Origin of the sequence: Bartonella sp. AP65SXKL, assembly GCF_042195725.1 — a bacterium.
Taxonomy (GTDB): domain Bacteria; phylum Pseudomonadota; class Alphaproteobacteria; order Rhizobiales; family Rhizobiaceae; genus Bartonella.
Genome location: NZ_JBHIOW010000006.1, coordinates 1 through 57,671, shown reverse-complemented (window position 1 = coordinate 57,671; position 57,671 = coordinate 1). Strand labels below are relative to the sequence as shown.

Annotated in this window: 48 protein-coding genes (1 of these 48 running past the window's edge); 14 read left to right on the top strand and 34 right to left on the bottom strand. The window is 37.3% G+C overall.

The genetic code is table 11. The annotated features are described in order from the left end of the window. On the bottom strand, positions 1–928 hold the 5' portion of the coding sequence (locus tag ACFIMP_RS05190; RefSeq protein WP_375611828.1) for a peptidylprolyl isomerase. 26 nt of this gene lie to the left of the window's left edge; 928 of the gene's 954 nt are visible here — the first part of the coding sequence; its start codon is at positions 926–928; its stop codon lies off the left edge, out of view. 435 nt (positions 929–1,363) lie between these two features. Here ACFIMP_RS05190 and secA point away from each other — a divergent pair, with 435 nt between their 5' ends. The 4 genes from secA (at position 1,364) to prmC (ending at position 6,673) form a co-directional block, all read left to right on the top strand. Then, entirely contained in the window at positions 1,364–4,081 is a 2,718-nt protein-coding gene (gene secA / locus ACFIMP_RS05185; protein ID WP_375686100.1) for a preprotein translocase subunit SecA, read from the top strand. 10 nt (positions 4,082–4,091) lie between these two features. Then, a complete protein-coding gene (locus ACFIMP_RS05180) occupies positions 4,092–4,511 on the top strand; it encodes a Fur family transcriptional regulator (protein ID WP_375606771.1) in 420 nt (139 codons plus the stop codon). Between the two features lie 222 nt (positions 4,512–4,733). Beyond that, on the top strand, positions 4,734–5,810 hold the full coding sequence (gene prfA / locus ACFIMP_RS05175) for a peptide chain release factor 1 (protein ID WP_375613296.1): 1,077 nt from the start codon (positions 4,734–4,736) through the stop codon (positions 5,808–5,810). Then, the gene (prmC, locus tag ACFIMP_RS05170) at positions 5,807–6,673 is read left to right on the top strand and encodes a peptide chain release factor N(5)-glutamine methyltransferase (RefSeq protein WP_375613295.1); all 867 of its coding nucleotides are present in this window, start codon (positions 5,807–5,809) and stop codon (positions 6,671–6,673) included. The genes prfA and prmC overlap by 4 nt, the downstream gene beginning before the upstream one ends. On the opposite strand, the gene nrdF is transcribed toward prmC, so the two are convergent. Genes nrdF through nrdH form a run of 4 tightly spaced genes read right to left on the bottom strand, consistent with a single transcriptional unit; the run spans position 6,670 to position 10,410 of the window. After that, a complete protein-coding gene (gene nrdF, locus ACFIMP_RS05165) occupies positions 6,670–7,644 on the bottom strand; it encodes a class 1b ribonucleoside-diphosphate reductase subunit beta (RefSeq protein ID WP_375611833.1) in 975 nt (324 codons plus the stop codon). The two genes, prmC and nrdF, sit on opposite strands and share 4 nt — an antisense overlap. Before the next feature lie 11 nt (positions 7,645–7,655). Further along, positions 7,656–9,806 (bottom strand): class 1b ribonucleoside-diphosphate reductase subunit alpha, encoded by a 2,151-nt coding sequence (nrdE, locus tag ACFIMP_RS05160; RefSeq protein WP_375611834.1) that lies wholly within the window; start codon positions 9,804–9,806, stop codon positions 7,656–7,658. Continuing rightward, positions 9,788–10,186 carry a class Ib ribonucleoside-diphosphate reductase assembly flavoprotein NrdI gene (gene nrdI / locus ACFIMP_RS05155; protein ID WP_375613294.1) on the bottom strand — a complete coding sequence of 133 codons (399 nt, stop codon included), beginning with the start codon at positions 10,184–10,186 and terminating at the stop codon, positions 9,788–9,790. Before nrdI ends, nrdE begins: the two co-directional genes overlap by 19 nt. Continuing rightward, positions 10,186–10,410: a glutaredoxin-like protein NrdH gene (nrdH, locus tag ACFIMP_RS05150; protein WP_005774163.1), complete on the bottom strand. Its 225-nt coding sequence runs from the start codon at positions 10,408–10,410 to the stop codon at positions 10,186–10,188. Before nrdH ends, nrdI begins: the two co-directional genes overlap by 1 nt. 680 nt (positions 10,411–11,090) lie before the next feature. Between nrdH and ACFIMP_RS05145 the strand changes: the two genes are divergently transcribed. From ACFIMP_RS05145 to ACFIMP_RS05135, 3 genes are read left to right on the top strand one after another with little or no spacing between them, the layout of a single operon-like run. Continuing rightward, entirely contained in the window at positions 11,091–11,843 is a 753-nt protein-coding gene (locus tag ACFIMP_RS05145; RefSeq protein WP_375613293.1) for an ABC transporter ATP-binding protein, read from the top strand. 3 nt (positions 11,844–11,846) lie between these two features. Further along, a complete protein-coding gene (locus ACFIMP_RS05140) occupies positions 11,847–12,716 on the top strand; it encodes a metal ABC transporter permease (RefSeq protein WP_375613292.1) in 870 nt (289 codons plus the stop codon). Between the two features lie 10 nt (positions 12,717–12,726). Then, on the top strand, positions 12,727–13,644 hold the full coding sequence (locus ACFIMP_RS05135; RefSeq protein ID WP_375613291.1) for a metal ABC transporter solute-binding protein, Zn/Mn family: 918 nt from the start codon (positions 12,727–12,729) through the stop codon (positions 13,642–13,644). Positions 13,645–15,503: 1,859 nt separating this feature from the next. Here the strand turns inward: ACFIMP_RS05135 and ACFIMP_RS05130 are convergent. The 7 genes from ACFIMP_RS05130 to ACFIMP_RS05100 all read right to left on the bottom strand — a co-directional run bounded on the left by ACFIMP_RS05130 (position 15,504) and on the right by ACFIMP_RS05100 (position 24,560). Further along, the gene (locus ACFIMP_RS05130; protein WP_375613290.1) at positions 15,504–16,550 is read right to left on the bottom strand and encodes a sn-glycerol-3-phosphate import ATP-binding protein UgpC; all 1,047 of its coding nucleotides are present in this window, start codon (positions 16,548–16,550) and stop codon (positions 15,504–15,506) included. 2 nt (positions 16,551–16,552) lie between these two features. Further along, positions 16,553–17,404, bottom strand: a complete 852-nt coding sequence (ugpE, locus tag ACFIMP_RS05125; RefSeq protein ID WP_375633937.1) for a sn-glycerol-3-phosphate ABC transporter permease UgpE — start codon at positions 17,402–17,404, stop codon at positions 16,553–16,555. A gap of 10 nt (positions 17,405–17,414) precedes the next feature. Next, a complete protein-coding gene (ugpA, locus tag ACFIMP_RS05120; protein WP_375627662.1) occupies positions 17,415–18,299 on the bottom strand; it encodes a sn-glycerol-3-phosphate ABC transporter permease UgpA in 885 nt (294 codons plus the stop codon). A 95-nt stretch (positions 18,300–18,394) separates the two neighbouring features. Further along, positions 18,395–19,729, bottom strand: coding sequence for a sn-glycerol-3-phosphate ABC transporter substrate-binding protein UgpB (gene ugpB / locus ACFIMP_RS05115; protein ID WP_375618067.1), 1,335 nt, complete (start codon positions 19,727–19,729; stop codon positions 18,395–18,397). 963 nt (positions 19,730–20,692) lie between these two features. Beyond that, positions 20,693–21,415 carry a glycerophosphodiester phosphodiesterase gene (locus ACFIMP_RS05110; protein ID WP_375613286.1) on the bottom strand — a complete coding sequence of 241 codons (723 nt, stop codon included), beginning with the start codon at positions 21,413–21,415 and terminating at the stop codon, positions 20,693–20,695. A gap of 169 nt (positions 21,416–21,584) precedes the next feature. Beyond that, positions 21,585–23,141: a glutamine-hydrolyzing GMP synthase gene (gene guaA / locus ACFIMP_RS05105; protein WP_375611844.1), complete on the bottom strand. Its 1,557-nt coding sequence runs from the start codon at positions 23,139–23,141 to the stop codon at positions 21,585–21,587. Positions 23,142–23,273: 132 nt separating this feature from the next. Next, positions 23,274–24,560, bottom strand: coding sequence for an RsmB/NOP family class I SAM-dependent RNA methyltransferase (locus tag ACFIMP_RS05100; protein WP_375627664.1), 1,287 nt, complete (start codon positions 24,558–24,560; stop codon positions 23,274–23,276). Between the two features lie 466 nt (positions 24,561–25,026). On the opposite strand from ACFIMP_RS05100, the gene ACFIMP_RS05095 reads away from it, so the two are divergent. Beyond that, complete coding sequence (locus ACFIMP_RS05095) at positions 25,027–25,173, top strand: hypothetical protein (protein WP_273722522.1); 147 nt, start codon at positions 25,027–25,029, stop codon at positions 25,171–25,173. 178 nt (positions 25,174–25,351) lie between these two features. Here ACFIMP_RS05095 and guaB read toward each other — a convergent pair whose 3' ends face one another. The 3 genes from guaB to ACFIMP_RS05080 all read right to left on the bottom strand — a co-directional run bounded on the left by guaB (position 25,352) and on the right by ACFIMP_RS05080 (position 30,362). After that, positions 25,352–26,851 (bottom strand): IMP dehydrogenase, encoded by a 1,500-nt coding sequence (gene guaB / locus ACFIMP_RS05090; RefSeq protein WP_375613284.1) that lies wholly within the window; start codon positions 26,849–26,851, stop codon positions 25,352–25,354. A gap of 150 nt (positions 26,852–27,001) precedes the next feature. Then, the gene (locus tag ACFIMP_RS05085; RefSeq protein WP_375613283.1) at positions 27,002–28,573 is read right to left on the bottom strand and encodes a phospholipase D family protein; all 1,572 of its coding nucleotides are present in this window, start codon (positions 28,571–28,573) and stop codon (positions 27,002–27,004) included. A gap of 403 nt (positions 28,574–28,976) precedes the next feature. Further along, the gene (locus ACFIMP_RS05080) at positions 28,977–30,362 is read right to left on the bottom strand and encodes a sigma-54-dependent transcriptional regulator (RefSeq protein ID WP_375611848.1); all 1,386 of its coding nucleotides are present in this window, start codon (positions 30,360–30,362) and stop codon (positions 28,977–28,979) included. A gap of 253 nt (positions 30,363–30,615) precedes the next feature. Here ACFIMP_RS05080 and omp10 point away from each other — a divergent pair, with 253 nt between their 5' ends. Beyond that, positions 30,616–30,975 (top strand): outer membrane lipoprotein Omp10, encoded by a 360-nt coding sequence (gene omp10, locus ACFIMP_RS05075; RefSeq protein WP_375611849.1) that lies wholly within the window; start codon positions 30,616–30,618, stop codon positions 30,973–30,975. 278 nt (positions 30,976–31,253) lie between these two features. Here the strand turns inward: omp10 and ACFIMP_RS05070 are convergent, their stop codons facing one another. Beyond that, positions 31,254–32,246, bottom strand: a complete 993-nt coding sequence (locus ACFIMP_RS05070; RefSeq protein ID WP_375613282.1) for a KpsF/GutQ family sugar-phosphate isomerase — start codon at positions 32,244–32,246, stop codon at positions 31,254–31,256. Positions 32,247–32,285: 39 nt separating this feature from the next. Continuing rightward, on the bottom strand, positions 32,286–33,176 hold the full coding sequence (locus tag ACFIMP_RS05065) for a UTP--glucose-1-phosphate uridylyltransferase (RefSeq protein ID WP_375638353.1): 891 nt from the start codon (positions 33,174–33,176) through the stop codon (positions 32,286–32,288). A 265-nt stretch (positions 33,177–33,441) separates the two neighbouring features. On the opposite strand from ACFIMP_RS05065, the gene ACFIMP_RS05060 reads away from it, so the two are divergent. Both ACFIMP_RS05060 and ACFIMP_RS05055 read left to right on the top strand, forming a co-directional pair. Continuing rightward, positions 33,442–34,695, top strand: coding sequence for a lytic murein transglycosylase (locus tag ACFIMP_RS05060; RefSeq protein WP_375675752.1), 1,254 nt, complete (start codon positions 33,442–33,444; stop codon positions 34,693–34,695). Between the two features lie 14 nt (positions 34,696–34,709). After that, complete coding sequence (locus ACFIMP_RS05055; RefSeq protein WP_375686099.1) at positions 34,710–35,786, top strand: SGNH/GDSL hydrolase family protein; 1,077 nt, start codon at positions 34,710–34,712, stop codon at positions 35,784–35,786. 162 nt (positions 35,787–35,948) lie between these two features. On the opposite strand, the gene ACFIMP_RS05050 is transcribed toward ACFIMP_RS05055, so the two are convergent. Then, positions 35,949–37,973, bottom strand: coding sequence for a M3 family metallopeptidase (locus tag ACFIMP_RS05050; protein WP_375686098.1), 2,025 nt, complete (start codon positions 37,971–37,973; stop codon positions 35,949–35,951). A 549-nt stretch (positions 37,974–38,522) separates the two neighbouring features. Between ACFIMP_RS05050 and mgtE the strand changes: the two genes are divergently transcribed. The 3 genes from mgtE to ppa all read left to right on the top strand — a co-directional run bounded on the left by mgtE (position 38,523) and on the right by ppa (position 43,584). Beyond that, on the top strand, positions 38,523–39,899 hold the full coding sequence (mgtE, locus tag ACFIMP_RS05045; RefSeq protein ID WP_375606748.1) for a magnesium transporter: 1,377 nt from the start codon (positions 38,523–38,525) through the stop codon (positions 39,897–39,899). A gap of 1,259 nt (positions 39,900–41,158) precedes the next feature. Continuing rightward, positions 41,159–42,985 (top strand): translational GTPase TypA, encoded by a 1,827-nt coding sequence (typA, locus tag ACFIMP_RS05040; protein ID WP_375613277.1) that lies wholly within the window; start codon positions 41,159–41,161, stop codon positions 42,983–42,985. 68 nt (positions 42,986–43,053) lie between these two features. Next, positions 43,054–43,584, top strand: a complete 531-nt coding sequence (gene ppa / locus ACFIMP_RS05035) for an inorganic diphosphatase (RefSeq protein ID WP_375613276.1) — start codon at positions 43,054–43,056, stop codon at positions 43,582–43,584. Positions 43,585–43,635: 51 nt separating this feature from the next. Here ppa and ACFIMP_RS05030 read toward each other — a convergent pair whose 3' ends face one another. The 16 genes from ACFIMP_RS05030 to ACFIMP_RS04955 form a co-directional block, all read right to left on the bottom strand. Then, positions 43,636–43,950 carry a DUF167 domain-containing protein gene (locus ACFIMP_RS05030; RefSeq protein ID WP_375611858.1) on the bottom strand — a complete coding sequence of 105 codons (315 nt, stop codon included), beginning with the start codon at positions 43,948–43,950 and terminating at the stop codon, positions 43,636–43,638. A gap of 22 nt (positions 43,951–43,972) precedes the next feature. Then, positions 43,973–44,266: a YggT family protein gene (locus tag ACFIMP_RS05025; protein ID WP_375611859.1), complete on the bottom strand. Its 294-nt coding sequence runs from the start codon at positions 44,264–44,266 to the stop codon at positions 43,973–43,975. Positions 44,267–44,592: 326 nt separating this feature from the next. Continuing rightward, positions 44,593–45,153: an invasion associated locus B family protein gene (locus tag ACFIMP_RS05020; RefSeq protein ID WP_273790632.1), complete on the bottom strand. Its 561-nt coding sequence runs from the start codon at positions 45,151–45,153 to the stop codon at positions 44,593–44,595. 99 nt (positions 45,154–45,252) lie between these two features. Beyond that, positions 45,253–45,780 (bottom strand): RNA pyrophosphohydrolase, encoded by a 528-nt coding sequence (locus ACFIMP_RS05015; RefSeq protein WP_375611860.1) that lies wholly within the window; start codon positions 45,778–45,780, stop codon positions 45,253–45,255. Positions 45,781–45,819: 39 nt separating this feature from the next. Beyond that, positions 45,820–47,130, bottom strand: coding sequence for a S41 family peptidase (locus tag ACFIMP_RS05010; RefSeq protein ID WP_273790634.1), 1,311 nt, complete (start codon positions 47,128–47,130; stop codon positions 45,820–45,822). Next, the gene (locus tag ACFIMP_RS05005; RefSeq protein WP_375611872.1) at positions 47,120–48,364 is read right to left on the bottom strand and encodes a murein hydrolase activator EnvC family protein; all 1,245 of its coding nucleotides are present in this window, start codon (positions 48,362–48,364) and stop codon (positions 47,120–47,122) included. The genes ACFIMP_RS05010 and ACFIMP_RS05005 overlap by 11 nt, the downstream gene beginning before the upstream one ends. A gap of 133 nt (positions 48,365–48,497) precedes the next feature. Then, positions 48,498–48,980, bottom strand: a complete 483-nt coding sequence (gene rlmH, locus ACFIMP_RS05000; protein ID WP_375611861.1) for a 23S rRNA (pseudouridine(1915)-N(3))-methyltransferase RlmH — start codon at positions 48,978–48,980, stop codon at positions 48,498–48,500. Position 48,981: 1 nt separating this feature from the next. Beyond that, positions 48,982–49,368 (bottom strand): ribosome silencing factor, encoded by a 387-nt coding sequence (rsfS, locus tag ACFIMP_RS04995; protein ID WP_375610572.1) that lies wholly within the window; start codon positions 49,366–49,368, stop codon positions 48,982–48,984. A gap of 111 nt (positions 49,369–49,479) precedes the next feature. Further along, on the bottom strand, positions 49,480–50,073 hold the full coding sequence (locus ACFIMP_RS04990; protein WP_375686097.1) for a nicotinate-nucleotide adenylyltransferase: 594 nt from the start codon (positions 50,071–50,073) through the stop codon (positions 49,480–49,482). 29 nt (positions 50,074–50,102) lie between these two features. Beyond that, positions 50,103–51,359 (bottom strand): glutamate-5-semialdehyde dehydrogenase, encoded by a 1,257-nt coding sequence (locus ACFIMP_RS04985; RefSeq protein ID WP_375629989.1) that lies wholly within the window; start codon positions 51,357–51,359, stop codon positions 50,103–50,105. A 45-nt stretch (positions 51,360–51,404) separates the two neighbouring features. Then, on the bottom strand, positions 51,405–52,544 hold the full coding sequence (gene proB / locus ACFIMP_RS04980) for a glutamate 5-kinase (protein ID WP_375627675.1): 1,140 nt from the start codon (positions 52,542–52,544) through the stop codon (positions 51,405–51,407). A gap of 1 nt (position 52,545) precedes the next feature. After that, positions 52,546–53,571 (bottom strand): GTPase ObgE, encoded by a 1,026-nt coding sequence (gene obgE / locus ACFIMP_RS04975; RefSeq protein WP_273790640.1) that lies wholly within the window; start codon positions 53,569–53,571, stop codon positions 52,546–52,548. Between the two features lie 173 nt (positions 53,572–53,744). After that, positions 53,745–54,473, bottom strand: a complete 729-nt coding sequence (locus ACFIMP_RS04970) for an RlmE family RNA methyltransferase (protein WP_375613270.1) — start codon at positions 54,471–54,473, stop codon at positions 53,745–53,747. Between the two features lie 29 nt (positions 54,474–54,502). Next, entirely contained in the window at positions 54,503–55,813 is a 1,311-nt protein-coding gene (locus tag ACFIMP_RS04965; RefSeq protein WP_375677943.1) for a Ppx/GppA phosphatase family protein, read from the bottom strand. 905 nt (positions 55,814–56,718) lie between these two features. Next, positions 56,719–57,324 (bottom strand): invasion associated locus B family protein, encoded by a 606-nt coding sequence (locus tag ACFIMP_RS04960; RefSeq protein ID WP_375611868.1) that lies wholly within the window; start codon positions 57,322–57,324, stop codon positions 56,719–56,721. Further along, positions 57,321–57,671: YadA-like family protein (locus ACFIMP_RS04955; RefSeq protein WP_375686096.1), on the bottom strand; the 351-nt coding region annotated here is incomplete at its 5' end. The genes ACFIMP_RS04960 and ACFIMP_RS04955, both read right to left, overlap by 4 nt.

Sequence of the window (57,671 nt, the reverse complement as noted above, 5' to 3'; positions counted from 1 at the left end):
TCTCATCGGGAAGTAGCGTCCCATTTTGATGAAGCGATTCCATGATTTTTGTAACATTAGGATCAGGGTATTTCACATCTATCTTGCTACGCAAATCAACAATCAGTTCTTGATAGCGCTTTTTTATCAGCTGTGTCCGCAACATCTCTTTAACATCATCAAATGCAGGCGGTTGTTTTACACGACGATCTTCTAATTTAATAATATGCCAACCAAAAGGACTTTCAACGGGTTGTTTTGTGTATTCGCCAACTTTCAAACCAAATGCGGCATCTTCAAAAGGCTTGACCATTTGACCATGGCTAAAATAACCAAGATCACCCCCAACGGCAGCAGAACCATCTGTTGAACTTTTCTTTGCAATCTCTTCAAAATTTTCGCCTTTATTTAAATGCTTAATGATAGCTTCTGCTTCTTTTCTCGTTTTGACCAAAATATGACGCGCTTTAACCTCATCCTCTTTAGGTAAAGCAGCAACTTCTTGCTTATAAAGAGCTTCCAAATCAGTATCCGATATTTTATCAACAATCGCCTGTTTAAAATAAAGCTGTTGAAGAACATTGTCACGCATGACTGCCATACGTTTATCGTAAGCTTCTGTCTTATCAAGACCTTTGCTTCTTGCTGCTTTTGCGAGGGCCTGCATATCTAAATAAGCTTTTAGAACCATCATACGGCGTTGTTCATCAGGAAAACGTGCTAAATTAGGATTTATTTCAAGCGCTAAATCATCCAATTGGCCTGCTGTAATATTTTTCCCATCAATAACCGCCATAACATGAGAAGGAGAAACGGCTTTTTCAGAAGCTTTCTCTAAAGTCTTTAAATCACTCGACGATGAATTCAAACCTTCTTGAGCACTCACCCCTAAACTTGTACTTGCCAATAAAGTTGATGCTAAAAAAAGCGTGATAAAGTTAAATTTCATAAATATACTCCTTAAAAATGAAGGCAGGTTCAAGATTCCAATTTTCTTTACCATAACACTTTAATCTTTAAACATAGAGAAATAAATTAGTAATTTTATTTAAAAAAAGTATAAAATTATCCTTTTATCTCAGTTTCTCCAATCCTATCTAATGCAGATGAAAAACATGATAATAGAGAAAAATGACAGATTGTATCTTAAATTACTTTGTATTGTATCAGTTAAATAGCATACTTAAAGTTGACATAAAGCGCTTAGCCTCTTATCTCTACTTTACAATTAGAGTGAAAAATTGCACACCAGCAAGTATAATGGTACCATCTGCATTTCATGATGTCACTAATGATATCAGATAATTTGAAGAAAATGTAGAGTATGGGGAGAGCGTATGAATTACCCAACAAGAGTGACAACAATTAAAAGAAAGGGCCAGAGATGGTCAGTTTAGGTGTTTTTGCCCGTAAGTTTTTTGGTTCAGCTCATGAGCGACATCTCAAAGCACTCCGCCAAAAAGTTGCACAAATTAATGCTTTGGAAGAACAATTCGTAAAATTAAGTGATGAGCAGCTTTGCCAAAAAACAGATGCCTTTCGTAAACGTCTTAGTGAAGGTGAGAGTGTTGATTTGCTCTTACCAGAAGCTTTCGCGACTGTTCGTGAAGCCGCAAAACGTGTTTATGACATGCGTCCTTTTGACGTGCAACTTATTGGTGGAATGGTCCTTCACGACTGCGGCATAGCTGAAATGCGTACTGGTGAAGGTAAAACATTAATGGCAACTCTACCAATTTATCTCAATGCATTGGAAGGTAAAGGCGTTCATGTTGTGACAGTAAACGATTATCTCGCCAGTCGTGATGCTGAAACAATGGGGAAAATTTTTAGTTTTCTAGGGCTTACAACAGGCGTGATTCTTCATGATCTTGATAGTGATGCCCGCCGAGAGGCCTATGCATGCGACATCACCTATGCCACAAATAATGAACTAGGTTTTGATTATTTGCGTGATAATATGGCCTTCGATCATAGTCAAATGGTCCAACGTGGACATCATTACGCAATTGTTGATGAAGTTGATTCGATTCTTATTGATGAAGCCCGTACCCCCCTTATTATTTCTGGTCCTCTAGAAGATCGTACTGACTTCTATAACCTTATTGATACATTTATTCCTGCCTTAACTCCAGAAGACTATGAAATAGACGAAAAACAAAAAACAACGACCTTTACCGAAGTTGGTACTGAAAAAATTGAAAAAATGCTCGAACAAGCTGGGCATCTTAAAGGTGAGAGTCTTTATGACATAGAAAATGTCGCTATCGTTCATCATGTCAATAATGCTCTAAAAGCTCATAAACTGTTTGCTCGCGATAAAGATTATATTGTTCGCAATGATGAAATCGTTATTATTGACGAATTTACAGGGCGAATGATGCCTGGGCGGCGTTATTCTGAAGGACTTCATCAAGCGTTAGAAGCTAAAGAGCATGTTGCTATTCAACCAGAAAACCAGACACTTGCTTCCATCACTTTCCAAAATTACTTCCGTATGTATAGAAAATTATCTGGCATGACTGGAACTGCAACAACAGAAGCCGAAGAATTCAGAAATATTTATGGTCTTGACGTTGTCGAAGTCCCTACAAATTTGCCAATACAACGTATTGATGAAGATGATGAGATTTATCGAACAGCAGAAGAGAAATATCGGGCAATTGTGCGTGATATCCATCAAGCTCATGAAAAAGAACAGCCTATTCTTGTTGGAACAACCTCTATTGAAAAGTCAGAACAATTGGCAGAGCGTTTGCGAAAAGAAGGCATTACCGATTTTAGAGTCTTAAATGCTCGCTATCACGAACAAGAAGCATATATCATTGCGCAAGCAGGAGTTCCTAGAGCTCTCACCATTGCAACCAACATGGCAGGACGCGGTACGGATATACAGCTTGGTGGTAATGTTGAAATGCGCATCCGACAAGAGTTACAGGATATCCCGGAAGGTCCAGAGCGGACAGCTAAAATTGAAGAAATAAAAAAAGATGTTCAGAAGCTTAAAGAAAAAGCTTTAGCGGCTGGAGGGCTTTACGTTATCGCTACTGAACGTCATGAAAGCCGTCGTATTGATAACCAGCTTCGTGGACGTTCTGGTCGCCAAGGCGATCCTGGTCGCTCGAAATTCTTTCTCTCTCTTCAAGATGATCTTATGCGTATCTTTGGCTCTAACCGTATGGATGGTATGCTGCAAAAACTTGGATTGAAAGAAAATGAAGCTATTATCCATCCATGGATTAATAAAGCCCTTGAAAAAGCACAAAAAAAGGTCGAAGCACGAAACTTTGAAATTCGTAAAAATCTGCTAAAATATGATGATGTCATGAATGATCAACGCAAGGTTATTTTTGAACAGCGTATGGAGGTCATGAATGCAGATGATTTATCAGAAATGATCCTTGAAATGCGTAATGAAGTCGTAGAGGATCTCGTAGAGGCTTATATTCCATCAGGGACATATTCTGAAAAATGGGATGCAAAAACTCTCGAAGAAGAGCTTCAACAACTCTTTAATCTTGAGCTTCCAGTGGAAGAATGGGCAAACGAAGATGGAATTGCCGAGGAGCAAATTCTAGAGCGTGTATCAAATGCTGTTACAAAACTTGAAAATGAGCGTACTGAACGATATTCTCCAGAAGTTATGGCTTATTTTCACAAAGCAGTATTGCTCGAAACTATTGACACGTTATGGCGTGAACATCTGGTGAGTTTAGACCATTTGCGTTCTGTTGTTGGTTTTCGTGGTTATGCGCAGCGGGATCCGCTCAATGAATATAAGACAGAATCATTTGAACTCTTTCAAAGTATGTTGAAAAATTTGCGCCGAATTGTCACTTCTAAGCTTATGCGCTTTGAAATCATTCAACACCCCACAGAACCGGCCATGCCTGAGCAAACTGATGCTGCTTCTTCTGTCTTTAATGATCAAAGTCAAGAAAATGCTCCCACCTTATGGGCACGATCACAAGAAAATAGATTTGTTAATCCACAAGATCGTGACCCTAACGATATAACCACATGGGGAAAAGTTGGACGTAATGAGCGTTGTCCTTGCGGTTCAGAGAAAAAATACAAACACTGTCATGGAGCCTTTGTTTGAAAAGTAAACTATGCAAATGAATAAAAAGCGAAATTATGAGCAAGAATTGCGCACAGCTGGTTTAAGAGTAACACGTCAACGACGTGTTATTCTTGATATTTTGACTGATACAAATGATCATCCTAATGCATTTGAAATTTTTCAGCGTGCAAACAAAATAGATTCGAATATTTCACTCTCAACTGTTTATCGAACCATGAAAATATTAGAAGGAAATGGAACAATTCATCGCCATAGCTTTAGTGGTGGTCCATCTCGTTTTGAGCAAGCAGATGGGCAACATCATGATCATCTCATTGATATAGAAACAGGACAAGTTATCGAGTTTCATTCTGATGTTATTGAAAAGCTGCAAGAGGAAATTGCAAAATCCCTTGGCTATGATATTATTCATCACCGCCTTGAACTTTACGGAAAAAAAAACTCTTAAAAAAGTAATCATATATCATTAGATAAAATACCTCAGGCAAATCAAATTTTATAAAAATTTACCTTTAAAATATAATAGTTTTCATTGGCAAAAAAAAAGAATTGCTTTATTACCCCTCTTTGTATGATGCTATACGGTAATTCATTGCCAATATTATAACAAACAATCATTGCAACAAAATATTATAAAAATTGTATTATGAAAAATTAGGCCAATATTATCATGGTTTCCTTGCCACAAGATCGTATGAGACAGCTTGAAAAGCGCTTTGAAATAATTGAAAGCCAAATGACGACGAATCCAAATGCTGAAACATATGTCAAATTAGCTTCTGAATATGCAGAACTACAACCCGTTATTACCTCTATACGCGCATTAAATGCTCTTTACGAAGAGATTACAGAATTAGAAACGATTATCAACGATAAACAAACAGATATAGAGATGCGTAATCTTGCCCAGGAAGAGCTACCATCGTTATATAAAAAAGTAGAGCAATTTGAAAAAGAACTCCAGATTCTGCTTTTGCCTAAAGATGTTGCTGATGAAAAAAACGCTATTGTTGAAATTCGAGCAGGAACGGGTGGCTCAGAAGCAGCACTTTTTTCCGGTGATCTTTTCCGCATGTATGAACGTTATGCCCATGCTCACAATTGGAAAGTAGAAGTTATTTCACTTAGTGAGGGGGAAGTTGGCGGATATAAAGAGATTATTGCTACCATTTCAGGAAAAGGTGTCTTTTCTAAATTGAAATATGAATCAGGGGTTCATCGTGTGCAACGTATCCCAGAAACAGAGACAGGTGGGCGTATCCATACATCTGCTGCTACCGTTGCTGTGCTTCCAGAAGCTGAAGATATTGATATTGATATTCGTCCTGAAGATATTCGTATCGACACAATGCGTGCATCTGGAGCAGGAGGACAGCATGTTAATACAACGGATTCAGCTGTTCGTATCACGCATATTCCAACAGGAATTATGGTCGTACAAGCAGAAAAATCACAACATCAAAACCGAGCACGAGCCCTTCAAATTTTACGGGCACGCTTATTCGATATCGAACGACAAAAAGCGGAAAGTGAACGTTCAGCTTCTCGTAAAAGCCAAGTTGGTTCTGGTGATCGCTCAGAACGTATTCGTACCTATAATTTTCCACAAGGACGTGTCACGGATCACCGTATTAATCTAACCTTGTATAAGCTTGATCGCATTCTAGAGGGAGATCTTGATGAGCTTATTCATGCACTCATCTCAGATCACCAAACAGCACTCCTGATGGAAATGGACAATAATTGAACAAATATTCTTTCAAAAATGTCATCCAACAAACTCAAGAAAAATTGCGCATGAAAGGAATTTCTGAAGCCAATCTCGATGCGAAAATACTCATTGAATGGATAACAGGAATAAATGCTGCTGAAAGAGTTTCTAAACCAGATATGCATCTATCTTCTGAGCATATTATACAAATAGAACAGGCTTTACAACGGCGTATTGCAGGCGAACCCGTTTACCGTATTATAGGAGCACGAGAATTTTATGGTATATCTTTTACATTATCTCAAGAGACGTTAGAACCACGCCCTGATACAGAAACGCTGATAGATCTTGTTCTCCCTTTTCTCCAAAAACAGATCGAAAATTCGAGAAGAACAACATTCCTTGATATGGGAACAGGAAGTGGCGCCATTGCCATTGCCATTCTTAAACAAATTCCCCAATCCTATGCAGTCGCTGTCGATATTTCTGAAGATGCCCTTAAAACAGCGACAAAAAATGCAAAAAATGCTGAAGTAGCACACCGCTTCACACCCCTTCTTAGCGACTGGTTTGATTCTGTCACAGATCGCTTTGATTTTATTGTTTCCAATCCACCTTATATCCCCGCAAAAGATATCAAAAAACTTGCAAAAGAAGTGCGCTTACATGATCCATTGCGCGCTCTTGTCGGTGGAAAAGATGGTCTTGATTTTTATCGAAAGCTCGCCCATGAAGCAGCCAACTACTTAAAAGAAAACGGCACTATCGCTGTTGAAATTGGTTACTCTCAAGAAAAAGAAGTTTGCAATTTGTTTGAAACAAATGGCTTCCAATGTTTAGAAATGCGCAAAGACCTCAGTGGAATACCCCGCGCACTTCTATTTGCATGCAAACATTAAAATTCCCAATCATCATCCGTGGTAGCAACCGCCTTGCCAATGACATAAGAAGAACCTGCCCCTGAAAAAAAGTCATGATTTTCGTCAGAGTTTGGTGATAAAGCTGCCAAAATAGCGGGATTAACACGACAAACCTCAGGGGGGAAAAGAGCTTCAAAACCTAAATTCATTAAAGCCTTGTTAGCGTTATAATGAAGAAAAATTTTAACATCTTCTGTCAATCCAAGCGCATCATAAAGATCTTCAGTATATTTGCACTCGATGTTATAAAGATCAAAGAGCAGGTTAAAAGCAAAATTTTTAATTTCTTGTCTTTTGGCTTCATCAAGCTTTGCAAAGCCCAATTGGAATTTATAACCTATATAATAACCATGGACCGCTTCATCACGAATGATCAGTCGAATGAGATCTGCTGTATTGGTTAACTTAGCGCGACTGGCCCAATACATGGGCAAATAAAAACCAGAATAAAATAAAAAGCTTTCCAGCAAAGTCGAAGCAATTTTTTTCTTAAGTGGATCATTTGCTTCATAACGCTCAAGTACTAATCTAGCCTTTTTCTGCAAATGAATATTTTCTTCTGACCATCTAAACGCATCATCAACTTCTACCGTCGAACAAAGGGTTGAAAAAATAGAGGAATAAGAACGTGCATGAACCGCTTCCATGAAGGCAATATTCGTCAAAACTGCCTCCTCATGCTCTGTTATCGCATCAGCCAGAAGCGAAATGGCTCCTACAGTGTTTTGAATTGTATCAAGAAGCGTTAGTCCTGTAAAAACACGAATCGTTAGCTTGCGTTCTTCATCCGTTAAGCTTGACCATGAGGGAATGTCATTGGAAAGTGGAACCTTCTCAGGTAACCAAAAATTCCCAGTTAAGCGGTTCCATACTTCAAGATCTTTCTCATCATGTAATCTATTCCAATTAACAGCGCACACAACAGGATTTTTGGTTGTAATCTTTGTCATATGATGATCTCCTATAAACTGCACGAAACACAGCCATCAACTTCTGTTCCACTTAATGCTACTTGCCGTAATCGTACATAGTAAATACTCTTGATACCCTTTTTCCAAGCATAAATTTGTGCGCGGTTAATATCACGTGTGGTCGCTGTATCAGGAAAAAATAATGTTAATGAAAGACCTTGATCAACATGCTGTGTTGCCGCAGCATAGGTATCTATAATTTTTTCAGGGCCAATCTCATAAGCATCTTGGTAAAAATTCAAATTCGTATTATCCATATAAGGAGCAGGATAATAAACGCGCCCAATTTTTCCCTCTTTGCGAATTTCGATTTTTGAAGCAATTGGATGAATGGAGGAAGTGGCATGATTAATATAGGAAATAGATCCCGTGGGAGGAACTGCCTGTAGATTGCGATTATAAAGCCCGTACTCAATAACTAATTTTTTGAGTTCCTGCCAATCCTTTTGATCTGGAATAACAATATTATTCCGTGCAAAAAGCTCTTGCACAAGCGCAAATTGCGGTTTCCATTCTTTTTCAATATATTTCTCGAAAAAACGTCCATCTGCATAAGCTGATTTTTCAAACCCTGCAAACATTTCTTGACGTTCGTGCGCAATTAAATTGGAAGCACGTATGGCGTGATATGTCACAATATAAAAATAGATATTGGTAAAATCAATCGCTTCTGGAGACCCATAATAGATCTGCTCACGCGCTAGAAACCCATGCAAATTCATTTGTCCCAAACCAATCGCATGACTTTCAGCATTGCCTTTCGCAATGGAAGGCACACAATCAATATTGCTCATATCCGAAACAGCAGTCAGAGCGCGAACAGCAGATTCCACGGTCTGTCCAAAATCAGGACTTTCCATTGCTTTGGCAATATTCATGGATCCAAGATTACAGGATATATCACTTCCAATCGTGCGATAAGTTAAATCTGTCTCCAGTTCACTCGCCTCACTCACCTGCAAAATTTCTGAACATAAATTGCTCATACTTATGCGCCCAGCTATCGGATTCGATCGATTAGCAGTATCCTCAAATAAAATATAGGGATAACCCGACTCAAATTGAATTTCCGCTAATGTCTGGAAAAAAACGCGTGCACTTATTTTCTTTTTACGAATCTTTGCATTATCAACAAAAGAACGATAATGCTCCGTTAAAGAAATATCGCTAAAGGGCTTACCTGTCACACGCTCGATGTCATACGATGAGAAGAGATACATATCCTCATTATTCCGTGCAAGCTCAAAAGTAATATCAGGAATAACGACACCAAGCGAAAGCGTTTTAATTCTAACTTTTTCATCAGCATTTTCACGCTTTGTATCCAAAAACTTCATAATATCTAAATGATGAGCATGCAAATAAACAGCTCCAGCCCCCTGTCGTGCCCCAAGCTGATTGGCGTAAGAAAAAGAATCTTCCAAGAGTTTCATCACCGGTAAAACACCTGAGGACTGATTTTCTATTTGCTTAATTGGCGCCCCTGCTTCCCGCAAATTCGTTAAACAAAGCGCCACACCTCCACCACGTTTTGAAAGCTGCAAAGCCGAATTAACCGAACGACCTATCGATTCCATATTATCTTCAACACGTAGCAAAAAACACGAAACCAATTCACCTCGTTGTTTTTTCCCAGCATTTAAAAATGTTGGTGTTGCCGGTTGAAAACGTCCTGTAATAATTTCATCCACAAAACTTTCAGCAAGAGCTTTATTCCCTTGTGCCAAATATAAAGCTACAAGACAAACGCGATCTTCATAACGTTCAAGATAACGTTTCCCATCAAAAGTCTTCAGTGTATAGCTGGTATAATACTTAAATGCGCCTAAAAAGGTAGGAAAACGAAATTTAAATGCATAAGCACGTTTAAAAAGCTTTTTAATAAAAGAAAAATCATAAAGCTCAAATAAAGCTTTTTCATAATAACCTTCCTCTATTAAGTAATCTATTTTTTCCTTCAGGTTATGAAAAAAAACTGTATTTTGATTAACATGCTGAAGAAAATATTGCCGCGCAGCAAGCCGATCCATATCAAATTGAATATGACCATTTTCATCATAAAGATTAAGCATTGCATTCAACGCATGATAATCAGTAATCTGATCCGATTTCTGCGATTGTCCTATACCAATTGTTTCCAAAATCTTTCCAATCCCTTTTTTACATAAATAACGTCTTCATCAGTTCCACGCAGCTCAAAACGATAAAGGCAAGGTACACAACATTTTTCAGCAATAATTTTACTTGCTAGATTATAATAGCGACCAAAATTACGATTCCCACCGCCAATAACACCACAAATTAATTTTCGGTTCTCAGCTTCATTAAGAAACTGGACAACGGCTTTCGGCACGGCCCCTCTTCCTTCACCATCTGCATATGTAGGAACAACCAATACATAAGGTTCACCAACCAATGCAGAAGGCTTTCTTTTATCAATTTTGAAGAGTCTTTGCCCAAGCTGCGAGACAAAATGTTCTGTATTACCCGTTGCACTCGAATAATAAACAATAAGCCCCATTAAGCACAAAGACCACTAATCATATCTGGTCTAAAACCAGACCAATGATTTTCACCACAAACAACGACAGGAACCTGACGATACCCCAGAGATTGAACAAAACTGTATGCTTGTTCATCACAGGAAATATCAACAACACGATAATGAATGCCTTTTGCATCAAAAGCGCGGCGTGTAGCATCACATTGGACACAAGATGGTTTGCTATAAATAGTGATCGACATTTTCTTCAACTTTCACAATTCCAAACAATCAACCCTGAAAGGTCAATCTAATAATTTTATAGGTACTCAAGAATAACAAAAAATAGAAATTGTACGCAAAACATGTGGTTATTTTCAAATAATACACAGCTTCCTGAACATAACAGAATTCCTCATCAAATAACTTCAAAAACTATGATGAGAATAAGCGATTATTCTACAACTTAAATGGCAAAGCCCCCTAGTTATAAAACAATCTTTTGCTTGCATTACAATTCCCTCCTGCTGTCTAAAAAACTAATGTTCTAAACTACCGTTTTTCAAGAGCTCTGTTTGCTCTTTTACGGCAAAAATCAATTACAAAAACGAAAGGAAATCCTTCCAAAAGAGACCCTTCAGTAAAAATACTGCTATACCTTTGGCCAATAAACTCTTTACAATAATGGAAATAACTTAGATACCAAACGAAACACACTAACACCCTCTCTTGTGCTTATTTAGAATCACCAATCATTTTGATACTATATATAGTATATACTCTCTCTCTTTCGTCAAGGTGAATTCAATTATTATTTTTAATTTTCCACGATCTTCCCACTAAAATTTTCAGTACTCAAAACTATGTAATAATATAACATTTTGTTGACAAACGTTATATTATTACATAGTTTCCAAAATAATAAGCAACGATGGTAAAAAATATGGATCTGCACTTCAATAAAACAACATTAGGCTATAGGAATAGAATAGCAATAAAGAACTTTTCAGCAAAGTTAAAAGCTGGTTCATTGGTTGCAATAACAGGTGATAATGGCGCTGGAAAATCGACACTGCTAAAAGCCATCGCCGGATTGATTAAACCTCTTAAAGGAAAAATTACAAAACCAAAAAAAAGCCGCATTGCTTATCTTGCTCAGCAATGTAATATAGATCAAACATTTCCAATTGATGTGAAAACGCTTGTAAAAACAGGACTGTGGTCTTTTTGTGGATTATGGAAGAATCAGCGCCCTTATGATTCTAAGATTCAAAATGCTCTTAAAATGGTTGGGCTTACAGAACTCGCACCCCGTTCGCTTGAAACATTATCAGGCGGGCAATTACAACGCGCTCTTTTTGCACGTATCATTGTACAAGATGCCAATATTATTTTACTTGATGAACCTTTCAATGGTGTAGATCATAATACCCAAAAAGACCTTCTTGCTCTGATCACATACTGGCAACAGCAAGGACGCACAATTCTCACCGCACTCCATAACCCTCTCATCGTGCAAGAATTTTTCCCCCAAATGATTCAAATTGATCAACAAAACGCCTTTTATGGAGAAACAACACAGTTTTTAAACAACACCCTTCATCACGTTATGCCACCTCTCACATCCAATTCTTTCCCTATTAGCGCACAAAAACAAAATCTTCTCATCAATGATCCTCTCTTTCTTAGGTTATAAGACGTGTATGCATTTTTTCTTGCCCCCTTTGTTGATTTCCAATTTATGCAAAACGCCCTTATCGGTTCTATTTTTCTGTCTATTAGCGCTTGTCCTGTTGGTGTGTTTTTGATGCTCCGTGGAATGAGCTTGACAGGAGATGCTATCTCTCATGCCATTCTTCCTGGTGTTGCAATTGCTTTTCTGATTTGTGGTTTTTCCCTCATATCTATGACACTTGGTGGTATCTTCGCTGGTCTTATTGTTGCTTTAGCAACCATTTTGATTTCACGAAACAGCTTTCAGAAAGAAGATGCATCCATGACCGTCTTTTATCTTATTGCACTCGCGGCAGGTGTTATTATTATCTCACTGAAAGACTCAACAATTGAGCTGCTTCATCTCTTATTCGGATCGGTTCTTGCACTTGATGCACAAGCCCTTTGGTTAATCACTACTATAATGCTGATTACACTCTGCAGCCTTTGTATTTTTTGGCGTGCACTCGTTTTAGAAAGCTTTGACCCCCTCTTTTTTAAATCACTCTCTCCATTGAGTAAATATATTCATATTTCATTGCTTGGACTTGTGGTGCTGAATCTGGTTGGAGGCTTTCAATCACTAGGAACATTACTTTCCGTTGGTATTATGATGATTCCAGCCATTACAGCCCGTTTTTGGTTTTCACGGCTAGGCCCTATTTGCGCGCTTTCCACTCTTTTTGGAATCATTTCTAGCGTATGTGGTCTCCTGCTTTCTTTTCATCTTTCACTTCCCTCCGGCCCTGCTATCATCATTGCCGCAGGATTTATTTATCTTGTTTCCTGTTTGATAAGTCCACGTGGCTTTATTGTAACATGGTTTCCCCACCTCTTTTATACCTCCTCACTTTAAGGAAAAAAATGTGCCTAAGTTTGCTCAAAAATTTGTTCTTCTTGGAGCTTTATTGCTTGCCCTTTCTCCATTTTCTGCTTCTGCACACAATAAAATCAAAGTTGTTGCGAGCTTTTCTATTCTTGCAGATCTCGTAAAAAATGTAGGAGACAACCATATCTCTATGACCACTTTTGTAGGTCCCAATGCGAATACTCACACTTATGAACCTACCCCCCATGATGCTCAGGCTCTTAGAAATGCTCAAATTATTTTCATCAACGGGCTTCATTTAGAAGGATTTATTGATCGCCTCATTACAGCAAGTGGTACAAAAGCACTTCTTGTCGAAGTTAGCGCTAACATTCCCTCCCTCAAAATGAAAAATCAAGAACATAATGCCCATCACCACCACAGCGTTATTGATCCACACGCTTGGCAAACAATTCCCAATGTCAAAATCTATGTGAAGAATATCGCTGCTGCTTTTTGTAAAATCGATCCACAATCCTGTACCAGCTACAAAAAAAATGCCGAAACCTACATCCAAAAACTTAAAATAGCACAAGATACCCTGAAAACAAAAATTGCTACCATTCCTAAAGATAAACGTATCATTATCACATCTCATGATGCCTTTGGCTATTTTGCCAAGGAATATGGTTTTACTATCCTTGCCCCTCAAAGTGCTTCAACAGAAACTGAAGCAACCGCAGCCGATGTTGCTAAACTTATAAAACAAATTAAAGCGAATAAAGCAACTGCCCTATTCGTTGAAAATATCTCTAATCCCCGTCTCATAAAACAGATTGCAAAAGAAACAGGCTTAACAATTGGTGGAACACTTTATTCTGATGCATTGTCAAACAAAAATGGCCCTGCAGCAACTTATCTCGATATGATGGAACATAATGTGAATACCATCATTGATGCTATCACAAAACATTAAGATCTTCTATAAAAGAGATAAAAAAGAGTTCATAAAATCGTAAGTCTATGATTATGTTACTAATGATGCCCCAACAGCTATAATTGATAACATTGATATGAAATAAAGTTACTTTTACAGAGAAATTTATACTCTATAGATTCTAAGATAGATAAAGTAAGTGGATTTATTGCCTCATGGTGCCCAAACTGTCAGCAGTAGCATTCTATTTTTCAATGCTTCTTTTACAATAACTCTCGACACTTGAAACGATTCATAAGAAGAATTTGGTGTCTCTTTCTTAAAGTATTTTTATCTATCCAACTTCATTTATAACATGCAAGTAGAATTAGTGTATGAATAAAAACCACTTGAAGAAAAAATACCTCTTATGAAGAGTCTCAACACAATAATTGTTGCAATGTTGGAGACTGAAAGAGAGTATGATAATGGCCCCAGCTTGCATTTTTATAAGCATAAAGATGGCGATACACAATGGATTTTATGTTATACTACTTATAAACGACTGCGTGAAAAAATAGTTGGAACAACCTTGCAAGATATTTTTTAAAAAAAGTGCGTAAATTGGCAACCCAATAGCCTTCTGTTTAGGTATTCTGTTTTGTATGAGAGATGCAATTCTATTACGTAAAAAAATGTGTTCGGCAATACTTAATCGCCATTATGTAAGAGACACTGGCTCAGATGTTTTTGAAAATTGCAATACTAAATTAAAAGATGATGCTAAAGACAGAATCTATTTTTTATTTGATGCTTTCATATTCTCCCTAAATTAAGCTGTCTCCTCATTTTAGAAATTACACAAGCAGATAAGCTTATTCTACTTTGGCATACAAAACTGAATACAGCACTGAACCGTCTTCATATTTGTCTCAAACATACTGCTGTATAAAGTTTAGGTTGATTTATAAGCAACAAAAAGCACGCGCTTTATAAGAAAGTAATATCATAAAACCATTAATAAACTGGCAATATATTGAAAAAATATACCAGATTTTATACAATGCTTTGTAAAACAATAACATAACTGTCTTTGTCTCTGCTGATTCTTATAGGTATTCGCATCGATCCTTTATGTTATATTCATAAAGATCTGTTTGAGGATGATCTATAGGCAATTTTTAACTCAAGAATATAGAAAAGATCGATGAGATGTTACAGATGTGTTTCATCTGCTTTTATCGCTAAAAGTAATGAAAATTCTAAAACAAGCACGCCTTCTATCTCTCAGTGATTTTTTGCAACTTATCAGATACCCTTGTTGAGAATTGCATAGTGATTTACATGAGAAAAAATAAACTTGCAGCATGCGCGCATAGGTTTCTCTCTAATTTATGTGATTGGTAAAAAAAACAAATGCTTCTTATAGGAGCTCTGAAACTATTTTAGATCATATGGCCAGCGGTAAAATAGAATGCGCCTATTCTCGTAGAGATTATTTAGAACAGCATCGTATTTTGTGCATCAAATAGACTTCTTATGTTAGGGATCAAAGCTCAGATATGGGGCGCATCCTCCCTTATCTGTGACTCATTTTTTCTCTCTATTTCTCTCTTTTACTTTTATAATACACATAAATTATTACATCAAGAAACATATGATAATATGTTGTTTTTTTATAATGAAAATGATGTTTGAAAATTATATTCTTCTTACAGACCGTGAAAATGCAAAATTTCTTCATATAAATGTTTTGACATTCTCAGCGCCACGGGACAATAGATCATTACCAAAACTGTTAAAATTTTGTTTTTAATCCCATCGGTTACAACCTGAGTTTGTAAATGTAATTGAGCAAGTCAAAACACACCATTATCATGACGCAGCATAAAAGAGAGTCGTATCACATCAATTAATGCTTACTTATTATTTGTGCGCTTTCCTGTGTTTTTATTAAAAGTATGAAAATTCTGATGAGCAACAGTGAAACTTAGTTTTTGACCATAGTCGTGTGTCAAGCGTTCTTTTATTTCAATCGTAAAGATGATACCATTCCAACGCGTTAAAACATGGCAACCTGTTCCAATAAGCTTGATAAGCTCAATTTTTGTGTGAAAGACAGGCCCTTTATCTGGATGTTCGCCCAATAAGATTATTTCAGGTCTGAATGCTAAAAGATCAGTTTCTTCACCATAAGAAAATGAATGCCCTAAATGTTGTTCTAAGACATAGCGATCAAGAAAATTCATAGGAGGAGAACCAATAAAATCAGCAACAAATGTTGTTGCTGGAGTATCGTAAATTTCCATTGGTGTTCCAATTTGCTCGATAGCTCCTTTATTCAAAACGACTATTCTATCAGCTAATGTCATAGCTTCTAGTTGATCATGGGTAACATAGAGGCTCGTTGTTCCTAATGAACGCTGTAGTGTTTTTATTTCAATACACATTTGCGCCCGTAATTTTGCATCAAGATTTGAAAGAGGTTCATCAAAGAGAAAAACACGGGGTTGACGTACAATCACACGCCCCATTGCAACACGCTGACGTTGTCCTCCTGATAATTGTCGTGGTTTACGATCAAGAAATGGTTCTATCTCCAAAAGCTTTGCAGCATGTGCGATACGTTTTTTAATTTCTTCTTTAGGAGTTTTACGATTTTTAAGACCATATTCTAAATTTCCACGAACTGTCATATGGGGATAAAGGGCATAATTTTGAAAAACCATAGCGATATCACGATCAGCTGGTTCACGATCATTGATACATTCGTTATCAATGCATAATTCACCTGAGGTAACTTGTTCAAGTCCTGCTATAATACGTAATAAGGTCGATTTTCCGCACCCTGAAGGACCGACAAGAACAAGAAGTTCTTTATCGGCAACAGTTAAGTTTAAATCATCAATGACCAGAATGCCGTTGTCATACTGTTTTTTTATATTTGATAACTGGATTATGGCCACAATTACTTCTCCGTTTCAATAAGGCCTTTGATAAAAAGCCGCTGCATGAAGATAACAACAAGAACAGGGGGAACCATGGCAACAACCGATACTGCCATGAGTATATTCCATTGAGGATCATGTTGAAGTGATTCGACAATAAGCTGTTTTAAAATAATAAGGATCGTTTGATGATTTTGATCCGTTGTGATGATAAGAGGCCAGAGATATTGTATCCATCCATAAATGAACATAATGATAAATAAAGCAGCAATATTGCTTTTACTAAGAGGAAGAAGAATATCCTTAAAAAATTTAACTGGACCTGCACCATCAACACGTGCCGCCTCTAAGAGTTCATCTGGAACAGTCAAAAAAAACTGGCGAAATAAAAATGTAGCGGTCGCAGATGCAATAAGTGGAATAATCATTCCACTATAGGTGTTGACCATCCCCAATTTTGCAACAATCTCATAGGTTGGAAGAATACGAACTTCGACAGGGAGCATCAATGTAACAAAAATAAGAACAAAAGCAGTTTTTCGGAAGGGAAAGCGCATGTAAATAATTGCATAAGCAGACAAAAGTGAAATAATAATTTTTCCAACGCTAATCCCAAGAGCCATAATGAATGAATTCATTAAGAGTGGCCAGAGGTTGGGCAAACCCAGCTGTGCAAGGCCATCACCAAAGATTGTTTTATAATTTTCCAGAGCATATTTCCCAGGCAAAAGAGGAAGTGTTCCTGAGTTAAATGCTGCTGAACTATGAGTTGATGCAATGATAGCAACATAAACTGGAAAGCAAATAATGATAATACCAACAATGAGAGTAATATGGGTTAGAAATTTCAAAACAGGGCGATTTTCAACCATAATTTGTTTCCTAATATTGTACACGGCGCTCAATCCAGCGAAACTGGATAAACGTTAAGACAATAACCATCAACATCAATATTGTTGATTGTGCTGCTGATGCACCGATTATTTGATTTCTAAAGCCATCGTCATATACTTTATAGACGAGGATGCTCGTTGCACGCGCAGGACCTCCAGAAGTTGTATTATCAATAATACCAAAAGTATCAAACATAACATAATTGACATTGACAATAAGAAGGAAAAACGTCGTTGGTGAAATTTGCGGGAAAACCACTGTCCAAAATCGTTTAAAGGGACCAGCACCATCAATGGCGGCTGCTTCTATTTGAGAACGCGGAACAGACTGAAGACCTGTAAGAAAAAAGAGAAAATTGTAAGAAATTTGTTTCCAACTAGCCGCAATGACAATAAGAATCATTGCTTGAGTGCCATTAATACGATAATTCCATAGCACCCCTATTTTCTCGAGAAAAAAAGGGATAATTCCGATGGTGGGATGAAAGATAAACAGCCACAATATGCCTGCCAATACTGGAGCAACAGCATAGGGCCAGAGCAAAAGCATTGTATAAGCCTTTTTTGCACGGATGACACGATCAACACAGACAGCTAAGAGAAGTGATATTGTCATTGAAGCGACAGTAACTGAGATGGAAAATACTGCGGTTGTAAAAAGCGATTGCCGATAAGTAGGATCAGAAAGAACGGTTAGATAATTCTCAAAACCAATAAAGGTTGTTGTAAAGCCAAAAGGGTCTTCACGCTCAAAAGATGATTTTATTGCTTGAGCAGCAGGCCAAAAGAAAAACAAAAAAGTCACAAGAAGCTGAGGAAAAAGCAGTCCGTAAGAAAGTAGACTATTTTTAAAATATGCATGTTTTTCTTGCATTCATAGGGCTCTTTAAATGTAGAGACTTTAAAAAAGTAAACAAAAAGGACTCAACCGTTTTTGTTGAGTCTTTAATGTTTAACAATAAAACGAAATTAATGATTAGATCTTTCAAATTCACGCAAGAGTTTATTTCCACGTTCAACGGTCTCATCTAAACCATCTTTCGGCGTTTTTGAACCACTAAGAACAGCTTCCAACTCTTGATCAAGAATGGCACGAATTTGTGGTAAATTACCAAATCTTATCCCTTTTGAGTTAACTGTTGGTGGATTAAGATTAATCTGTTTGATAGCTATATCCGCACCTGGCGTTTTTTCATAGAAATGTTGTTTTTTGCTCAATTCATAAGTCGCTTTTGTGGTTGGGAGATAACCTGTTTCCTGATGCCATTTTGCTTGATTTTCTGTTTTTGAAAGAAATTTAAGAAAAGCGGCTGCCCCTGCATATTCCTTTGGAGTATGGCCCTTAAACGCCCAAATAGAAGCTCCCCCAATAACTGAATTTTGTGGTGCTCCTTCTGTATCCTTATAGTACGGTAGCATACCAACCCCCACATTAAACTGAGCTTCAGAAACAATTCCAGCATGTGATCCTGAAGATTGCATAAAAATCGCACAATTTTGTGCCATAAACATTGGTGTTGAATCTAATGCACCTGCTGGACCACCATAACGGAAAATACCTTGATCAGACCACTTTTTCAGGTCAGTCCACATACGCACTTGTAAAGGTCCATTAAATGTAAGTTCTGAATCAAGTCCTTTAAAGCCATTTTCCTTCGTTCCAAAAGGAACATTATGCAACGCTGAAAAATTTTCTATACCAATCCATTGAGCGGCATAAGCCATTGTAAAACCACAAGTTGCCGCTTTAGTCTCAAGAATTTTCTTGGAAAAGTTTTCTATATCTTGCCACGTTCTAGGAGGCTGTTCTGGATCAAGCCCTGCTTTTTTAAAGATATCTTTGTTATAATAAAGGATGGGTGTTGAAATATTAAATGGCATAGAGACGATACGTCCCTGTTCATCGGAGTAATAACCACTAATAGCAGGGAAATAATCTGTAGGATCAAATTCTTGTTTTGTATCAGCCATAAGTTGATAAAATGGGTAGATTGCACCTTTTGCAGCCATCATAGTTCCAGTACCAACGTCATAAATTTGAGCAAGTACTGGCTGTTTCTTTCCACGAAATGCTGCAATGAGTGAAATCAATCCCTCTTCATATTCACCGCGAAATGAAGAAACAACTTTATACTCAGATTGACTTGCATTAAAATCGTTAATGAGACTTTCAGTTTGCTTTCCTAATTCACCACTCATAGAATGCCAAAAGCTGATTTTTGTCTGTGCAAAACTTTCTGTCATCCCCGCTGTGGACATTATGATAGCAACCGTGGCCGCTATGGAAAGATAAAAACGACTCATGCTTCACCCTTTCTGAAGTGATGGAATACAAACTACCCCTAAATTTATAGTATTACACATGAACATGCTATGACAGTTTTATTTCAGAAACATATTCTCTCATTTAAACAGGATCCACCTAAAGGTCAAATGAATTTGTTTAAACTTATTTATTTTCTTTTATAAGCTTTCTTATGTATTCACGAAATACGCGTTTGTAACTATCTGAAAAAAGTGAGATGGCTTAAATAAGCAAAGTCACTTGGTAAAAAGATATGGATCGTAAATATCATTCAATGACTATTTTAATATCTGGATTTACTTCTTTAAAAAGAATTGTTTCTTCTTTTATTATTTGTCTTATAACTTTCGGCTTATAACTTTAACACGATGTTGCTACTGAATTTAAAGAAGAGACAAATAGAATTTTTTAAAATTAAGAAAATCATTTTGAAGCGCTTAATAGTCTCTTTCCCTGTAACAAGATCACACCCCTCACGCAAAACAAAATGACACTGTATAACCAATTTCCATGCTGTTAAAAAATCTTTCAATACATCTACATTTCATGATAGCACCTATAAAATAAGCCCTAAAGCCTCTCCATTAAAGTATATAAGACTTTTTGTATGCCATCATTTTTACACTTCATAAAAGTGCAAAACGACATCATCATGTGCGATCCTAATGCTTCAACAAATCTTGCATTTAAAATACGTTAAATGAATATTTTTATTCTTTTCTCAATCATTTTTTATCCACACACCAACCCTGCTTGTAATGTGCAAACGAATGATTTTGATTGATTCATTGTAAAAATATTTGAAATAAGAGAATCTTACGTATTAAGGTCTCTTACTCACATGAATAAAATATTAATTATGATTATAAATCAATGTATTATTGTCATGTATTAGATAATTTTTCTTCTTTCATTACGCTAACTTTATGAAGATATATAGTTCCTTTTGTGTTGATGTATTTTTACCTTTGTGCACACAATTGCAATGCGAGATCAGGTTGATCTGTCGTAATATAATGTACAGGCATATCAAGCCAATATGATAACCGAGCTTTTCCATTAATTGTCCATACCCCTACAGTAAAACCAGCCTCAAGAGCTGCTTCAATAAAGTTCTGTGAAACAATAGAGCCATCTACACTTAGATCAGAATAACCTAATTGCTTCCATTCAGAAAAATGACGGTACATATCACCTTCAAAATTATCAACACATGGACCAGATGGTATTCCTGCTTCAATAAAAGGACGAAGGATAAAAGGATCAAAACTAATAGCAGAAACCCGTTCTGATAAATTTCGGCTTTTTATTAGCGCAAGCGCTTTTTGGGATAATATTGTTTCGCGCTCCACTTCACCGCATGTCTTGATTTCAAGATGCAATGCAACATTCGTTGGTGCTAAAAGATCAAGCACTTCTTCTAATAAGGGAGGTGCTTCTTGGCTTCCTTTTACGCAGAGTTGTTTGCGTGTTTCATTATCAATGTCGTGAATATACCCCTTTTTTCCAACCAATTGGTCTAGACGGAAGTCGTGAAAGACAACCACTTCACCGCTTTTTAGCAAATGAACGTCGCATTCAACTTCATCAACACCTAACGCTATAGCATTATTAAATGCCGAAAGGGTATTTTCAGGATAAAGATGAGCTCCTCCACGGTGTGCAACAATTTTTTTCTCAGACATGCAAAATCCCACACTTCTCAATTTTAAACGATATTGACGTACAGATTGCCAGATAAAAGCTTATATCATATGAAAATACACAATCATTTTTAAATGATTTTTTCTACACTTTTCGAATATCAAACCCTCAGTCATATTTTATTCTTAAAAGACTTATCCTTCATTTTAATTATTCCCATTCAATAGTACTAGGAGGCTTTGAGGTTACATCATATACAACACGATTAATCCCTCTAACTTCGTTAATAATACGTGCTGCTGTCTTACTTAAAAACGCCATATCATAAGGATAAAAATCAGCAGTCATTCCATCTACAGATGTGACGGCGCGAAGAGCACAAACAAATTCATAAGTGCGACCATCCCCCATAACACCAACAGTTTGAACTGGAAGAAGAACAGCAAAAGCTTGCCAAATTTCATCATAAAGACCGGCCTTACGGATTTCCTCAAGATAAATAGCATCTGCTTCGCGTAAAATTTCTAATTTTTCACGTGTTACAGCACCTGGACACCGAATTGCAAGGCCGGGACCTGGAAAAGGATGGCGACCAATAAACTGCTCCGGTAGCCCTAACTCTCGTCCTAGCGAGCGAACCTCATCCTTAAAGAGCTCACGTAACGGTTCTACAAGTTTCATCTTCATCTGTTCTGGTAGCCCACCCACATTATGATGGCTTTTAATGGTTACCGTTTCACCAATAGCAGACACACTCTCAATAACATCTGGATAAAGTGTTCCTTGTGCTAAAAACTCTGCACCTCCTATTTTTTTCGTTTCTTCTTCAAAAACTTCAATAAAAAGGCGACCAATTGTTTTGCGTTTTTTTTCTGGATCTGTCTCACCTTTTAAAGCATTAAGAAACACATCAGCAGCATTAACGTGAATAAGCTCTATATTATAATGATCACGAAAGAGCGTGAGAACTTCTTCAGCTTCATTCTTGCGCATCAGCCCATGGTCTACCAAAATACATGTCAGTTGATCTCCTATAGCTTCATGAAGGAGTACCGCTACAACAGATGAATCCACTCCCCCTGAAAGACCACAAATCACACGACTTTTCCCAACTTTTTGTCGTATCGTAGCAATTGCCTGCTCACGATAAGAAGCCATTGACCAATTGCCTTTAATAGCAGAGATCTTATGAACAAAATTTTGCAAAAGTTTTGTACCATCCGGTGTATGGATAACTTCAGGATGAAACTGTACCGCATAAAAATGTCTTTTTTCATCCGCAATAGCCGCATAGGGAGCTCCTTTTGAGGTTCCTATGACACGAAAACCTTCTGGTAAAGCTGCCACACGGTCACCATGGCTCATCCATACTTGATAACGAGAACCTTTTTCCCACACTCCATCAAAAAGGGCACTCTCTTCTTGAACTTCCAAAAAAGCACGCCCAAATTCACGCTCATGTCCAGCTTCAACCTTTCCTCCAAGCTGAACACACATGACTTGTTCACCATAGCAAATACCCAAAATCGGAACACCCGCCTCAAAAATTTCCATTGGAGCACGCGGAGAGCCCTCATCAATAACGGAATAAGGACTCCCTGATAAAATAATAGCTTTAGGATTTATGCGGCGCACAGCTTCTAAAGCCAATTGAAAAGGAGCAATTTCACAATATACCCCCATTGCTCGTACCCGTCGTGCAATAAGTTGTGTAACTTGTGAACCAAAGTCAATAATAAGAACAGTGTCTGGATGTGATATGCTCATAGAAAACCAATCAACAATTGTAAAAGAAAACTCATGAGAGTTATGATTTAATCTTTCTCTTTTCACAAGCCTATTTTCTTACGAAAAAGATTATTCTCGTAAAGTTTATGATAAAAAGTGCAAAAATATGGATCAATGTTTTTTTTGCAACACAGATAAAAAGAACCCATCTGTTTGTGTTGTGGCTGGCGACAAAGTAAGTCCATAATTTGAAAAAACTGGTTGCACAGGAGAAAAACTAAAATGTTTCTGCCAAAGCGCTGGCATATCTATTGGAGAAAAATGAGAATGTTGTTGAAGGAAATGGGAAATTTGTTCCTCATTTTCATCTGTAAAAAGAGAACAGGTAATATAGATTAAGCGCCCATTTGGCTTAAGATAAGCTATCGCTTCATTCAAAATATCCCTCTGTTCTGTTTGGCGTTGTTTCACTTGTTCTAATGTTAAACGCCATTTCGCATCTGGACGACGACGCCATGTTCCTGTCCCACTACATGGTGCATCTAGTAGAACTCTATCCATCTGGCCTATTAATGGCTTCAATTCTTCTTTTTGTGCTCGTGTTTGTACATTACGAACACCAGCGCGTCGAAGACGATCAAAAATAGGAGCTAAGCGCGCTTTATCGGAATCATAAGCATAAATTTGCCCACGATTGTTCATATCGGAAGCTAAAGCTAATGTTTTGCCACCAGCACCTGCACAATAATCTAATACCTGCATGCTCTCTTGCGCTTCCACAAGGTGAGCAACAATTTGAGATCCTAAATCCTGTATTTCAAAGTGTCCTTTTTGAAAAGCTGGTTCCACTTGAACATTGGGATGACGATTAAACTTTTCAATCGGTGCAATTCTTAAAGCTTGCCCAAACCATGGAAAAGATTTAAGTTTGGTTTTTGCTAATTCTTTCAGCACCTTTTCTGGTGTTGCCTTTAGGTTATTTACCCGTAGGTCTAAAGAAGGACGCGTTGCTAACGCAGCCGCTTCAGTGATCCAATTATCACCAAATAAAGGACGCAGATGCGCTTGACACCATTGCGGAATATCACCACGAATATAGTCTGGAGCATCCACTAATTGCTGACCTTGCCACGATTTACGCTGTTTAGCCCCTAATAACTGCGGTGCAAACCGATCTTCTGTCAACTCACCGTCAATTTGCTCCAGCGTCATTTTTCCAGAATCTAATAAGGCACCAAAAACGATATCTCGGATATCATCACTCTCCATACGCCATTGTAAAGAATAACGTCGTCTTAAAACATCATAAACGATTGTACCAATAGCTGCACGATCACCTGCTCCAGCAAAGCGATGAGAAAGACCCCAATCCTTTAAAGCTTCTCCTACTGGGCGATGCTTCATTTCTATCTCTGTGAGAACATCTATTGCTGCTTGCAAACGCCCACCTAATCGCATTCATTTCTCCCATTAAAATAACAAAATTTTAAATCATCTAAAAAATAATATTATCGCCTTCTTGCCAATGAAACCTTCTCAACGCCATAAAAAATTTACATTCAATCTTAAAACGATCTGATCATACTTTTTTATAAGATCCAATTTAGAGTATCTAAATTTTTCCTTTCATCTTCTGCCCATTCGTTTTTTATCCTTCTACCTCTTATACTAAAAGATACGTAGCCATCCATAAAAAACTTATTTCCGCCATGCATTACGAAAAAAACAAACTCTTTAATTTATTGGCGTAAAATAAAGTTTACGAGGATTGTCTGAACAATAGAAAAAATCTTCTCATAAAATTAAACAAGCTCATCTTACGTTCAACAAAAAATTAACTTTTTAGAAAATGCTTGGAACCACTATTTGGCATGACCGTTTTTACTCTAATGGCAACTGCCAGACAATTTTAAAGGAGAAAATAATGACTTATAATAATGGAAAAACAACTTCGTCTAAAAGCCGTCATAATACAATGCCCTCAAACAACGGAAAGAAATCCGTTCAAAGTGATCAGACAAACACTCGCCAACGTGCGTCAAAGACTGGACGGAAGACAACAAAAAGTTAATTCTAATTTTATATAACTTATTTCATATAGTCTTAACAGAAAGAATTAGAGTTTTAACCTCTAATTCTTTCCTTTTTGGGATTATTACACCAAATTACAAACAGAAAAAGCGCAGTCTCTCTTTCTTGTTCTCGGCAAATTTTATATTTATGCAATATGATATTAGGCTCTTGTATCTTTAAACTGGCCCACGATAATTTGGACTCTCTCGTGTGATAGAAACATCATGCGTATGACTTTCATGGAGTCCCGCATTCGTAATACGTACAAACGTTGCTTTTTCACGAAACTCTACGAGATCTTTTGCTCCAACATACCCCATCGAAGCACGAAGTCCACCAGCAAGCTGATGTAGAACTGATGCTATAGGACCTTTATAAGCCACCTGCCCCTCCACACCCTCAGGAACCAACTTAAGTTCATCACGAACATCATCTTGAAAATAGCGATCTGCCGATCCTCGTGCCATAGCACCAACAGATCCCATGCCGCGATAAGCTTTAAAGGATCGTCCTTGATAAAGATAAACTTCGCCAGGACTTTCTTCTGTACCCGCTAAAAGAGAGCCAATCATAGCAGCACAAGCCCCACCTGCTAAGGCTTTAGCAAAATCACCCGAAGCTTTTATCCCCCCATCAGCAATAACGGGAATGCCCGCTTTTTCAGCAACTTCTGCAGCATTCATAATGGCTGCAAGCTGAGGAACACCAACACCTGCAACAATTCGCGTTGTGCAAATAGAACCAGGACCAATCCCAACTTTTATAGCATCCGCACCACTGTCAATCAAAGCCTGTGTTGCTTGAGCAGTCGCCACATTACCAGCAATAATAGCTGGAGAAAACGTCATTTTTTTAATACGCTCAACAGTGTCTAATACACGCTGAGAATGTCCATGTGCAGTATCAATTACTAGAATATCAACGCCTGCATCAATTAATCGTTCAGCCCGCTCAAACCCATCGTTCCCTACACTACTTGCAGCTGCAACACGCAAGCGACCTTGTGAATCTTTGGCAGCGTTTGGATTTAATTTTGCTTTTTCAATATCCTTAACTGTTATCAGTCCGACACAACGATTCTGTTCATCCACAACTAATAATTTTTCAATACGATGATGATGTAAAAGATACTTCGCTTCATTGAGTTGAACATTTTCACGCACTGTGATTAAATTTTCATGCGTCATTAATTCATAAATTTTTTGTTTAGGATCCGATGCAAAACGCACATCCCTATTTGTCAAAATGCCAACAAGCCGTCCAGCAGTTTCACCTTTAGCACCATTTTCAACAACCGGAATACCGGAAATACCATGAGAGCGCATCAAAGATTTTGCTTCTTCAAGTGTTGCATCTGGTCCAATGGTGACTGGATTAACAACCATACCAGATTCAAACTTTTTTACTTGGCGAACTTCTTCTGCCTGCTCTGCAGGAGACATATTACGATGAATAACCCCAAGACCACCAGCTTGAGCCATAGCAATTGCCAAACGCGATTCTGTTACCGTATCCATTGCCGCAGAAAGCAATGGCAAATTGAGCTTAATATCCGCTGCAATGCGCGTACTGAGATCCACTTGACTAGGCATAACAAGAGAATGACCGGGTTGTAAAAGTACATCATCAAAAGTCAGTGCCAATGCACCTGTCCCCGTTTCAACAATCTTTGCCATATCAAAATTCCTTTTATAATAAAACACCGCAAGAAGCTTTAAAATACAACTGCGGTTCTCATACATGGTAGATTGGCAAAAAATTATGCCATGCTACAAACAAAATGAAAAGAAAAATAAATATTTTTTTTAAGTGTGGTTTATAAAAATTTACAATTGTGATTCAATAGGTAACCAACTTATTATTTTTGCAAATGCGCGACGCCAAAAATTGCTTTCTGGCTCATAGTCAATGCTATATTTTTTTTCATTTTCAATAAAATCCCAATAAATACGATTATTATCACCAAGACGCAGATGATAGCTCATTTCCCCTGTGGTTTCTTCAGAAAACAACAAATCTAATCTTGCTGTAATGGGAGCACATTCAAAAAGAATGCCCATTTCTGTATTTAATGATGCTGATCTTGGATCAAAATTTAAAGATCCAATAAAAGCTGTTTTACGATCAATTAAAAAAGCTTTGGCATGTAGACTTGCCTTACTCGATCGAAACAATCGTAACCCATGAGTATTGCCTTCCGCTTTTAATTCATAAAGATTAACACCACTTTTCAACAATGCCTTACGATAAGGTACATAACCACCATGCACTAATGCTACATCAGTAGCTGCTAAAGAATTTGTCAGAATTTTGACATCAACACCTTTTGAAACCAAATTACTAAAATTCTGCGTGCCAACCTTACCAGGAACAAAATAAGGTGACGTAATCTGAACCGTTTTTTGGGCATTTCCAATAACCTTTGAAAGTGCCTTCATAAGCCAATTACTTGCTTTTTTACGCAATGCTTTTTCTGGAGGGTCAGAAAGAACAACAACTTTGTCTGCTAAAAATAACCGCTTTCCTGTTTGGATAAAACAATTAAAGTTAATGTGCTCTTTGACATAATCTAAATAAACTTTTGCAACTTTGGAATCACGAAACTTTCGTAATTTATCTTTCCAATAGCTAAGATCACTTGCGCTTTTAGGAACAACCAAAGTATGAATTGGCAAAACAACAGCACTATTCCAAAAATCATCAAAGATACTTTCTACCTTTTTAACAGAAGGACCGATTAACATCAAATCTAAATCTCGAAAATGGGATTCTTTACCAGCATCAAAATAAGAATCTGCAAGATTACGTCCTCCTACAAAAGCGACCCTGCCATCAACAATAAAAGCTTTATTATGCATTCTACGTGTTACAGTAATTGCCCGTAATATAATTTCTAAACCACGGCGTAAACCACCTTTACGCGATCGCCCTGGATTAAACATTCTCACCTCAATGTGAGGATGTTTATCTAGCGCAATATAAGCTGGATCACGTGCCTGAGCATTAATATCATCCAAAAGAAGCCGTACCCGAACCCCTCGATCAGCTGCCTCAACTATTTCACTTAATAATAGGCGCCCCGTTAAATCATCATCCCAAATATAATACATCAGATCAAGGCTACGCCCAGCCTCTGCAGCTCCTATTGCCCGAACACAAAACGCATCCAAATTGCTGATAATGAGGGAAAGGGCATCTTTATCAATCCCCAATCCATTTTCTTTCTCAGCTAATTGACTGACGATACGATCAAGCTTAGTTTCATCTTTCTGAAGAGGTAACGCATAAGAACATTTTCCCCTAGCATTTTTCACAAAACGCCCATAGGTGTAGATTGCCAACATAGATGCAATAAAAAAAAAGAGGACAAAACCAATAACAATCTGTAAAAGAGTCAAAGAGGGCAAACTTTCTATTTTAAACTATCACATCATCAGTAATGCAAACGATAACACTAATCACTTTATCTTAATCGTATAGCAGATAAAATGCCACTTCTTGCTTAAGAGAGTATAAATTTAATATTGATGATACAAAAATTTTAGCGGTAGTATTTAAAAGTTTTTAAAAATGCTTCTCTGTTTTAATAAATGTAAACTTAACTAAAATTGTATAAATTGAAACAAACGATTAAAATAGTCACATAAAATTTATATTTGATTTAAATCAACAAAATTATCCACTATAGATAAATTTTACAATAAATGATTGTTTTCTTCAGCTTTCCCCCACGGACTTTATCAAAATTCACTCTATTTTTTGAAACGCATGCTTGTCATGAAGAGAAATTTGTTATGAATTTTATTTTCGTTCTTGATTTCTTATTGCTCTCAATTCTTCCATTTTTCTATAAAGTGTAGAGCGACCAATATGAAGGCGACGCGCAATCTCACTCATATGTCCTTTATAATGTTTAATCGCTTTCTCTATAATATCATGCTCCATTTCTGCAAAAGTACGTACATGCCCATCAGTATTCAAAAATTTTATCGATTCTTGCTCATTATCTTCTTGCATATTACCCTCAATGATATTGGGAACATTCATTAATGAATTTCCCATTAATTGCGGAAAGTCTCGAACAGTTAATAACGGTCCTTCACTGAGTAAAATCGCACGAAATAAAAAGGTTTCAAGCTCATTTCTATTGCCAGGCCAATCATACTGCATAAGCAAGGAAAGAGCAGAGCCTGCTAAACCATGGACATGTGATCGCCCTGTTTCTGTGATAATGCGATCAATCAAACGTTGTGTGATCTCTGGAAAATCATCCCTTAATTCTCGTAAAGCAGGAACGCTAATAGACAAGTGAGAAAATTGTTCAAACAAACTATGCAAAAAAAAGTTCTCATTAACCAAGTCCTTTAAACGCGATGTTGAAATAGCGATGATCCGAAAAGGAAAAAAATCTCCTTTTGTATCCCTTTCCCTTTCTTTAAGGTAATGAGCAAACCGTTTTTGCTGTATGGGCTCAAGTCGATCAATATCACAAAGGCAAAGTGTCCCTTTTTCAAGAGAAGAAACCAATGGTAGGAATTCTTTAAACCACTGCTGATTTTCTTCTTCTGGATCAACGATGGCTGAACATTGAAAGCGAACAAAAACACCCTCCGAAAATAATCCCTCATGATGAATAATCCGAGCTAATGTCTCACGTCCTGTTCCAGCTTCTCCCTCTATCAAAAGATTCTGTAAAGAAGTTGCTGCTTGTCTCGATTGTTCTAATACTATCTGCATAGCTCTACTTTTTACGCAAAGATCAGAAAACCGTAAATGATTCTCTTTTTTTCGCCGAATATCTCGAACCTCATGCTCCAAGGCAGAAATAAGAGCAAGGATATCCAAAGTAACTCTTACACGTAATAATGTTACTGGATGGATCCAATAATCAATAGCTCCAGCTGTTAAAGCTTTCTGGAGTAAATGCTGATTCTCTTGTTGTGCTATAACGACAATAGGAACAGAAACACCAGCAACTCTAATCATTTTAATCAAATCGCTCACACTCAAATCACTCATAACGACATCAAGGAGTGCAAGCACAATGTTTTTACGCCTGTGTAAAAGATCAATCGTACGGAGACCATTTTCTGCTTCAATGACACGATAACCAAAACCTCGCAGCATAGAAGAAAGTTCTATACGTCTTCCATAATCTTCACTCGCAACAAGAATGGGACCAACCATAATGTCAATAATCTCCTTTGAGACTACTTAGCAGCTTAATATAAAAATTGTTGTAAACCATAAGAAATATTTTACCTCTTGTGTTTCACTTACGAAATTCATCAAGCTGTCAATTAAATACAACATTAAGGCATTTTTTTCCATTTTTTTGCTTTTTCATTGATTTTTATCAAATTTTTCATATTGACTCATGGGGTAATTTAATAATGTTATAGAAACTAGAGAGCAAAATAATCTAAATAGAGTGCAATAAATGAAACATACCTATCATATTTTATGTCTTACAATTACCGCCTTGCTGTTAAGTGCCTGTAACTTTTCGCGATATTATAACTCAAATATGCCAACTGGAATTGATGGAAAATGGGTTGATGAGAATGGTATTATTTCTTCTTTCCACAATGGTGTTTTTGAAACGCATGCAGCAGATACAGAAGAAAAACTATCAGAAGGAGCATATAATTATCTCAATGCCCAAAATATAGAAATTGAAATACGCTCTATTCTCCGTGGAACAATTTCTAGAGTCAATTGTACAATGTCATATGACGCCACACAACTTCTCTGCACCTCACATACAGGAGCACAGTTTTTCCTTAAGCGGAAATCTTAAACAAAGTACAAGGGAAACCTCTCTTAAGAACAGAGGGAGCACACACATTAAGCAGGAGGCGATATCCTTTCTCCTCCTGATAGAAAATCCTCTCTAAAATACGCAAAGAGGCTGGTATAATCTTTACCCTGAAAATTTTCTAAACATTATGAAATGCGTAAAATAATCATTTTCTTCCACAAAATATCAGTAAAGCCACCTCACAATAAAATTGTAACTTTGTATCATTCAATCTATTTCAACCTAAAATAACATTTTATTTGATAGGGAACTTTAATCTAAGCAGCGCCAATGCGCAAAAGATCATGAAAATGAACAATTCCTATCGGTTTTTTATCTTCAACCACAAAAAATGCACCAATCTGATGATCATTAATAAAAGCTGTTGCTGCACCAACAAGTGTATTTGGCTTTACAACTTTAGGAGCTTTGGTCATCACCTCGTCAACATTAAATTTTGATAAATTAAAATGAATGTTACGTGCAAGATCGCCATCAGTTACAATTCCGATTAGTTCACCTTCTTGATTCACAACACCAACACAACCAAAATGTTTTTCCACCAAAACATTCATCGCTTCAGTCATAGCTGTTCCCTGCATAACCAAAGGAATATTATCACCCTCATGCATAATATCACACACGTATTTAAGGCTTGCACCAAGAGAACCACCAGGATGATATATTTTGAAATCCGTTGCGGTAAAACCACGCATTTCTAAAAGAGAAACCGCTAATGCATCTCCCATTGCCAATTGCATAATTGTTGAAGTTGTAGGGGCTAAACCATGGGGGCAAGCCTCTTCTATCTTTGGTAATAATAGTACAATATCAGCTTGTCGTCCTAACACAGAGTGCTTACTTGATGTCATCGCAATAAGGGGGATACGAAAACGCGCCGCATAACTTATAATACCACTTAACTCTTGAGTTTCACCAGACCATGATAAAGCAAGAATAACGTCATCAGAGCCAATCATACCAAGATCACCATGATTGGCTTCTGCAGCGTGAACAAAAAAGGCAGGTGTTCCAGTTGAGGCTAAGGTTGCTGCAATTTTTGTCCCTATATGACCACTTTTTCCAAGACCAGTAATAACCACATGTCCACGAGCATTTCTAATAGTTTGAACAGCCGCTTCAAAAGAAGAAGAAAGACTTTCCAGAAGAGCTTTTTCAAGAGCTTCAAGCCCCTGCTTTTCACTAGCAAGTGTTTTAAGCGCTGATGCTACTGCACCTTGCAAAGCCATATGAGGAGACGATATTGTCATAATCAAATTCGACCAATAAAATTAAGTGAGAGATCTATATCACTTTTCGACATTAATGGTTTCTAGTAAATTTTTCAATGAAGCAGAAACGTGGCTGTGCATATCAGCGCGTGCCAAAGAAAATGCAACGTTGGCTTCAATAAAACCAGCTTTAGAACCGCAATCAAAAGTGCGCCCTTTTACTTGCAAACCCCAAAAATCTTGCTCATTTGAAAGCCGTATCATAGCATCTGTTAATTGAATTTCATTTCCTGTTCCCCGTTCTTGAGTGGAAAGAATATTAAAAATTTCTGGCTGCAAAATATAACGTCCATTGATGTACAAATTTGATGGTGCCGTACCTTGTGCTGGTTTCTCTACCATTTTTGTGATTTCAAAACCATTTGCAATCTGTTTGCCTTTCCCAACAATACCATATTTATGTGTTTCTCTAGGATCGCATTCCTGAACTGCTATAATATTTCCCCCACCCACCTTTTCATAAAGGCTCATCATTTCAGAAAGACAGCCCTTTTTCGCTTGTATCAACATATCCGGTAATAACAAAGCAAAAGGTTCCCCTGCAACTAATTCACGTGCACACCAAAGAGCATGCCCTAATCCCAAAGGTTGCTGTTGCCGAGTGAAAGAAGTTGACCCTGGTAATGGCTGTAAACGGTATAAGTGTGCAAGATCTTCTTTCTTTCCACATTCAGCAAGTATCGTGTATAATTCAACTTGCGCATCAAAATAATCCTCAATGACTGCTTTGTTACGTCCAGTCACAAAAATAAAATGCTCAATACCAGCTTCCCTCGCCTCATCCACAACATATTGAATAACAGGTTTATCAACAACTGTTAGCATTTCTTTAGGAATCGTTTTTGTCGCAGGAAGGAAACGCGTCCCAAGACCTGCTACTGGGAATACTGCTTTCCGGATTTTACGCACACTCACCCTCCTCAATGAATTCATATAACTTTTTTGTTTTATTTATCATATGTTTTTACGAAATGGTAAAAAAGATATCTTATTGTTTTGATTATCATTATAATGAGCAATAAAAATGTAAAAAGAGTCTGAGAATTTATTGAAAGGATTAAAACGTATTATTTATTCCAGTTTTTTCCTCTTCTTGATCATATTATCGATTAAACTAAATACAAAATAAAGTTATTGCACATCTAATGAATTGAATATTAATGGGGATTTCAAAATGCAAAAAACAGAATTGAAGACTCTCTTTTTAGAGAAGTCAATAGCTTGGAGAACTCTTTTCACTGTCTCTGCCGTTATTTTTTCTGCTTTTTTAATGTTTTTTGCACCCCTTTCATATGCTGATAGCGGATTTAAACTCTGGATTAAAGAATTTAAAAAAATAGCTATTGCTCACAATATTACCCCTTCTACGTTTCATATGGCGTTTAAAGGTGTTAATGCCATTGATCCAGAAGTTCTAAAAAGCGCCGCATACCAACCGGAATTTGTTGCTCCTTCATGGAACTATTTCGATAATCGTGTCCATGATATTGCAATTGAGGAAGGACGGCGCCAAACTCAAAAATGGAACAAATGGCTTCTTCAAATTGAAAAACGTTTTGGTGTTGATCGCAATATTCTGCTTGCTATTTGGTCAATGGAAAGCAACTATGGGAAGGTTTTAGCTAATAAAAGTGTAATGCGTGATACCATTCGCTCTCTTGCAACTTTAGCCTATGCTGATAAAAAACGTGCAAAATATGCATATACACAGCTGATTGCTGCTATGAAAATTCTACAAAGTGGCGAAATTAAACGCTCTCAACTCACTGGATCTTGGGCCGGTGCATTGGGGCATACACAATTTATTCCAAGCAGTTATCTCGCCTATGCAGTTGATATGGACCAAGATGGACGGCGTGATATCTGGAACTCTGTTCCAGATGCTCTGGCTACTGCTGCTAACCTTCTCCACAAAAATGGCTGGCAACCTAATCTTATTTGGGGAGTAGAGGTAAAAGTGCCGCAGGGGAAAAACCTTCCTGAAGGCTGGTATTCCTTTGAACAATGGAAAAAATTAGGTGTAAAACACGCAAATGGGCACCCTCTTCCTACATCAGCTGAACAAGCAATATTAAAATATCCAGATGGAGCAAAAGGACCTATATTTTTAGTCACAAAAAATTTCCTTGTTCTGAAACATTATAATAATGCAGATCGTTATGCGTTTGCTGTTGGCCTTCTTGCTGATCGCATTGCTGGACATCCTGGATTGGTAAATGATTGGCAAAGACCTTTTCAATCTATTACTTTCCAAGAATGTAAAGAACTGCAATCGCGCTTAAAGACACTGGGCTATTATAAAGGGAATGTTGATGGAAAAATCGGAACAGCTTCTCGCAAAGCAATTAAAGCTTTTCAACTCCGTCACGGACTAAAAGCAAATGGATATCCATCATCTCAAGTGCTTTTTCTCCTTCGCAAACAATAATGGAGAATAAGGTTTTGTCTCTTTCTCGCCTGATATACTTGACATTATTGCTGTTTTCACTTTCTATTGTGGGGATCTTACAGCCATCCCCAAGTAAAGCAACGAACTTCTTCAAATGGTTGTCACAACAAAACAAACAGACACAGCAGCCACCGCAAATTATAGAACAAAAAATAGACAAGCCGCAAAAAAAGATCGTAACACAAAAAAACATACAAAAGCTAAAAAATGAGAATGCAAAGCGCATTCTTGTCATAGGGGATTTTGCAGCTTCTGCTGTTGCTGATGCACTTAAGAAATTTTTTATAAATAATAGCGATATCGTTATCATGAACAACACGATGCCAGCTTCCGGCTTAGTTCGAACGGATTATTATTCTTGGCAAAGCAATATTTCTAAACTCATTGATCAAAATAGCCCCGATGTTATTATCATGATGATCGGTGCAAATGATAATCAACCCATCACAGACTCTCATAACATGATTAACACAGATCAGTCAGAATGGATGCGCATCTACAAACAAAGAATTATCGAAATTGCTGAAAGTCTTCACGCCTCTGGAAAATCATGGATATGGATAGGTCAACCTTCTTTTGGAAATGATCTTTTGACACAAAAAATGAGAATTTTTAATGCGCTCTATAAACAAGAAACAGAAACAGCAGGAGGGTATTTTCTCGATATCTGGAGCGGCTTTAGTGATGAGACAGGAAATTTTTCTTTTTCAGGCTATGATATTAATGGAAAAATAACCAAATTACGCACCAATAATGGCATGCATTTCACCCCTGAAGGAAAGAAAAAACTTGCCTCTTATTTAGAAAAAACATTGAAAAATATTTCAAATTTTTATGCCTTTTCTCATGAAAATTCTTACTCAACCGATCAAGTTATTCAAAAACTTATACAAGAATCAGAGAATCAAGAGCGGAGTAAAATTATGCGTCAGCCTCCAATGAGCCTCGATGATATGGCACAAAAAAACACTCACCTTTTAGGCAAAAGAAAGTCAAGTTTTATAAAAAAATCATGGTTTCCACCAAATGGGCATCAAAAAGATCGAGCTGATAATTTTTCTTTTCCATAATGTCTATTTAAAATACAAAATCTATTTTCCTCTATAAACAAAAAGCGAATAAGATAAAAAACTCTGTTTACAGAGCTATAATGAAGAGAAAATTTGCATAAATCGCAACTGTACCTTTCGAATAATATGAAAACGGCATGGTGTTAACCATACCGTTGTATCTTATAGTCCACGTTTGTTAATCATTGCCTCTGGTAAAGGCATTCGTCCCCGAAAAGCTTTATAAAGCTCCTCTGGATCACGACTTCCTCCAGCGGAGTAAATAAAACGTTTCAACTTATCAGCAAGCTCTGAATTAAAAACATCTCCCGTTTCTTCAAAAGCTTGAAAAGCATCAGCATCAAGGACTTCCGACCACATATAAGAATAGTAACCAGATGCATAACCATCCCCCGCAAACACGTGCATAAAATGTGGGGGACGATGACGCATAATAATTGTATCAGGCATTTGCAGCTTTTCTAATTCTTGGCGTTCAAACACTGTTGGATCAGTGACTGTTTCGCCTTGATGAAAAGCCATATCCACTAAAGCTGATGAGATAAATTCAACGGCAGAAAATCCTGCATTAAATGTCTGTGCTACTAAGACTTTATCTATCAACTCTTGTGGCATAGGATGGCCTGTTTTTGTATGTATAGCATAAGATTTTAATATCTCTGGTACTGTTAACCAATGTTCGTAAAGTTGAGAAGGTAGCTCAACAAAATCACGTGAAACAGATGTTCCCGACACAGATGGCCATGTGACATCAGAAAGCAAACCATGCAATGCATGTCCAAATTCGTGGAAAAGCGTACGTGCATCATCAAGTGATAAAAGAGCAACTTCCCCTTTAGGTGGTTTAGCAAAATTACAAACATTGTAGATAATAGGCTTTTGTCTGCCATCCAATTTATGTTGTGATTGCAAACTACTCATCCACGCACCGGAGCGTTTTGAAGAACGTGCAAAATAATCACCAATAAAATGCCCAAGTAGACTTCCATCAGACTTTTTTACTTCCCACAAACGTGCATCAGGATGCCAAAGTGTAACAGCGTTTTTTTCTTCAAATGTAATGCTAAAGAGTTTTTCGGCTACCCCAAAAGCCGCTTTAATCATAAGATCAAGCTGAAAATAATATTTAATCTCAGCGCTATCGAAAGAAAGTTTTTCAGTGCGAAGCTTTTCAGCATAATAACGCCAATCCCAAGCAGCTAAAGATTCATTGCTGCCCTGATTGTTGGCAAAATTTTGTAAGTCAATTTGCTCAGTAGAAGCTTTCGCTCTTGCGCGCTTCCATACAGGCATAAGCAAATCCATAACGGAATCAACACTTTTAGCCATAGTATTATCGAGCTTCAAATCTGCGAAAGATTTATATCCCAATAATTTAGCCTGCTCATCTCGAAGCGCAACAATCTCTACAATAATTGTTTTATTATCATTCTTGTTATTATTTTCACCACGTTTAGCCCAAGCTTGGAATGCAACCTCACGCAAATCACGACGATCAGAGAATTTTAAAAAAGGTTCAACAATCGAACGTGCTAGTGTTAATGCATACGCTTCTTCATTGCCTCTTTCACACGCAATTTCCTTCATTGAAGCAATGAGATCTTGCGGTAAACCAGATAAGTCTGTTTGTTTTAAAAACAGAATCCATTCAGCTTCATCATTTAAGACATTTTGTCCAAAAGTAGCATTTAAAAAAGCAAGTCTTTCATTAATTTCCAAAAGCCGTTTCTTAGCTTTTTCATCGAGTTTTGCCCCATGACAAACAAACTTTTTCCACCATAATTCAAGAACACGTGTTGTTTCACTCTCAAATGTGCCCAGCTGCGACTGTTTATAAAGTACATCTATTTTCGCAAATATCCGCGCATCCATCATCATTTTTGAAGAATAACGAGAAAGTTTTACAACGAACTCTTGCTCTAGCTGTTGAATTAATACATTCGTATGAGCACTGGTGCGTAAGAAAAATATTGAACAGACACGATCAAGCGCTTTGCCGCAAAGCTCAAAAGGCTGCAAAAAATTCTCAAGCGTTGGTGGTTCTTGCACCATCGCAATTGCCTCTAGTTCTTCTTCTGCTTCTTGAAGTGCCTGTTCAAAAGCGGGTTTAAAATCTTCGTCACTTATAGAAGAAAAATCAGGAAGACCTAAAAATCCCTTCCAGTCCAGCACTGCTGCTTTTGTCATAATACTTTATGTCTCCATTATAAATTTAAACTGTAACAATTATCTTTACGACACAAATTGATAACATACTAAAACTATTTCGTGAGTTTCAAAACTACCTTTCAAAACCCTATTGAATAAAAAACCTGAAAATCGTAAAGTTCTTTCATTCAAACCATATTATATTGAAGCAATAAAGATTATTCGCTCGCACATCACAATAGGATTGCATATTAACAAAAACACTTGGAGAAAAGCATAATCTCCACTCTTTATAAAATATTGCTTTAGATTCTTTTGAAAATCGCAAACTACATTAAAGAAATGATGGTAAAATCAGAACTGATTTTTACATTTACGTTTTTATATTATCCTCAAATTAAGCTGTATTCTCGTTTTAGTGATTCAGAAACTTGTTTATAACTTATAATTTACCCTTGACTTTACTTCAAATATTAACAATTGGGAATATAGCTGGGGAGTTTTTTTTAAATCTTCCATAAACTTTTGTTTTTATCTCATCTATTATCTAGATTTACAACTCTCCAACTCTTCAGGAGGTACTTTATCATGACTGAAATCAAAACGGCCTTCGACTTCAAAAATTTTTCTCCTGAAGCTCTCGCTGAAAAGTTAAAGAACCAGCATTTTGCAGACTCTATTGATATCATCAATGACCTCGATATCATGGAACGTGTAACTATTCTTAGTCTTCTGCCTCTTGATTATGTTATCGAACTTTTTGATAAACCAGAGCTTGAGCAACCTGCTGCCATCCTAGAACTTCTCCCTATAAATCGTGCTGTTGAAATTCTTGATGGCATGTCTGCCGATGCTGCTGCAGACGTCTTTCAAGAAATGGATAAGGAAACCCGCACACGACTTTATGCCTTGCTTAACCCCTTAACGCGCGCTGAACTTAAAAAACTCACCAGTTATCCTGATCATACAGCAGGAGCACTGATGACAACAGAGTTTATAGCCGTTCCTTCAAACTGGACCATACAAAAAACTTTGGATCACATTCGTGAGGTCGAGCGAACACGTGAAACAGTTTATACCAGCTATGTAATTGACCCCAAAACAGGTACTCTTCTCAAAGCTGTTTCCCTGCGTAACCTTATTCTTGCCTCACCTGATGAACAAATTCTTAATGTCCCTACCCATGACTCGCCCATTACAATATCACCTTTCACACATCATGAAGATATCGCACGCCTTTTCCAGCGCCATGATCTTCTCTCTGTGCCTGTAGTTGATGAAAGTAACCATGTCATTGGCATTGTAACCGTTGATGACGTGCTTGATACTATGGTCGATGAAATGAATGAAGATGCCTATAAATTTGGGGGTATGGAAGCACTTAATAAGCCCTATATGCAAATTAAGTTTCCTGAAATGATGAAAAAACGCGGAGGCTGGCTCGCTTTACTCTTTATCGGTGAAATGCTGACAGCAAGCGCTATGCAACATTTCGAAACAGAACTCGAAAAAGCGATTATTCTTACACTGTTCATACCTCTCATTATGAGCTCAGGAGGAAATTCCGGCTCACAGGCTACATCCCTTATTATCCGTGCATTGGCTTTACGTGAACTCACGTTGAAAGACTGGTGGAAAGTGATCATTCGTGAAATTCCAACAGGACTATCCCTTGGTCTCTTATTAGGAATTATTGGTGTTACGCGCATTGCTCTTTGGCAAAAACTAGGTATCTACGACTATGGCCAACATTGGATTGCTATTTCGACAACAGTGGGTACAGCTTTAGTTGGAATCGTTACCTTTGGTTCTCTTTCTGGATCTATGTTGCCTTTTATTCTTAAAGGTTTAAAATTTGATCCAGCAAGTGCTTCTGCTCCTTTTGTGGCAACTTTAGTAGATGTCATGGGCATTATAATCTATTTTTCTGTAGCTTCTCTCATTTTGTCAGGAACTCTTCTTTAAACATGTAAAGTAAAAACTCTTACTTATGGAAAAATCTTGTCATGTAACCTAAGATTCTTTCCATAAGAGAATAAGCTTTATTATTTATTTTCTAGCGCACCGCTCTATAGATAATTTATTATTTTTTTGAATAACAGCTCCGAATAACGTAATTTTACCTCATCATAAAGCTTCTCATATTAAATCGATTAAAGTCATCTTCTTGCCAGTCACAAACGAGATCGGTGTATAGCTAAAAACTATTCAAAAAAAATTAAATACTTCTTATATCCTCTCTCTCGTATCAAAAACTGTTGCAATATTGACAGCTGAGAAAGAATAATAATGATATGCTCAATAGGCTTTATATTTCTTCACAACGGTGTTGATAGTATACTATTCGCGTATATTATATCATTTATGAGCCCTATCATGAAATGGATGTAGTGTACGTTCAAAAATCTCTCTTAAGTACATGAATATGCAACAACAAGTCTAGTCTGTTTAAAGCGTTCTGTTTGGCATGAAAAGCATACTCCTATTAGAGAATGCGATTAACAAAAGTGTGAGGCAATGCACTATCTCCATGGTTTAAAAGATATTACTTTAGATGCTTTTGAAATTATAAATTGGATTAACAGCAAAGATGGGAATTTTCTTTGGATGCCTTCATATTCTTTCTAAATAAGACTGTATTCCGGGTTCATAAATAAATCAAACAGATATAACTCTTGCCCTAATCTGGCATACAAAAGCTAGAACTTCTTATAAAATTCTTAATCGTCTCAATATTTACCTCAAATACACGATTGCATTAAATCTGTATTTTGATTGACAAGTTATAGAATAAGAAAAAGCTTTATTTAGAATAAGAATGTTGTACAGTTGTCAATAAATTGGCTATGGATTGAGAGATATTCCGGATTTTTATTAATCTCTTTGCAAAACAACAACAATAATATGGCTAGCTTTATACTTACTCTTACAAGAGCTCAATATAAATTCCTTGTGTCATATTGATAAAAATCAAGTTGACGGTGATTTTTTGGATAATTCTTAGCTCGAGAATAGAACATACGTACTATAAAAACTTTTACGAAGCTTCAGAAATTGAAGCTCAATAGAGCCTTAAAGACTTGGATAAATAGTTTTGCCATAAAAATATTGCCTCCATCTTCCAAAATTATAAAAAAACATGTAAAAGGTTTTCTAATAGTCAGGCAAAGAATGTAAAGACTTTACCTCAAATGAAATTTCATTAAACGAAAAGAAGAAAATTTATGCAATTGCGTAACATTGCCATCATTGCCCACGTTGACCATGGGAAAACAACGCTTGTAGACGGGCTTCTCAAGCAATCAGGAAACTTCCGTGATAATCAGCGTACAAGCGAACGTATGATGGATTCAAACGATATTGAGAAAGAACGCGGAATTACAATCCTAGCGAAAGTGACATCTGTTGTTTGGAAAGATACTCGAATTAATATTGTTGATACACCAGGACACGCCGACTTTGGTGGAGAAGTTGAACGCATCCTCAATATGGTTGATGGAGCCATTGTACTTGTTGATGCTGCTGAAGGACCGATGCCACAAACAAAATTTGTCGTTGGCAAAGCATTGAAAGTAGGATTGCGCCCTATTGTTGCTATTAATAAAATTGACCGACCGGATGCACGCGTTGATGAAGTCATTAATGAGGTTTTTGACCTTTTCGCTGCTCTTGACGCAACCGATGAACAGCTTGATTTTCCTATTCTTTATGGATCTGGACGCGATGGATGGATGGCGGAAGCCCCTGAAGGACCAAAAGATCAGGGATTAGGTCCTTTATTTGATCTTGTGACGCAGCATGTCCCTTCTCCTAGTGTAGCAGAAGGACCGTTTCGCATGATTGGAACTATTCTTGAAGCGGATCCGTTTTTGGGACGAATTATTACAGGACGGATTCATTCTGGCTCTTTGAAACCCAATCAAAATGTCAAGGTTCTTGGACAAGATGGAAAACTTTTAGAAACTGGGCGTATTTCAAAAATTTTAGCGTTTCGTGGCTTAGAACGGCAACCTATTGAAGAAGGAAGTGCTGGTGATATTGTTGCGATTGCAGGTCTGCAAAAAGGTACCGTAGCTGATACTTTCTGTGATCCTACTGTCAATGAACCCCTTACTGCCCAACCAATTGATCCTCCTACTGTTACTATGAGTTTTCTCGTCAACGATAGTCCCCTTGCTGGAACTGAAGGCGATAAAGTAACAAGCCGTGTCATTCGTGACCGATTGTTAAAAGAAGCAGAAGGCAATGTCGCTCTTAAAATTGAAGAATCAGCCGATAAAGATTCTTTCTACGTTTCAGGACGAGGAGAATTACAACTTGCAGTTCTCATTGAAAATATGCGCCGTGAAGGATTTGAACTTAGTGTTTCACGCCCACGTGTTGTTATGCAAAAAGATGAAAATGGAATAACTCTTGAGCCAATCGAAGAAGTTGTTATCGATGTTGATGAAGAATATTCCGGTATTGTTGTACAAAAAATGTCTGAACGTAAAGGCGAAATGGTGGAGTTACGTCCTTCTGGAGGTAATCGTGTCCGCCTTGTCTTTTATGCCCCAACCCGAGGACTCATTGGTTATCAATCTGAACTTTTAACGGACACACGTGGTACAGCAATTATGAATCGCCTTTTCCATGCTTATGAACCTTATAAAGGAGACATTGCTGGTCGTGTTAATGGTGTTATGATTTCAAATGACAACGGTGAATCTGTCGCTTATGCTCTTTTTAATCTTGAAGATCGTGGACCTATGATCATCGATGCGGGTGTGAAAGTCTATCAAGGTATGATTATTGGCATCCACTCACGAGATAATGACTTAGAAGTTAATGTGTTAAAAGGAAAAAAACTCACCAATATGCGCGCTTCTGGAAAAGATGAGGCCGTAAAGTTAACGCCTCCCATTAAAATGACGTTAGAACGCGCCTTATCGTGGATACAAGATGATGAGCTTGTAGAGGTAACCCCTAAAAATATTCGTCTCCGCAAGCTCTATCTTGATCCTAATGAACGTAAACGTTTTGAAAAAACACGTGCATCAATTTCAAATTAATTTCATAATCTCTTTGGTAAAATATTTAATTGTATTGAGCCTCACTATATTCCAGAAAGGATGTCTCTATGAATATTAAGGAAATACCCGTAGGCAAAAATCCACCAGAAGATATTAACGTTATTGTGGAAGTCTCCCTTGGTGGGCAGCCAATAAAATATGAGATGGATAAAAAGTCGGGTGCATTATTTGTTGACCGTTTTCTTCATACATCAATGGTTTATCCTGGAAATTACGGTTTTGTCCCTCATACGCTTTCAGATGATGGTGATCCTATTGATGTCCTTATCTGTAATACCCGTCCACTTATGCCTGGTTGTGTTATCAATGTTCGCCCCATCGGAGCTCTAATGATGGAAGATGATGGTGGTAAAGATGAAAAAATTATTGCCATTCCCACTACAAAATTAACAAAACGCTATATCAATATTCATGACTATACAGACCTGCCCGAGATTACACTCAAACAAATTGAACATTTCTTCAAGCATTACAAAGATCTGGAACCTGGAAAATGGGCTAAAATTGAAGGATGGCGTGATAAAAACTTTGCTCATGAATTAATTAAGCAAGCTGTTGAGCGCAATAACAAAATATAACGATTTAATAAAATAAAGCCTATAAAGAATAGGCTTTATTATTTATTTTTTCTACGAGATGTAATCTCTAAAGGATTGCCATATCTGCTTTAGCTCTTCTAAATGTGTTGAAAAGTAAAGTTGTTTGTAGCGAGATATTGCACCGTTTTTCAGAGAAATAGAAGAAGATGGGATTCTCCACTGCTTCGCAAGAAATTTAATGAGAGCTTTATTCGCTTTTCCATCTTCAGGAACAGCACGAAGGCGTATAACCAGATATTGTTTTTCACCATCCCTACATTCAACCCCTATTATTTTGTCAACAGATGATTTTGGAATGAGATATACAAACAAAATCAAGTTATTTTTATCAACTTGATAAAACATGTATTCGCCTCAAGTAATATTTCTATACATACATGTTTGCGTAAACGCGCCACATAAAAGTACGAATAAAATAAATAATAATGAACACTACAATAGGTGAAATATCAATCGTTCCAAAATTTGGTAAAATTTGCCGGATACGGCTTAGAACGGGATTTGTAAGACGATATAGAAAGCTTCCTATCAAAACAACAAAGCGATTGCGCGAATTTATGATATTAAAGACATAAAGCCAAGAAAAAATGACACTCGCGATTAAAATATCAATATAAATCTCAAAAATCAAATCAATCGTTCGAAGCAATGCATAAATCATGCGTCATCCCTTTCAATCAAGGAAACAGAAGAGCGTATAGAAAACCTTCATTAAAGCAGGTCTGTGTATCAAAAAATGGTTTTATATTTCAATACTCTTTTTTCTTGAATAAAAACCAGACATCTAAATTCTTCATCTCTCTATTTAATGACGATGCAGTTAGAAAACAAATATCAAAATTAAAAATAGCACATAAAATAGAAGAAACGGCAAAAAATCTGAATATCCCTTATAGGATTAATCTTAAATCTCATCGTTTTAATTATTAATTATAAAAAACAAACAAACTAAAAACGGCCTTTTAAAGGCCGCTTTTAGTTTTAAAATTATTTCTGCAAAGCAGTCAAACGATTAAGAGCACTGCTAAAACCATCTAGCTGAACAAATAAATCATTCAAAGCTGGTTCACCTGCAGCAGCAATTGTCATCGCCAACTTTAACTGTTTTCCAGAACGTAAAGCTGCTACGTGATTTTTGTCAAAAACGACAGGAACCACACAACCTGCTGGTACACAAGTCCGGATACCGGTTTCGATAACAGCTTTTCCCTCATCAACTTGTAAACGAACAGGTTTAGAAACCAAAATGCCAAAAGGAACTGTTAAATTACCAGATACAACACCCTCAGCATCGAGAGTAAGGCCCATAGCCACAACAACACGCCCCTGCTCATTTACTTCTTGACGGTGCATAAAACAAATTCTTTTCCCTTCTTGTATACCACAGTTAATAGTCCACAAACCGTAGGTTTCAGTCAAAGAAGAAGCTCCATTTGGCAATGTCGCTGCCGCATCTTTTGATGCAGGAGGCTTTGAACTTGTTGCAAATGCAACAGATGAAATACTCAAGAGAGTAAAAACTATAAGTAAATTAAATAACTTTTTCATTTTATATTCCTGTTCTTTACATAAAAGATAAACATGTTTATTATTTATTATAATATAAAGCATCTTAATAAAAAAAGCTTTCTCATAATCATATAGCTTTTATAATGGTCTAAGGCTACCTCGAAATTCGCTGACAACTTTCGTATAAACGTGCTTTTTAAAAGAAACAGCAATCAACGGAAGGGTTTCTAGATCAATCCATTTCCATTGATCGAATTCCGCTTTATTGCCATCTGGTGGCGGATTAATCGCAATTTCAGAAAGCTTTCCTGTAAACTGGAAAGCAAACCATTTTTGTATTTGCCCACGATATTTATTTGTTAATGTGCACCCAATAAGTTCTTGTGGAAAATCATAATGGAACCAATTTTGTGCTTCTTTAATCAACTTTACAGATCGAATACCCGTTTCTTCATAAAGTTCACGATATGCCGCATCTAATGGTTTTTCATCTTCATCAATCCCTCCTTGAGGAAGCTGCCAACGATGAGATATGTCAATATCTGCATCTGCATGAATGGGCATCATTAAACGACGCCCAACCCACACTTTCCCCTCATGATTAAAGACAACAATCCCAACACATTTGCGATATGGAAGAATCTTCAAATTAATATCTGCATCCATTTAATATTCCTCAAAATCGCAAGCTATAGATATCAATTCTCACTTTAACACATCCTTATTGGGATCTGGTGGAAATGCTGCATTTGCCATTTCACCTCGTAACAGTTTATAAGCCTCATTCAATTGAATATCATCTTTAGGGTCTTTGGGAACAAAAGCAGCTGAACCAGATCCTTTATTACTCTCTCGTTTTCCTTTGATATGTCCTTTTAATGCAGACTCACCAACTTTTACATCATAACCTTTATATTTTTCAGGGAGTGGTTGCTCTACAATAATATCAGGTGTGATCCCTGTTCCTTGAATAGAAGTGCCTGATGGCGTGTAATAAAGTGCTGTTGTTAAGCGTAAAGCCCCATTTTCACCCAAAGGAATAATTGTTTGAACAGATCCTTTACCAAAAGACTGCGTCCCTAAAATTGTTGCACGACGATGATCTTGCAGTGCACCCGCAACAATTTCAGAAGCACTTGCTGAACCACCATTAATAAGAACAATGAGCGGTTTTCCATTAATGACATCACCTGGCTTCGCATCAAATCTTGTCACATCACTCTTTTTGCGCCCACGAGTCGACACAATTTCACCTTTATTGAGAAAAGCACTCGAAACATTAACAGCTTGATCTAACAGCCCACCGGGATTAAGCCGCAAATCAAGGACGTAACCTTTTAGCTTATCTTCAGGAATTTTAGATTGGATATCTTTAATTGCCGCTAGAAGATTATTTAATGTCTGTTCAGAAAACTGGATAACTCTTAAATATCCAATATCACCTTCAACCCGATATTTCACCGCTTTTACTTTGATAATATCACGAACAATCTTCACTTCAAATGGCTTATCAACGCCAGAACGAATAATTGTTAAGGTAATTGGTGTTCCAGGAGCACCTCGCATCTTATTAACAGCTTCATTCAATGTTTGACCATTCGTTTGTACATCATCAATTTTTGAAATAAGGTCTCCTGCTAGAATACCTGCTTTTGAAGCGGGAGTATCATCCATTGGTGAAACAACTTTAATTAAGTTTTTTTCCATAGTGACCTCAATACCAAGACCTCCGAACTCTCCTTTCGTAGAATCCCGCATATCCTTGGCTTCTTCAGCATTCAAATAAGATGAATGAGGGTCCAGTGATGTGAGCATGCCATTGATAGCATTTTCAATAAGCTTTTTATCATCTGGAACTGTAACGTATTGCATACGCACACGCTCAAAAACATCGCCAAATATAGCTAGCTTTTTATATGCATTATCTTCATTATTCGCAGCAACAGACTGCACCATAATCATTGAACAGGCGCCGAGCAATACCCCAGCGACCAAAAGAATAACTTTACGAATCATTTTGGCTCCTTCTTATTTTTTCAGTCTGCCACCAAGGAGTTGGATTTACAGGTTTTCCCTGCTTTCTAAACTCAATGTAAAGCATTGGAGAAGTTTTTCCTATATCCAATGCAACACTGTTTGAAATAAATTGCATTTCCATTATACCCAGAGGCTCACCTGAAAGAACAAACTGCCCCTGTTTTACATTAATTCTCGACATTCCAGTAAGAATGATATGATAACCATTTCCAACATTGAGAATGATTAAATGTCCGTAAGAACGAAATGGCCCAGCAAAAGCAACAAAAGCATCCACAGGTGATATAACAACAGCTCCTGACTCTGTTTCTATCGTTTCACCAAAGCGCGTAATCTGCGAACTTTTGTTAGAGTGATGTATTCTTTTTCCTGAAACAGGAAAAAGTAAAGAACCTTTTCGGCTTTCAAAATTGGACTGTTCTAACAATTGCAAACTTTTCCGTACCTGTACTGATGCATCAGAGCTAAGTTTTGACTGACGGTCGAGCTCTAAAATCAATTCTTCTAAAGACTGCGCTTTTTTAGCAAGAGCAATATTTTTTTGTTGCTGTTCTGTAAGTTCTTTTTCTGATTTTTTTTGTAGTTTGTTTTTTTGGTCTAATAAAAGCTCTAGACGTTTTCGCTGCTCTGCTTGATTTTGCAGCTTTGTCTTTAATGCCTTATATTCCGTAGTAATGGAATTACTCAAATTGGTCAACTCCTTGAGTTTTTCTGTTAAATCTCGTGTTTTCTCTTGCATCTGAGGAATAACGGTACCTAATAAAACAGAACTACGTATAGAAGCCAACGCGTCCTCTGGCTGTATCATAAGAGCAGGAGGCGGATTCAATCCCATACGCTCCAAAATTGCAAGAACTTCCGCAAATTCAGCACGACGATTTTTTAAACGTTGATAGACTTGTACCCGCTTTTCTATCATTTTTTTAAGCTTTTCTTCCCTTTTAGCAATATCATCTGCTACTATACGTTCTTCTTTAGCCGCCTTTATGAGTGCATCACTCAAAACACGTTGATCTTTTTTTAAATGCTCAACTTGATGCATAAGAAAAGCAACACGCTCACGCGAAAGTGAAATATTTTGGCGAATTTCTCCTAATTCTTTATGGACTTCCGTACTCCTCATTGTATCTTCCGCATGCGATACAGAAAAGCAAAAAAATATACTCAAGAGCAGAATGACAAATATGACGCACTCCTCATATAAATATAGCATCTTTCTATGAAGAAGCTTTTTCATTTGCAAAAACCATGACACCTCATCGTATACATTAGAGATGCTTTAAATGGTGTCAGCTAAAACAATATTAATAAACATATAAATAAGTGCTAAAAATTGAACAAAAATATTAAAAACGATGATACGGATGATTATTTTCAATTGTTACAGCGCGGTAAAGTTGTTCTGTAAGAAGAATACGTGCAATTTGATGTGGCCACGTCATCAAACCAAAAGATAAAAGAAAATCAGCACGCTTCCTTATTTGTTCATTATGCCCATCAGGTCCTCCCAAAGCAATGACGACATCTCGAATGCCCTCATCACGATAACGCCTCAATTTTTCAGAAAAAGAAATTGACGAAATCGATTCTCCACGCTCATCTAACACAATTAATCGACATTTTTCAGGTAAAAATTCAATAAGTTTTCTCCCCTCTTCCTCCATACGTTGATAAACTGTTTGAGCACGACTTTCTGGTATCTCTTGTAACTTTTTTAAATGAAAGCCTACATCTCCAGAAATTTTAGAAAAACGATCCAAATAATGCTGAACTAATTTTTGCTCCGCCCCACTTTTCATACGACCAACCGCAAAAATAGAAATTTGCATTTTAATGATCTCCGAAGAGAAGCAAAGCCGTATCGTTTAAATCCGGCGTCATCCATATTTTTTCTAAATTATAAAAAAGACGAATTTCTGGACGAAAAAGATGAATGATAATATCACCTGTATCAATCAATACCCAGTCACCTCCAGCAAGCCCTTCTACACGCGCAAGCCCCTGCCCACTATCTTTCCAAGTATGTAATAAATGATCAGCAACAGACGATACATGACGCTGCGAATTTGCTGAAGCTATGACCATATAATCAGCCAAAGATGACTTCCCTCGAATATCAATAGCAACAATATCTTCTGCTTTTGTATCTTCTAAACTCTTGAGAATAACTTCAAGACTCTCACTAACAGAAAAAACTTTTTTTTCTTTTGAAGGCATAATATCGTAAGAGTGTTTGTGTGCAATGTTTTTCAGATCAATATCCTTTCTTATCGTTGTGGAATCTAAAAAAGAGACTTCTCTAAAGAGAAACAGAATCTTATGAAATGTTCAAGAAAAATCATTCTTCTTCAAACGAAGGTTTGTTGAAGATTGAAAAGATAAAGGTCCATGCAAATAAGTCCAAACTGGTGGCTTGATAAAAGGTAATCGCTTACTTTCTCTCTCATCCAAACGAAAACGGCGATAAATATGTGCCATAGGAGAGGAAAGTGCTGACCGATTGCCTAAAGGACGATCAATAATCGCAATAGGAAGCATAGAGACGATATCATGCCATCGATACCAATGATGTATCGTCGCAAAACTATCTGCCCCCATAATCCATACAAAATTTACGCCACTGTAATGAGTAAGAATATGAAAAATCGTATCTACCGATACTTTGCTCCCTATAGCTTTTTCAAAACCTGTCAAGCGAATTTTTGGATGGTCAATAAGTTTAAAACTTAATCGCATTCTCTCCTCTAAAGAGAGCAAATGTGTACAATCCTTTAAAGGATTTCCTGGAGTGATCATCCACCATAACTGATCAAGATGCAAACGCCGAATGGCAATTTTTGCAACAAGAAGATGCCCCGCATGCGGTGGATTAAAGGAACCACCAAAAAGACCCACAACATTAGATCTTTCAACATGTGGCATACAATTTTTCCATGGAAAAAATGGTGTTCTCAAGCTCTAACCTGACCATTTCCTTTAACGTGATATTGAAATGATGTTAGCTGTTCAACACCTATGGGACCACGTGCATGCATTTTTCCTGTTGCGATACCAATTTCCATTCCAAAACCAAATTCACCTCCATCAGCAAATTGTGTAGATGCATTGTGTAATAAAATAGCTGAATCTAAATGATTAAAAAAATTCTTCACCACTTCTAAATCCTCAGCAATAATCGATTCCGTATGTCCTGATGAATAACGCTTGATATGAGAAATGGCTCCCTCAACACCCTCAACCGTTTTAACAGAAAGAATAGCATCAAGATATTCATGCGACCAATCTTCTTCAGAAGCTAATTTGACATCTGGCATAAGAAAAACAATATCTTCTGTGGCACGAATTTCACACCCCTTTTCCTGTAAAGCAGTTAAAACAGGAAGAAATTTTTTTAATGCTTGGCCGTCAATGAGAACTGTCTCAACAGCACCGCATATCCCTGTTCGCCGCAGCTTTGCATTTAAAACAATATTGCGTGCCATATCTAAATCTGCCGATTTATCAATATAAATATGACAAAGTCCCTCCAAATGAGCAAAAATTGGAACACGTGCATCAGACTGAACGCGGGCAACAAGGCTCTTTCCACCACGTGGTACGATCACATCAATCGCTCCATCCAATCCTTTGAGCATTTCCCCAACGGCAGCACGATCTGTCGTTCCAACCATTTGGATGGCATCTTTAGGTAAACCAGAGCGCTCTAAACCTTGTACCAAAGCTAAATGAAGAGCATGAGAAGAATGAAAGCTATCCGAACCACCGCGCAAAATCGCAGCATTGCCAGCTTTTAAGCACAAAGCACTCGCATCAACTGTAACATTTGGACGACTTTCATAAATAATGCCAATCACACCAAGAGGTGTTCGTACACGACTTATATGAAGCCCATTTGGACGCGTCCATTCATCCATCACTTGCCCAACAGGATCAGATAAACGAGCAACTTGGCGAACACTGTCTATCATTGCACGTAAACGCAAATCATCTAATTTTAGCCGATCAATCATTGCAGCTTTCAAATTATTCTGAGCAGCATTCTCTAAATCTTGACAATTCGCCCGTAAAATTTCATCTGACTGAGCCTCTAAACTTAAAGCGATCATTTCTAATGCATTGTTCTTTTGCTCAGAAGAAGCAACAGCCAATGCTGCAGCGGCATAGCGTGCTTTTTGTCCCATATCTTTCATTTTTTCTTCTAAAGTCATCGTAACATCCACTCTGCCAAAACAATAAAAACAAAAGTAACTTTTTTAAACAGAATTGATCAAGAAACGTACAATCATATCATTACGATGCACCATAGCAGAGCGCGCCTCATACCCAAGAATAGCTTCGATTTCTTCACTTTTATGTCCTATAATGCGTACAGCCTCATCTTTGTCATAGCTTACAAGTCCACGCGCAATCTCAACTCCATCTGTACCAACAATTGCAACCGTATCCCCACGCTGGAAATTTCCCTCAACGGCAATAACCCCTGCAGCTAATAATGATTTTCCTGATTCAAGAGCCCTAATGGCTCCTTGATCAATCGTCAAAACACCAGATGGATCTAAATGACCAGAAATCCATGTTTTCCAAGCATTGACAGATTTCTTACTTGCCGCAAAAAAACTCTTGCGTTCACCTTTGTCAATTGCAGCAAGAGGATTCATACGCTTGCCTGAGGTGATAATCATCGCCGTTCCAGCAGCATTAGCTATTTTTCCGGCTTCAAGCTTAGTCTTCATTCCTCCCCGTGAAAACTCTGAAGCAGCAACATCTGCCATTTTTTCGATATCATGCGTAATGGATGCAACAAAAGGTATAAATTCAGCCGTAGGATCACTATGGGGAGACTTTGTATAAAGACCATCAATATCGGATAAAAGTATTAAAAGATCTGCCCTCACCATTGTTGCCACACGTGCAGCTAAACGATCATTATCACCATAACGAATTTCAGTTGTTGCAACAGTATCATTCTCATTAATAACAGGCACAGCTCCCAAATATAAAAGCGTCTCAATCGTTGCACGTGCATTGAGATAACGCCTTCGCTCCTCCGTATCAAATAAAGTGAGCAAAATTTGGCCTGTTTTGAGCCCATGTTGAGCAAGCGCATCACCATAGGTTTTTGCTAACTCAATTTGCCCCAAAGCAGCACATGCCTGGCTTTCTTCCAATTTCAAAGCCCCCTTAGGAAGCTGTAGCAATGTCCTTCCTAAAGCAATAGCACCTGAAGACACCAATAATATCTCTACGCCTCCTTTGTGTAATTCAACAACATCATTGATCAAGCTTTTAAGCCATTCAACCCGTAAACCTGCCTGAGGATCAACCAAAAGGGCAGATCCAATCTTGACCACAATACGTTTATAGTGTGTAAGTTTTTGCGATCCAACAGCCATCTCAATCAACCTTGCTATCCCCACTGATCTCCTCTTTGCGTGACATTTCAATAATATGTGCACCAGCACGCAGCACATTTTCTAAACCTTCGCGGCTAACCGCAGAAAACATCATAACTGGTTGATCCGCTGCTCTTTGCAAAGCTTCCCGTTTAGCTTCACGCTCTTCAATTGTCAGAGTATCTATCTGGCTTAAAGCAACAATTTCAGTTTTATCACTTAGATTATTTCCATATGCCTCAAGTTCATGACGCACAATTTGATATGCTTTTGCTACATCTTCTTCTTGAGAAGAAATTAGATGAAGCAGTACGCGACAACGTTCCACATGTCCTAAAAAACGATCTCCAATTCCCACACCTTCATGCGCTCCTTCAATTAATCCTGGAATATCAGCCAAAACAAATTCACGACCATCAATACGTACAACACCAAGATGAGGATGTAGAGTGGTAAAAGGATAATCTGCAACTTTTGGTTTTGCAGCCGTTACAGAAGCTAAAAAAGTTGATTTTCCAGCATTTGGTAAACCAACAAGCCCCGCATCAGCAATTAACTTCAAACGAAGCCATATTGCACGCTCTTCTCCAGCCAAACCTGGATTTGCACGACGCGGTGCCCGATTTGTCGATGTTGTAAAGTGAAGATTGCCAAAACCGCCATTCCCTCCTTTTGCAAGGCGATAGCGCTGTCCCACTTCCGTTAAATCACATATTAACGTTGTATTATCTTCTTCAAAAATTTGCGTCCCAACCGGAACTTTAAGGATGACATCATTACCCTTTTCACCCGTCATATTACGCCCCTTGCCATGCCCCCCTGTTTTTGCTTTAAAATGCTGTTGGTAGCGATAATCAATCAGCGTGTTAAGCCCATCAACAACAAGAGCCCAAACATCACCACCCCGTCCTCCATTCCCCCCATCAGGTCCCCCAAATTCTATGAATTTTTCACGACGAAATGATACTGCTCCAGAACCTCCATTACCAGAACGAATATAAACTTTAGCTTGATCAAGAAATTTCATTGGAAGTACTCACTGAGGAATCAATCTCTTTACCTCTATAGGCAATACATTAGTTTTACCAGTTTTTCATCATTGATAACAGAAAAACTGTCACTATCGCCGATAACTCTTTGAGAAAAAAATCATCACATCTAAATAGGTTAAGTAAAGTTAAATCTTCTTAAAAGAAGGCGCTATTCTTGAATGTTTGTTTTTCCCTTAAATTCAAGTGCTAGAAGATAAAGCTCTACTGATTCTGATCGGCTTGCGGGTGGTTTAACATGATAGACTTTTTTAAAATGCTGTTTTAGTATCGTAAGAAGAGTGTTTTCTGCTCCTCCTTGAAAAGCCTTTGCTAAAAAATGTCCCCCAGGCTTAAGAACCGAAAGAGCAAAATCAGCCGCAACTTCACATAAATAAATCGTTCTTAAATGATCCGTCTGACGATGACCTGTTGTTGGCGCTGCCATATCAGAAAGAACCACATCCGGTTTTGTCCCTAAAGTTTCAATTAATTTCTGCGGTGCATCTGTATGCAAAAAATCCATTTCCAACATGGCAACTCTAGGTAATGGATCAACATGTAAATAATCAATACCAACAACGCTAGGATCCTCATCACTTGACCCTACTATACGCTCAGCCACCTGACACCAGCCCCCAGGTGCTGCTCCTAGATCAATAACCTTTTGACCTTTTTTCAAAAACCTATAGCGCTCATTAATTTCAATGAGTTTATAAGCCGCACGTGAACGATACCCATCTACTTTTGATTGATGGACATAAGGATCATTCAGATGCCTCTCTAACCATCGTCGTGATGAAGCTTTAATGGTTCCTGCTTTCTTTTTTACGCGCTGATATAATTCATGTGACCCTGAACCTCCATAGCCACCTCTCGGTGTTTTTGTTGTTTTTTTCATCGTTATTCATTGTCTCCATATTTAATTCTCTAACGCTTGAAATCTCTGCTCTTTCTACGACGACACCATACCCCATCGCGTAACATTAGCTCTATCAAAATTCCTTCCCTTAATCCACGATCAGCAACTCTTAAACGCTGACTTGGCCAAACTTCCCGAATAACATCTAAAATTGCACAACCAGCTAAAACTAAATCTGCTCTCTCGCGCCCAATAAAAGGACTTATGACACGTTTTTCTATATCCCATGATAATAGACGTTGTGTCATAAGTGTAATGTCTGCATCCTTCATCCAAATGCCATCCACTTTTTTCCTATCATAACGCTCTAAATTAAGATACATTCCTGCTAAAGTCGTAACTGTACCGGAGGTTCCCAAAAGATGAAACTTCGAACCTTGTGCTAACTCTCCTAATTTATGACGATCTGAAAAATTATTTAATAACCCTCGCACATAGCTTTTCATTTTTTCAAAATCGTCTAAGCTAATATCATTCCCTCCAAAACGTTCAGCAAGCGTAACAACACCAACAGGAAGAGAAGTCCAAGCGATAATTTGTCGAGCTAAACGAAAAGAACGCTTTTGAGAAACATCCAGTAGCACAATTTCTGATGATCCTCCTCCAATATCAAAAAGCACAATTGCGTCAGTATTTGGTTCAACAAGTGTACTACACCCTGTAACAGCAAAACGCGCTTCTGTTTGCCGATCAACAATTTCCAATTCAAGACCTGTCTCCTCCAAAACACGCTGAATAAAATGTCTACCATTTTCTGCAGAACGACAAGCTTCCGTTGCAATCAAGCGATAACGCTTAATATGCCTTTGTTTTAGCTTTAAATGACAAATCTTTAATGCTTCAATCGCACGATCCATAGCTTGTGTATTAAGAAAACCGTTATTTATTAAACCTTCTCCCAATCGTACAATACGAGAAAAAGCATCAACAACACGAAAATATCCAGGTTTACTGGGAGATGCGATAAGAAGACGACAATTATTTGTTCCGAGATCAAGTGCTGCATAAAGAGGTGGAGATTTTACTGAATGGAACCGTCGAAGAAAAGGTGCTTTGAGTTTTTTTGTTTTTTGAGCACCTATCATTATCTGATTATGAAACTCAAAAGCTGCCTCAGATTGAACAAAAACCTGTTTTTGTTCATAATGTTTTTTTCTCTGTTGTCTCTTTATATCAACAAGGACAGAGTATGCCTCTGTTCGTGACAATGCAGAAAGATTATTTGTATTACTACCGCACTGATCATACAACTGATCTGCTTTGGTATCGTATATTTCTCCTTGCTTTAACTCTTTTGAACCATAATTTAACGGGGTCATGTCCCTTATCCCTTGAGCGTCCCCCAATAAATAAACGCGAAAACTCTTCTGCTCATTCCTAAATAAAGCAATAATGCAGCATCAAATGATATATACAAGAAATCATTCTTTCTTTTTCTATCATTAAAATTTTCTACACTAACATCATTCAGATTTTTGTATAATCTTTCGGTTGTTTCCGTGAAATCATGCATCTCTTTATGAACTTAAAACTATAAATTAATCGTTTACGTTCACATCAATTTTTATAAATTATGCTCTTTTCTTTATACCATTTACACGGAGCATACCTCTATTGTAACAAACCTACACTATCATACTATTTGCTGACTTTTAAGGTTACAACAACCTATACATTAGTACGGTTTATAAGAAAAAAAATTTTTTTTCGTTATCCACACACAAACCTCGTTGTTATATGCAATGAAATGGCTTTGATTATGCTGGAATAAAAGTTCCGTAGTACTACAAAATGCAATTACAATAGCTGTTATTTCGTGAATACCAATAAAAACTATCGTTCAAAAAAAACTCTAGAATTATAAATTTATCTGAAAAATATTAATGCTTAATCAGACCGCTTTAAAAATCCATTTTAAGCTTAAAAAAAGAATTTAGTCTACTCATTATTGTAAGGAATAAATCGAGTATTTCTAATCTTTTTTACTTTTAATAACTAACGAAATCATTCTTTAAGCATTACGGGAAACACTAACTTTATTTTCTATTACATATAAATAACTTACTGTGACTTTATATTCATAAAACTCTCACTCTTTCCAATAAATCACCTCGATATCATATTATATAAAACTTCTTACTTATTTGACCTTATAATTTACACTCAGAAATATAATACAACAATTTATGGAAAAATGACTCTTGTTAAAAATACTCGATGAATTCTAAGGACGGAAAGAATTAAGTGCTGCATTTAACCCTTTAAATGGTACAGTAAAAGAAAATACCTTACCTTCTTTAGTTTTATAGGAAATACGTACCTTATTGTTCTGCTCTATTTGTTTAGTCAAAACCGGCCCTACAGGTGATTGTGCCAAACAAACCGTTTCATTACATTGCGTATAATTAATAAGAACAGGTTTTTTAACACCTTTTACAAACATTTGAATCGGAACATTTATATCAGAATTTGGCAATGTTCGAAAAAGCATCACTGCTTGACCACTTGTCGTAGAAACAAGAGACCAACTAAAAATGGTATTTCCTTCTTGATCATGAACCGTCTGTGTCACATTACATATACCTTGCTTATGTTTAAGCTTTTGTTTTTCGTCACAAATCAAAGTCCAATCATAAAACTGCATAATAATTCGACGTGTTTCGCCAGGTTCTCCCTTAGGTATCGATAAGTGCGGTGGATGCACTGTATAAATATTATTGTTCTCGTTGGCAAAGCTTTCGCTCTTGCCTATTAAGGCAAGAGCAAACAGCAGAACCTTTACTAACATACTTCTCGTTTTTACAATAACAGCCATTTTTTCTATTATCATCTCAACCTCAGAGTAATTCCAGCACCTATTCCCCAATGACCTCCAGCACTTGTCACAGATACATTCGAGCGAATATTTCCATCTTCAGATGTATAACCAGCACCAATAGCAAGTGCAGATTGACTGCGCCATAAACCACTCCCAAATGAAACACTTAAAGATCCTGGTATATCATAGTAACGTAAGTTGGACACCGCTAAACCAATAGCAGCAGCTTGTCTTGCTTCTTTCCGAACATCCTGAATAGCATAATTCAATGTCTCAAACTTCATATCCGTATAGGATTTCGACTCGTTAACAGCATCATTGACAAGACCACTAACTTTCTCATCCGTATACTTATTGGC

Coding starts and splice junctions, on each gene's coding strand:
- secA (WP_375686100.1), top strand. CDS start 1,364: ATGGTCAGTTTAGGTGTTTTTGCCCGTAAGTTTTTTGGTTCAGCTCAT.
- ACFIMP_RS05180 (WP_375606771.1), top strand. CDS start 4,092: ATGCAAATGAATAAAAAGCGAAATTATGAGCAAGAATTGCGCACAGCT.
- prfA (WP_375613296.1), top strand. CDS start 4,734: ATGGTTTCCTTGCCACAAGATCGTATGAGACAGCTTGAAAAGCGCTTT.
- nrdF (WP_375611833.1), bottom strand. CDS start 7,644: ATGACAAAGATTACAACCAAAAATCCTGTTGTGTGCGCTGTTAATTGG.
- nrdI (WP_375613294.1), bottom strand. CDS start 10,186: ATGGGGCTTATTGTTTATTATTCGAGTGCAACGGGTAATACAGAACAT.
- nrdH (WP_005774163.1), bottom strand. CDS start 10,410: ATGTCGATCACTATTTATAGCAAACCATCTTGTGTCCAATGTGATGCT.
- ACFIMP_RS05145 (WP_375613293.1), top strand. CDS start 11,091: ATGGATCTGCACTTCAATAAAACAACATTAGGCTATAGGAATAGAATA.
- ugpE (WP_375633937.1), bottom strand. CDS start 17,404: ATGGTTGAAAATCGCCCTGTTTTGAAATTTCTAACCCATATTACTCTC.
- ugpA (WP_375627662.1), bottom strand. CDS start 18,299: ATGCAAGAAAAACATGCATATTTTAAAAATAGTCTACTTTCTTACGGA.
- ugpB (WP_375618067.1), bottom strand. CDS start 19,729: ATGAGTCGTTTTTATCTTTCCATAGCGGCCACGGTTGCTATCATAATG.
- ACFIMP_RS05110 (WP_375613286.1), bottom strand. CDS start 21,415: ATGTCTGAGAAAAAAATTGTTGCACACCGTGGAGGAGCTCATCTTTAT.
- guaA (WP_375611844.1), bottom strand. CDS start 23,141: ATGAGCATATCACATCCAGACACTGTTCTTATTATTGACTTTGGTTCA.
- ACFIMP_RS05100 (WP_375627664.1), bottom strand. CDS start 24,560: ATGCGATTAGGTGGGCGTTTGCAAGCAGCAATAGATGTTCTCACAGAG.
- ACFIMP_RS05095 (WP_273722522.1), top strand. CDS start 25,027: ATGACTTATAATAATGGAAAAACAACTTCGTCTAAAAGCCGTCATAAT.
- guaB (WP_375613284.1), bottom strand. CDS start 26,851: ATGGCAAAGATTGTTGAAACGGGGACAGGTGCATTGGCACTGACTTTT.
- ACFIMP_RS05080 (WP_375611848.1), bottom strand. CDS start 30,362: ATGGTTGGTCCCATTCTTGTTGCGAGTGAAGATTATGGAAGACGTATA.
- omp10 (WP_375611849.1), top strand. CDS start 30,616: ATGAAACATACCTATCATATTTTATGTCTTACAATTACCGCCTTGCTG.
- ACFIMP_RS05070 (WP_375613282.1), bottom strand. CDS start 32,246: ATGACAATATCGTCTCCTCATATGGCTTTGCAAGGTGCAGTAGCATCA.
- ACFIMP_RS05060 (WP_375675752.1), top strand. CDS start 33,442: ATGCAAAAAACAGAATTGAAGACTCTCTTTTTAGAGAAGTCAATAGCT.
- ACFIMP_RS05050 (WP_375686098.1), bottom strand. CDS start 37,973: ATGACAAAAGCAGCAGTGCTGGACTGGAAGGGATTTTTAGGTCTTCCT.
- mgtE (WP_375606748.1), top strand. CDS start 38,523: ATGACTGAAATCAAAACGGCCTTCGACTTCAAAAATTTTTCTCCTGAA.
- typA (WP_375613277.1), top strand. CDS start 41,159: ATGCAATTGCGTAACATTGCCATCATTGCCCACGTTGACCATGGGAAA.
- ppa (WP_375613276.1), top strand. CDS start 43,054: ATGAATATTAAGGAAATACCCGTAGGCAAAAATCCACCAGAAGATATT.
- ACFIMP_RS05030 (WP_375611858.1), bottom strand. CDS start 43,950: ATGTTTTATCAAGTTGATAAAAATAACTTGATTTTGTTTGTATATCTC.
- ACFIMP_RS05025 (WP_375611859.1), bottom strand. CDS start 44,266: ATGATTTATGCATTGCTTCGAACGATTGATTTGATTTTTGAGATTTAT.
- ACFIMP_RS05020 (WP_273790632.1), bottom strand. CDS start 45,153: ATGAAAAAGTTATTTAATTTACTTATAGTTTTTACTCTCTTGAGTATT.
- ACFIMP_RS05015 (WP_375611860.1), bottom strand. CDS start 45,780: ATGGATGCAGATATTAATTTGAAGATTCTTCCATATCGCAAATGTGTT.
- ACFIMP_RS05010 (WP_273790634.1), bottom strand. CDS start 47,130: ATGATTCGTAAAGTTATTCTTTTGGTCGCTGGGGTATTGCTCGGCGCC.
- ACFIMP_RS05005 (WP_375611872.1), bottom strand. CDS start 48,364: ATGCTATATTTATATGAGGAGTGCGTCATATTTGTCATTCTGCTCTTG.
- rlmH (WP_375611861.1), bottom strand. CDS start 48,980: ATGCAAATTTCTATTTTTGCGGTTGGTCGTATGAAAAGTGGGGCGGAG.
- rsfS (WP_375610572.1), bottom strand. CDS start 49,368: ATGCCTTCAAAAGAAAAAAAAGTTTTTTCTGTTAGTGAGAGTCTTGAA.
- ACFIMP_RS04990 (WP_375686097.1), bottom strand. CDS start 50,073: ATGCCACATGTTGAAAGATCTAATGTTGTGGGTCTTTTTGGTGGTTCC.
- ACFIMP_RS04985 (WP_375629989.1), bottom strand. CDS start 51,359: ATGACTTTAGAAGAAAAAATGAAAGATATGGGACAAAAAGCACGCTAT.
- proB (WP_375627675.1), bottom strand. CDS start 52,544: ATGGCTGTTGGATCGCAAAAACTTACACACTATAAACGTATTGTGGTC.
- obgE (WP_273790640.1), bottom strand. CDS start 53,571: ATGAAATTTCTTGATCAAGCTAAAGTTTATATTCGTTCTGGTAATGGA.
- ACFIMP_RS04970 (WP_375613270.1), bottom strand. CDS start 54,473: ATGAAAAAAACAACAAAAACACCGAGAGGTGGCTATGGAGGTTCAGGG.
- ACFIMP_RS04965 (WP_375677943.1), bottom strand. CDS start 55,813: ATGACCCCGTTAAATTATGGTTCAAAAGAGTTAAAGCAAGGAGAAATA.
- ACFIMP_RS04960 (WP_375611868.1), bottom strand. CDS start 57,324: ATGATAATAGAAAAAATGGCTGTTATTGTAAAAACGAGAAGTATGTTA.